The 55885-nt window shown below is 64.1% G+C and carries 56 protein-coding genes and 1 tRNA gene (1 of these 57 cut by a window edge); 23 read left to right on the top strand and 34 right to left on the bottom strand.

The annotated features are described in order from the left end of the window. Positions 1-72 precede the first annotated feature (72 nt). Positions 73-645, bottom strand: coding sequence for a universal stress protein (locus ACEWPL_RS03870; RefSeq protein ID WP_393933403.1), 573 nt, complete (start codon positions 643-645; stop codon positions 73-75). Between the two features lie 231 nt (positions 646-876). Between ACEWPL_RS03870 and ACEWPL_RS03875 the strand changes: the two genes are divergently transcribed. Both ACEWPL_RS03875 and ACEWPL_RS03880 read left to right on the top strand, forming a co-directional pair. Further along, positions 877-1224, top strand: a complete 348-nt coding sequence (locus ACEWPL_RS03875) for a cation:proton antiporter domain-containing protein (RefSeq protein ID WP_393933405.1) — start codon at positions 877-879, stop codon at positions 1222-1224. A 175-nt stretch (positions 1225-1399) separates the two neighbouring features. After that, positions 1400-4102 (top strand): cation-transporting P-type ATPase, encoded by a 2703-nt coding sequence (locus ACEWPL_RS03880; protein WP_393933407.1) that lies wholly within the window; start codon positions 1400-1402, stop codon positions 4100-4102. Between the two features lie 126 nt (positions 4103-4228). On the opposite strand, the gene ACEWPL_RS03885 is transcribed toward ACEWPL_RS03880, so the two are convergent. The 6 genes from ACEWPL_RS03885 to ACEWPL_RS03910 form a co-directional block, all read right to left on the bottom strand. Beyond that, positions 4229-5020 (bottom strand): ABC transporter permease, encoded by a 792-nt coding sequence (locus ACEWPL_RS03885; RefSeq protein WP_393933409.1) that lies wholly within the window; start codon positions 5018-5020, stop codon positions 4229-4231. Then, entirely contained in the window at positions 5017-5859 is an 843-nt protein-coding gene (locus ACEWPL_RS03890; protein WP_393933411.1) for an ABC transporter permease, read from the bottom strand. The genes ACEWPL_RS03885 and ACEWPL_RS03890 overlap by 4 nt, the downstream gene beginning before the upstream one ends. Positions 5860-5866: 7 nt before the next feature. Next, a complete protein-coding gene (locus ACEWPL_RS03895) occupies positions 5867-6925 on the bottom strand; it encodes an ABC transporter ATP-binding protein (RefSeq protein ID WP_393933413.1) in 1059 nt (352 codons plus the stop codon). Positions 6926-6985: 60 nt separating this feature from the next. Then, complete coding sequence (locus ACEWPL_RS03900; RefSeq protein WP_393933415.1) at positions 6986-8065, bottom strand: ABC transporter substrate-binding protein; 1080 nt, start codon at positions 8063-8065, stop codon at positions 6986-6988. A gap of 27 nt (positions 8066-8092) precedes the next feature. Continuing rightward, positions 8093-9052 carry an agmatinase gene (gene speB / locus ACEWPL_RS03905; protein WP_393933417.1) on the bottom strand — a complete coding sequence of 320 codons (960 nt, stop codon included), beginning with the start codon at positions 9050-9052 and terminating at the stop codon, positions 8093-8095. A 114-nt stretch (positions 9053-9166) separates the two neighbouring features. Continuing rightward, positions 9167-10057 (bottom strand): LysR family transcriptional regulator, encoded by an 891-nt coding sequence (locus ACEWPL_RS03910; RefSeq protein ID WP_393933419.1) that lies wholly within the window; start codon positions 10055-10057, stop codon positions 9167-9169. Positions 10058-10162: 105 nt separating this feature from the next. On the opposite strand from ACEWPL_RS03910, the gene ACEWPL_RS03915 reads away from it, so the two are divergent. The 12 genes from ACEWPL_RS03915 to ACEWPL_RS03970 all read left to right on the top strand — a co-directional run bounded on the left by ACEWPL_RS03915 (position 10163) and on the right by ACEWPL_RS03970 (position 19412). Next, positions 10163-11203 carry an alcohol dehydrogenase catalytic domain-containing protein gene (locus tag ACEWPL_RS03915; protein WP_393933421.1) on the top strand — a complete coding sequence of 347 codons (1041 nt, stop codon included), beginning with the start codon at positions 10163-10165 and terminating at the stop codon, positions 11201-11203. Between the two features lie 13 nt (positions 11204-11216). Continuing rightward, positions 11217-12008, top strand: a complete 792-nt coding sequence (locus ACEWPL_RS03920) for a carbon-nitrogen hydrolase family protein (protein WP_393933423.1) — start codon at positions 11217-11219, stop codon at positions 12006-12008. A 29-nt stretch (positions 12009-12037) separates the two neighbouring features. Continuing rightward, positions 12038-12397: a cupin domain-containing protein gene (locus tag ACEWPL_RS03925; RefSeq protein ID WP_393933425.1), complete on the top strand. Its 360-nt coding sequence runs from the start codon at positions 12038-12040 to the stop codon at positions 12395-12397. A 111-nt stretch (positions 12398-12508) separates the two neighbouring features. Beyond that, entirely contained in the window at positions 12509-12811 is a 303-nt protein-coding gene (yajC, locus tag ACEWPL_RS03930; protein WP_393933427.1) for a preprotein translocase subunit YajC, read from the top strand. A 45-nt stretch (positions 12812-12856) separates the two neighbouring features. Further along, entirely contained in the window at positions 12857-15490 is a 2634-nt protein-coding gene (secD, locus tag ACEWPL_RS03935) for a protein translocase subunit SecD (protein WP_393933429.1), read from the top strand. Further along, positions 15483-16259 carry a sulfite exporter TauE/SafE family protein gene (locus ACEWPL_RS03940; RefSeq protein WP_393933431.1) on the top strand — a complete coding sequence of 259 codons (777 nt, stop codon included), beginning with the start codon at positions 15483-15485 and terminating at the stop codon, positions 16257-16259. The genes secD and ACEWPL_RS03940 overlap by 8 nt, the downstream gene beginning before the upstream one ends. Positions 16260-16270: 11 nt before the next feature. Beyond that, complete coding sequence (locus ACEWPL_RS03945; protein ID WP_393933433.1) at positions 16271-16624, top strand: Mth938-like domain-containing protein; 354 nt, start codon at positions 16271-16273, stop codon at positions 16622-16624. A gap of 62 nt (positions 16625-16686) precedes the next feature. After that, entirely contained in the window at positions 16687-17304 is a 618-nt protein-coding gene (ccmA, locus tag ACEWPL_RS03950; protein WP_393933435.1) for a heme ABC exporter ATP-binding protein CcmA, read from the top strand. Then, positions 17301-17957 (top strand): heme exporter protein CcmB, encoded by a 657-nt coding sequence (ccmB, locus tag ACEWPL_RS03955; RefSeq protein WP_393933437.1) that lies wholly within the window; start codon positions 17301-17303, stop codon positions 17955-17957. The genes ccmA and ccmB overlap by 4 nt, the downstream gene beginning before the upstream one ends. A gap of 21 nt (positions 17958-17978) precedes the next feature. Next, positions 17979-18710: a heme ABC transporter permease gene (locus ACEWPL_RS03960; protein WP_393933439.1), complete on the top strand. Its 732-nt coding sequence runs from the start codon at positions 17979-17981 to the stop codon at positions 18708-18710. After that, positions 18707-18868 (top strand): heme exporter protein CcmD, encoded by a 162-nt coding sequence (ccmD, locus tag ACEWPL_RS03965; protein ID WP_393933441.1) that lies wholly within the window; start codon positions 18707-18709, stop codon positions 18866-18868. Before ACEWPL_RS03960 ends, ccmD begins: the two co-directional genes overlap by 4 nt. Further along, positions 18861-19412, top strand: coding sequence for a DsbE family thiol:disulfide interchange protein (locus tag ACEWPL_RS03970; RefSeq protein WP_393933443.1), 552 nt, complete (start codon positions 18861-18863; stop codon positions 19410-19412). Before ccmD ends, ACEWPL_RS03970 begins: the two co-directional genes overlap by 8 nt. Before the next feature lie 67 nt (positions 19413-19479). Here ACEWPL_RS03970 and acnA read toward each other — a convergent pair whose 3' ends face one another. Then, a complete protein-coding gene (acnA, locus tag ACEWPL_RS03975) occupies positions 19480-22251 on the bottom strand; it encodes an aconitate hydratase AcnA (RefSeq protein WP_393933445.1) in 2772 nt (923 codons plus the stop codon). A gap of 387 nt (positions 22252-22638) precedes the next feature. Between acnA and ACEWPL_RS03980 the strand changes: the two genes are divergently transcribed. Beyond that, positions 22639-23340, top strand: a complete 702-nt coding sequence (locus ACEWPL_RS03980) for a DUF1223 domain-containing protein (protein WP_393933447.1) — start codon at positions 22639-22641, stop codon at positions 23338-23340. On the opposite strand, the gene ACEWPL_RS03985 is transcribed toward ACEWPL_RS03980, so the two are convergent. From ACEWPL_RS03985 to ACEWPL_RS04030, 10 genes are all read right to left on the bottom strand, one after another. After that, positions 23329-24294, bottom strand: a complete 966-nt coding sequence (locus tag ACEWPL_RS03985) for a lysophospholipid acyltransferase family protein (protein ID WP_393933449.1) — start codon at positions 24292-24294, stop codon at positions 23329-23331. The two genes, ACEWPL_RS03980 and ACEWPL_RS03985, sit on opposite strands and share 12 nt — an antisense overlap. Before the next feature lie 95 nt (positions 24295-24389). Further along, positions 24390-25457, bottom strand: coding sequence for a flagellar motor switch protein FliG (locus tag ACEWPL_RS03990; protein WP_393933451.1), 1068 nt, complete (start codon positions 25455-25457; stop codon positions 24390-24392). A 203-nt stretch (positions 25458-25660) separates the two neighbouring features. Continuing rightward, positions 25661-25816 carry a hypothetical protein gene (locus tag ACEWPL_RS03995; RefSeq protein WP_393933453.1) on the bottom strand — a complete coding sequence of 52 codons (156 nt, stop codon included), beginning with the start codon at positions 25814-25816 and terminating at the stop codon, positions 25661-25663. Between the two features lie 89 nt (positions 25817-25905). Further along, a complete protein-coding gene (purB, locus tag ACEWPL_RS04000; protein WP_393933455.1) occupies positions 25906-27210 on the bottom strand; it encodes an adenylosuccinate lyase in 1305 nt (434 codons plus the stop codon). 86 nt (positions 27211-27296) lie between these two features. Further along, on the bottom strand, positions 27297-28508 hold the full coding sequence (locus tag ACEWPL_RS04005) for a bifunctional alpha/beta hydrolase/OsmC family protein (protein ID WP_393933457.1): 1212 nt from the start codon (positions 28506-28508) through the stop codon (positions 27297-27299). Between the two features lie 90 nt (positions 28509-28598). After that, on the bottom strand, positions 28599-29945 hold the full coding sequence (gene dddP / locus ACEWPL_RS04010; protein WP_393933459.1) for a dimethylsulfonioproprionate lyase DddP: 1347 nt from the start codon (positions 29943-29945) through the stop codon (positions 28599-28601). A gap of 97 nt (positions 29946-30042) precedes the next feature. Next, entirely contained in the window at positions 30043-30822 is a 780-nt protein-coding gene (locus ACEWPL_RS04015; protein ID WP_393933461.1) for a hypothetical protein, read from the bottom strand. A 180-nt stretch (positions 30823-31002) separates the two neighbouring features. After that, positions 31003-31812 carry a lytic murein transglycosylase gene (locus ACEWPL_RS04020; RefSeq protein ID WP_393933463.1) on the bottom strand — a complete coding sequence of 270 codons (810 nt, stop codon included), beginning with the start codon at positions 31810-31812 and terminating at the stop codon, positions 31003-31005. A gap of 149 nt (positions 31813-31961) precedes the next feature. Continuing rightward, entirely contained in the window at positions 31962-33368 is a 1407-nt protein-coding gene (glnA, locus tag ACEWPL_RS04025; protein ID WP_393933465.1) for a type I glutamate--ammonia ligase, read from the bottom strand. Between the two features lie 52 nt (positions 33369-33420). Beyond that, positions 33421-33759: a P-II family nitrogen regulator gene (locus ACEWPL_RS04030; protein WP_393933467.1), complete on the bottom strand. Its 339-nt coding sequence runs from the start codon at positions 33757-33759 to the stop codon at positions 33421-33423. Positions 33760-33933: 174 nt separating this feature from the next. On the opposite strand from ACEWPL_RS04030, the gene ACEWPL_RS04035 reads away from it, so the two are divergent. Together ACEWPL_RS04035 and ACEWPL_RS04040 are read left to right on the top strand one after the other, a co-directional pair. Further along, a complete protein-coding gene (locus tag ACEWPL_RS04035; protein WP_393933469.1) occupies positions 33934-34638 on the top strand; it encodes an NAD(P)H-hydrate epimerase in 705 nt (234 codons plus the stop codon). A gap of 21 nt (positions 34639-34659) precedes the next feature. Further along, a complete protein-coding gene (locus ACEWPL_RS04040) occupies positions 34660-35520 on the top strand; it encodes an NAD(P)H-hydrate dehydratase (RefSeq protein ID WP_393933471.1) in 861 nt (286 codons plus the stop codon). 9 nt (positions 35521-35529) lie between these two features. Here ACEWPL_RS04040 and ACEWPL_RS04045 read toward each other — a convergent pair whose 3' ends face one another. Next, on the bottom strand, positions 35530-36051 hold the full coding sequence (locus tag ACEWPL_RS04045; RefSeq protein ID WP_393933473.1) for a Hint domain-containing protein: 522 nt from the start codon (positions 36049-36051) through the stop codon (positions 35530-35532). A gap of 176 nt (positions 36052-36227) precedes the next feature. Here ACEWPL_RS04045 and ACEWPL_RS04050 point away from each other — a divergent pair. Further along, positions 36228-36311 (top strand) — tRNA-Leu (locus ACEWPL_RS04050). A 44-nt stretch (positions 36312-36355) separates the two neighbouring features. On the opposite strand, the gene arsB is transcribed toward ACEWPL_RS04050, so the two are convergent. The 3 genes from arsB to ACEWPL_RS04065 all read right to left on the bottom strand — a co-directional run bounded on the left by arsB (position 36356) and on the right by ACEWPL_RS04065 (position 39053). Then, entirely contained in the window at positions 36356-37423 is a 1068-nt protein-coding gene (gene arsB, locus ACEWPL_RS04055) for an ACR3 family arsenite efflux transporter (protein ID WP_393933475.1), read from the bottom strand. A gap of 54 nt (positions 37424-37477) precedes the next feature. After that, on the bottom strand, positions 37478-37810 hold the full coding sequence (locus ACEWPL_RS04060) for an ArsR/SmtB family transcription factor (protein ID WP_393933477.1): 333 nt from the start codon (positions 37808-37810) through the stop codon (positions 37478-37480). Between the two features lie 109 nt (positions 37811-37919). Continuing rightward, on the bottom strand, positions 37920-39053 hold the full coding sequence (locus tag ACEWPL_RS04065) for a polysaccharide biosynthesis/export family protein (RefSeq protein WP_393933479.1): 1134 nt from the start codon (positions 39051-39053) through the stop codon (positions 37920-37922). Between the two features lie 249 nt (positions 39054-39302). On the opposite strand from ACEWPL_RS04065, the gene ACEWPL_RS04070 reads away from it, so the two are divergent. Next, a complete protein-coding gene (locus tag ACEWPL_RS04070) occupies positions 39303-40280 on the top strand; it encodes an NAD(P)H-dependent glycerol-3-phosphate dehydrogenase (RefSeq protein ID WP_393933481.1) in 978 nt (325 codons plus the stop codon). Positions 40281-40284: 4 nt separating this feature from the next. Here ACEWPL_RS04070 and ACEWPL_RS04075 read toward each other — a convergent pair whose 3' ends face one another. From ACEWPL_RS04075 to ACEWPL_RS04125, 11 genes are all read right to left on the bottom strand, one after another. Continuing rightward, the gene (locus ACEWPL_RS04075) at positions 40285-40890 is read right to left on the bottom strand and encodes a sugar transferase (RefSeq protein WP_393933483.1); all 606 of its coding nucleotides are present in this window, start codon (positions 40888-40890) and stop codon (positions 40285-40287) included. Then, entirely contained in the window at positions 40887-41732 is an 846-nt protein-coding gene (locus tag ACEWPL_RS04080; protein ID WP_393933485.1) for an NAD-dependent epimerase/dehydratase family protein, read from the bottom strand. Before ACEWPL_RS04080 ends, ACEWPL_RS04075 begins: the two co-directional genes overlap by 4 nt. 63 nt (positions 41733-41795) lie before the next feature. Then, positions 41796-42377 carry a tetratricopeptide repeat-containing protein gene (locus ACEWPL_RS04085; protein ID WP_393933487.1) on the bottom strand — a complete coding sequence of 194 codons (582 nt, stop codon included), beginning with the start codon at positions 42375-42377 and terminating at the stop codon, positions 41796-41798. After that, positions 42355-43062 (bottom strand): ABC transporter ATP-binding protein, encoded by a 708-nt coding sequence (locus tag ACEWPL_RS04090; RefSeq protein ID WP_393933489.1) that lies wholly within the window; start codon positions 43060-43062, stop codon positions 42355-42357. Before ACEWPL_RS04090 ends, ACEWPL_RS04085 begins: the two co-directional genes overlap by 23 nt. Next, a complete protein-coding gene (locus tag ACEWPL_RS04095; protein WP_393933491.1) occupies positions 43052-43819 on the bottom strand; it encodes an ABC transporter ATP-binding protein in 768 nt (255 codons plus the stop codon). Before ACEWPL_RS04095 ends, ACEWPL_RS04090 begins: the two co-directional genes overlap by 11 nt. After that, positions 43816-44790, bottom strand: coding sequence for a branched-chain amino acid ABC transporter permease (locus tag ACEWPL_RS04100; RefSeq protein WP_393933493.1), 975 nt, complete (start codon positions 44788-44790; stop codon positions 43816-43818). The genes ACEWPL_RS04095 and ACEWPL_RS04100 overlap by 4 nt, the downstream gene beginning before the upstream one ends. Continuing rightward, positions 44783-45658 (bottom strand): branched-chain amino acid ABC transporter permease, encoded by an 876-nt coding sequence (locus ACEWPL_RS04105; protein ID WP_393933495.1) that lies wholly within the window; start codon positions 45656-45658, stop codon positions 44783-44785. The genes ACEWPL_RS04100 and ACEWPL_RS04105 overlap by 8 nt, the downstream gene beginning before the upstream one ends. 75 nt (positions 45659-45733) lie before the next feature. Then, positions 45734-47026 (bottom strand): ABC transporter substrate-binding protein, encoded by a 1293-nt coding sequence (locus ACEWPL_RS04110; RefSeq protein WP_393933497.1) that lies wholly within the window; start codon positions 47024-47026, stop codon positions 45734-45736. 376 nt (positions 47027-47402) lie between these two features. Further along, on the bottom strand, positions 47403-48698 hold the full coding sequence (locus tag ACEWPL_RS04115; RefSeq protein WP_393933499.1) for an ABC transporter substrate-binding protein: 1296 nt from the start codon (positions 48696-48698) through the stop codon (positions 47403-47405). Between the two features lie 124 nt (positions 48699-48822). Further along, the gene (locus tag ACEWPL_RS04120; RefSeq protein ID WP_393933501.1) at positions 48823-50373 is read right to left on the bottom strand and encodes an alanine/glycine:cation symporter family protein; all 1551 of its coding nucleotides are present in this window, start codon (positions 50371-50373) and stop codon (positions 48823-48825) included. A 12-nt stretch (positions 50374-50385) separates the two neighbouring features. Further along, a complete protein-coding gene (locus tag ACEWPL_RS04125) occupies positions 50386-50823 on the bottom strand; it encodes a universal stress protein (protein ID WP_393933503.1) in 438 nt (145 codons plus the stop codon). 248 nt (positions 50824-51071) lie between these two features. Between ACEWPL_RS04125 and ACEWPL_RS04130 the strand changes: the two genes are divergently transcribed. After that, complete coding sequence (locus ACEWPL_RS04130; protein WP_393933505.1) at positions 51072-52106, top strand: succinylglutamate desuccinylase/aspartoacylase family protein; 1035 nt, start codon at positions 51072-51074, stop codon at positions 52104-52106. On the opposite strand, the gene ACEWPL_RS04135 is transcribed toward ACEWPL_RS04130, so the two are convergent. After that, a complete protein-coding gene (locus ACEWPL_RS04135; protein ID WP_393933507.1) occupies positions 52103-52765 on the bottom strand; it encodes a hypothetical protein in 663 nt (220 codons plus the stop codon). The two genes, ACEWPL_RS04130 and ACEWPL_RS04135, sit on opposite strands and share 4 nt — an antisense overlap. Before the next feature lie 389 nt (positions 52766-53154). Here ACEWPL_RS04135 and ACEWPL_RS04140 point away from each other — a divergent pair, with 389 nt between their 5' ends. The 3 genes in view from ACEWPL_RS04140 to dctP are tightly spaced (at most 24 nt apart) and all read left to right on the top strand, a layout consistent with a single transcriptional unit that may run on beyond the window. After that, entirely contained in the window at positions 53155-53664 is a 510-nt protein-coding gene (locus tag ACEWPL_RS04140) for a TRAP transporter small permease subunit (protein WP_393933509.1), read from the top strand. After that, positions 53664-54989, top strand: a complete 1326-nt coding sequence (locus tag ACEWPL_RS04145) for a TRAP transporter large permease (protein ID WP_393933511.1) — start codon at positions 53664-53666, stop codon at positions 54987-54989. Before ACEWPL_RS04140 ends, ACEWPL_RS04145 begins: the two co-directional genes overlap by 1 nt. A 24-nt stretch (positions 54990-55013) precedes the next feature. Beyond that, positions 55014-55885 carry the 5' portion of a TRAP transporter substrate-binding protein DctP gene (gene dctP, locus ACEWPL_RS04150; protein ID WP_393933513.1) on the top strand. Its footprint extends 208 nt past the window's final position, so only the first 872 of its 1080 coding nucleotides appear in the window; the start codon lies at positions 55014-55016; its stop codon lies beyond the right edge, outside the window.

Consider the following 55885-nt stretch of genomic DNA (forward strand, 5'->3'; position numbering starts at 1 on the left):
CGGAAATCGCCAACGCCGCTCGCGTTTTGGGGAATTTTCAAACGGCGGTTTTGGGGAGATTACGTCCGGCGGTTACACGCTATGGCTCATCGCAAGCCGCGTGGCGGGGGCATCGTAGATATGCAGGAATGAGACATTGGCTTTGTCCGGAATGCCCAAGGCGACACAGGCCTTCGCCGCACGTTCGGCCCCTTCTGACAGATCCGTGGTCAGCATCACGTGGCCGTAGGATCCCACCGGGGGCGCGTTGACCATGAGCACGGGGCAGACCACCGAGCGGATTGTCCGGTCAGCGGTCGTGCCGATGAACACATCGCGCAGCGTCTGACGGCGATGCGAGCCGATGACGAGGAGATCCGGCGCCTCGTCCTGCGCCGCCCGCGCGATCCCGGCGAAGGGATCGGCCAGCATAACACGCGCCTCACAGGACACCCCATCGACATCCTGCACCGTCTTGCGCAACTCCCGCAACAGGGCCGAGGCCACGTCACGCTCACTGTCGAGGATCCGGCGCGGCTGGTCGTCGTCGACGACATGGATGATCGAAAGGGAGGCGCCGAATTCCCGGGCGAGCAAGGTCGCGCGGCGCAGCGCGCGGTCTGACCGTTCGGAGAAGTCGGTGGCCAGCATTATCTTCATCATCATGTGTTCCTTGTTCGGGCGCAGAGGCGATAGCGCTATTAAACATTCCGTTTTTGGTCCTCGATTGACACAGGTCATCTGAATCGCAGCAAGCTTGGGTATTTTGCCCGGAACAGCACTGAACAGGCACGCGATATATTGCACGAATACAGTAAGATGGACGTGGCCGGCCAAATGAGGGTCGCGCAGGCGCATCGTCGCGTCTCGAGGAACTGATGATTTTTTGCCGTCGCGATGGTGGCTGGCGGCATCGCCGGTCTTGGCAAGGAGGTGGGCGGCCTGCTGGCGGGTGTCGCGCTCGCCTCGACGCCCTATCGCGAGAACATTGCGGCGCGGCTGGCGCTTCTGCGCGACTGCCTGCTGCATTCCTTCTTCATCGCGCTTGGCTCGGCGCTGGATCTGTCGCTGCTGGATGCGCATGTGACCGGCGCTGCCGTGTTCTCGCTATTAGAGATCATCGGGAACCCGCTGGCGGTGCGCCGCTGGCGCGAGGATACACGCAGGGCGCTGATCCGGCTGACCCGGATGTCCGGTTTTCCGGGGCGCGTGGCCGTCGCCTCGCACCATCCCCGGGACACGTAGGATCCGTTAGCCTCCGGCGCGGACATGGTGCCGGAGCCGTTCCAGGACGCCGCCGACCGCGCTGTCGATCTGCTCTGCGGCGCGCCCGACGAGGACCGGACCGAGATACCGCCCATCGACACAGAAGACATTCAGGCACGCTGAGCGCTGCCTGGCACCAGAGGGGACCCCAGACATGACAGACATCCGCCCGCTTTCCGCCGCCCATGCCCGGTCCGCCGAGGATACGCTCGATGCGCTCTCCACCGCGCCTGCCGGGCTGACCGCAGACGAGGCCGCCCGCCGCCGGGCCGAGTGCGGACCCAACCGCCTGCCCGAGCCGCCGAAGCGCAACCCGATCCTGCGTTTCCTGTCACATTTTCACAACGTGCTGATCTACGTGCTGATCGCTTCTGCGGTGGTGACCGGGGCGCTGCAGCACTGGGTGGATACCGGCGTGATCCTTGCCGTGGTCGTCGTCAACGCGGTGATCGGCTATATCCAGGAGGGGCGGGCCGAGCAGGCGATGGATGCGATCCGCGGGATGCTGGCACCGCGATCCGCCGTGCTGCGCGATGGGCGACGCATCGGCGTGGACGCCGCTGATCTGGTGCCGGGCGATATCGTCCTGATTGAGGCCGGGGACCGCGTGCCCGCCGATCTGCGTCTGATCGAGGCGCGCGGGCTGAAGGCCAAAGAGGCGATCCTGACCGGCGAATCCGTGCCGGTGGACAAGGGCATCGCCCCGGTGGACGAGGACACGGCCCTGGGCGATCGAACCTCGATGCTGTTTTCCGGCACGCTGGTGGCTGCCGGGGCTGGGCGCGGTGTGGTTACCGCCACCGGAGCCGCGACCCAGATTGGCCGGATCAGCGGAATGCTGGGCCAGGTCGAGACGCTGACGACGCCGCTCGTGGCGCAGATGGACCGCTTTGCGCGCTGGCTGACGGTCTTCATCCTGATCGTCGCGGCGTCGCTGCTGACCTATGGATACTTCGTCGGGCATTTGCCCTTCTCGGAGCTGTTCATGGCGGTGGTCGGTCTGTCCGTGGCCGCGATACCCGAGGGACTGCCGGCGGTCCTGACGATCACTCTGGCGGTGGGCGTGCGCACCATGGCACAGCGCAACGCCATCGTGCGCCGCCTGCCGGCGATCGAGACATTGGGCTCGGTCTCGGTGATCTGTTCGGACAAGACCGGCACACTCACCCGAAATGAGATGATGGTGGCGTCGCTGGCTGCGGCCGAGCATGTCTATTCCGTCGATGGCAACGGCTATGCCCCCGAGGGCGCGGTGCGCTGGCGCGAGGCTGACGCGCACCCAGATGAGCACGCCGTTCTCATGGAGTTCGCGCGCGCCGCAGGGCTGTGCAACGACGCAGTGCTGCACGCCCTTGATACGGGCTGGCGCGTCGAGGGTGACCCAATGGAGGGCGCGTTGATGGCGCTTGCCGGCAAGATCACGGGCGACGGAAGCGAGCCCTTCGGCCAGTGGACCCGCACCGATGCGATCCCCTTCGACGCGGCCCACCGCTTCATGGCCACGTTGCACCGCGACGGCGACGGGCATTCGCACATCCACGTCAAGGGCGCGCCCGAAGCGGTGCTTGCGCTTTGCGGCGATCAGAGGGCCGCAGATGGCGGGGCAGAACCGCTCGATACGCAGTACTGGAACGGCATGGTCGAGGAGCAGGCCGCCGAAGGGCAGCGCGTCATCGCGGTGGCGGTTCGCGAAGTGCCCGAGGGGCACGGGGAGCTGAGCACTGCCGATCTTGACGGGCAGCTTACGCTGATCGGGCTGATCGGCCTGATCGACCCGCCGCGCGCCGAAGCCATCGAGGCCGTGGCCGAGTGCCACGAGGCCGGGATTCGGGTCAAGATGATCACCGGCGACCACGCCGCAACCGCCCGCGCCATCGCCGGCATGATCGGGCTGAAGAACCATGACCGCGTTCTCACCGGCGCCGATCTGGAGGTGATGGACGACGACGCCCTCGCGGATGCAGCCGTTCAGACAGACATCTTTGCCCGCACCTCGCCCGCGCACAAGCTGCGCCTTGTCACCGCCCTTCAGGCGCACGGGCTGACCGTCGCGATGACCGGGGACGGGGTCAACGATGCGCCCGCGCTCAAGCGGGCCGATGCGGGCATCGCCATGGGGCTGAAAGGCAGCGAGGCAGCCAAGGAGGCTGCCGAGTTCGTCCTGGCCGACGACAATTTCGCCTCTATCGCCGCCGCCGTGCGCGAAGGGCGCACCGTCTATGACAACATCAAGAAGGTGATCAGTTGGACCCTGCCCACCAATGCCGGCGAAGCCATGACCATCATGGTGGCGCTCTTTGCCGGCATGGCGCTGCCGATCACTGCGGTGCAGATCCTGTGGGTCAACCTGATTACCGCGGTCACGCTTGGCCTCGCGCTCGCCTTCGAGCCGTCAGAGCCGGGCACCATGCACCGCCCGCCGCGCCCAAGAAGCGAGCCACTGCTGACGGGCGGCCTGATCTGGCACATCGTGTTCGTCTCGACGCTGTTCCTGACAGCGGTCTTCGGCATGTATTTCTATGCCATCGACAGGGGCTATCCTGTTGCGCTGGCCCAGACCATTTCGATGAACACGCTGGTCGTGCTCGAGATCTTCCATCTCTTCTTCATCCGCAACATTTACGGCACCTCACTGACATGGGCCGCAGCGAAAGGAACGCGGGTCGTCTGGGTGTGCGTGATCTCGGTGACGGCCGCACAATTCGCCATCACCTATCTGCCGCCCCTCCAAGCGGTGTTTGGCACCCGGAATGTTCCCCTGCTGGACGGCCTTCTGATCGTCGCCATCGGCGCCGTCTTCTTTGCGCTCATCGAATCGGAGAAGCAGATGCGCCTGGCCTTCCGCCGCCCGGGTTGACGCGGCTTCGGCCGGACCGGATCAGGGGAAGAGGGTCGTGCCGATTCCGGAACGCCAATTGGCTTCTGAAAGCGCAGGGTGGCGACGGGTTTGGCTAAACGACTGAAGCTGGACGCGAATTCCGTCTCAGTCCATCGCTCCCAAGATCCGCGCCAGATTGCTGAAACGGGCGATCAGCGAGAAGACCGTGATGTTGACCGCAAGGAACAACACCGCGATGGAGGCGATGACGGGCGTATAGCCGTATCGCAGCGCGTTGAAGATCTTGACGGGCAGCGTTTCCACCGTGAAGCCCACGGTCATCAGCGCGATGATGTATTCATTGAGGCTGAGCACGAAGCAGAACGCAAATCCCGCCAGCGCAAAGGGCGCGGCGATGGGCGCGATCACGGTGCGAAACACTGTCCAGCCCGACGCGCCCATGGTCTGCGCCGCCTCGATCAGCGCCTTGTCGATACTCTCCAGCCCCAGCGAGATCGTGACGAGGGGCAGGGCCAAGAGAAAGATCGCATGCGCGATGATCACGTTGATCATCAGCCCGTTGATCCCGACGCTGGAAAAGAAGATCAGGAACGCCAGTGCCATGATGACCGGCGGCAGGATGAAGGGCGCGATCCCCAGCGCAAAGAGCGCGCGGGCATAGCGCAGCCCGTGGCGCCACGCCATGTAGGCCACGGGCAGCGCGATGGCCGTGGCCAGAAGGGCCGAGAGGGCGGCGATGGTCAACGAGTTGATGAGCGCGCCGAACCAGTCCGCTTCGCCGAAGATGGCTGAGTACCAGCGCAGCGAGAAGCCGCGCGGCGGGAAGGCGATGAATTTCTGCGCGTTGAACGACACGGCCGTGATGACGATGATCGGCCCGATCAGGAAGAGCGCGAAGGCTGCCATATAGGCGCGGCGCAGGAAAGTGCCGATCATGTCTCGCTCCTCCGGCCCAGCCATGACACGGCGGCGATCACGCTGGCGCTGAGCACCAGAAGGACCACGGCCAGCGCCGATGCGAAGGGCATGTTGAAGTTGAAGATCGCCTGATCGGTGATCAGTACCGACAGCGTCCAGTGCTGCGGCGCGCCCAGCACCTGCGGCACGATGATCGCGCCCAGCGTCAGCACGAAAACGGTGACGCTGCCCGAGATGATGGCCGGTCGCGTCACGGGAATGACCACCGTGAAGAAGGTCCGCAGCGGTGACGCGCCGAGGGTGCGCGCGGCCTCCAGAAGGCTCCGGTCCATACGGCTGAGTGCGGGAAAGAGGAGCAGCACCGAGAAGGGGATGGTGAGATAGACCAGCGCCGCCACGACCGCACCGGCCGAGGGGGTCATCGAGAAGCTTTGCTCGACGATGCCCATCCATTCGAGGATATTGCCGATACCCGAGGTGCGCGAGAGCAGGATCTGCCAGCTGAACGCGATCAGCACTTCCGAAAGCGAAAGCTGCGCGAGGATGTAGATCAGCCACAGATCCTGCGCCTTGCGTTTGAACGTGGTCAGGAAATAGGTGAAGGGAAAGGCGGCGGCCATGCTGATGGCCGCGATCAGCGCACAGAGGCCCGCCGAGAAGAGCGCGCGTTCAATGTAGAACCATGTCGCGAAGCGCTCGAAATGCTGCAGATCGAAGCCCAGCACGAAATCCGCCTCGTCCGAGGGGCTGGCAACGCTGACCGCGAGGATAAGCGCGAAGGGGATCGCGAAGAATATGCCGATCATCACCGAAGAAGGGATGAGCGTCAGGTAAGGGGCGAGGCCGGGCTTGCGCATCACATCCTCACGGCGCCAGGACGCTGCACGCGTCCTTCGGCAGCTCGATATGGACCTCCTGGCCGATCTCGACCTCGGGCCAGTCCTTGGGCGTCAGCACCGAGATCACCTCGTGGCCGTCGCAATCGCAGAGGATCTCGATCGTGGCGCCGATATCGCGGACGAAGGTCACCTTGCCCTTGACGGCGTTCTCAGGTGCGGGCGCGCTGGCGGGGCGCACGAAAACCTCCTCGGGGCGGGTCATCAGAACCACCTCGTCGCCTTTGGCAAAGCCGTGGGCATTGGTGCCGATGCTTAGCGTGGTGCCAGCCACTTCGGCTGTCTCGGCGCCGGTCATGCGGGCGGGCAGAAGGTTGGACGTGCCGATGAAATCGGCGACAATGCGGTCGACGGGCTTCTTGTAGATCTCCATCGGGCTGCCGGATTGCAGAACCTTGGCCTTGCCCATGACGACGATCGTGTCGGCCATCGTCATCGCTTCGGTCTGGTCGTGCGTCACGACCACCGTGGTGATTCCCAGCTCCTGCTGCAGCTTGCGCAGCTCAATCTGCATGGCCTCGCGCAGGTTGGCATCGAGCGCCGACATCGGCTCGTCCAGCAGGAAAACCTGGGGGTTCAGCGCAAGGGCACGGGCAATGGCGACGCGCTGGCGCTGGCCGCCCGAAAGCTGGCTGATGCGCCGATCCGCCATTTCCGGCAGGTGCATCATGTCCAGAAGCTCGCGCGAGCGGTCCTCGCGCTCGGAGCGTGAATGGCCGCGGATGCGCATGGAATAGGTGATGTTTTCGCCCACGGTCAGGTGGGGGAAAAGCGCGAAGGACTGGAACACCATGCCGATCTCGCGCTGGTGGACGGGCACATGCGTCATGTCGCGACCGCCCATCGTGATCGAGCCGCTCGTCGGCTCTTCCAGCCCTGCGATCATGCGCAGAAGCGTGGTCTTGCCGCAGCCCGACGGGCCGAGAAAGCAGACCATCTCGCCATCCTTGAAGGTGAGGTTCACATCCTCGACGGCGGTGACGTGACCGAATTTCTTGGTGACGCCGCTGATGGTGAGGCCGGTCATGTGTGTATCCTTGTCAAATCTGGCCCGCCCCCATCCTGCGGGGGCGGGCCGGTTTGGCGTTTAGCCGGCGATCATCTGGTTCCAGCGGTCCGAGATGAAGGCGCCATGCTCGCCATACATCTCGTAGCGCGGGATGATGGGGGTCGTGTCGCTCGAGACGGCGGCCAGTTCCTCGGGGGAAAGGTCGGTCAGCTCGGGCTTGACGACGGGCGAGGTGCCCACATTGCGGGCCAGCACGGCCTGCGTTTCGGGCTTGGACATGTAGTTGATGAAGGCCGCGATCTCGTCATCCGCCTCGGCGAATTCCGGCACGATCCAGTAGCCGCTGTCGAGGATGCCGCCCTCTTTCGGGAAGGTCGAGACGACGGGGAAGCCCTCGGCGGCGGCGAGGCCGGCGACGTCGTGGTAATACTGGCCCATCGGGATCTCGCCCTGCTGCAGCGCCTGCTGGAAGCTGCCCTCGTCCTTGTACCAAAGGCGCACGTTCGGCACGACTTCGGAGAGCTTGTTGAAGACCTCCTCGATGCCTTCCTTGGTGGCCAGAATGTCAGTGCCGCCGAAATAGGTGGTTGCTGTCACTTCCAGCAGGAACGAGTTGGTGGCAAGGCCCAGAAGGCCGATCTGGTCCTCATACTGGCTGTCCCACAGCGCCTCCCAACTGGTGGGCGCCTCGGGGATGACGTCCGAATTGGTGCAGAGCGTGATATACCACGACACGCCGCCGACACCATAGAGGCCGCCATCTTCATAGCGGTCCTTGAACGTGTCGGTGAGGTTGGCAAGGTTCGGGATCTGGCTTTCGTCGATGGTCTTGAAGACCTTCTGCTTGGCGCCCTCGCGGCGCGGCGTGCCGGCCATCAGCGACACATCGGCAGGCGCGGTCTTGGCGCGGGCAGCGTTCTTGATCTGGACGAGCCATGTCTCGCCCGTGGGCACGGCGATGGATTCTACCTCGATGCCCGTCTCCTCAGTGAAGCCGGGGAAGATATGCGCCTTGAAGCTGTCCTCGAAAAAGCCGCCATAGGTGCCGACGCGCAGCGGCGCGCCCTGCGCCCGCAGGATCGAAGGCGCGGCTAGCGTGGCCGCACCGGTGGCAGCCGCGGTGCCCAGAAAGCGGCGGCGTGTGAAAGTGCTGTTCATTTCATTTTCTCCCTTGTTGAAGTCGGCTTACGCCCATGTTTTCGGCAGGACGCAAAGCATCTCGTATAGCAGGTTCGCGCCCAGCATCGCGGTCGCGCCCGTCGTGTCGTATTGCGGCGACACCTCGACCAGATCGCCGCCGACAAGGTTCAGGCCCTTGCAGCCGCGCACGATCTCAAGCGCCTGAATGGTCGTCAAGCCGCCGATCTCCATCGTGCCGGTGCCGGGCGCGATCGACGGATCGAGACTGTCGATATCATAGGTCAGATAGCAGGGCGTGTCGCCGATCTTGGCCCGGATCTCCTCCATCAGGGGTGTCAGCGACTTGTGCCAGCACTCTTCGGCGGGGATCACGGTAAAGCCCTGCTCGCGGCCCCAGTCGAAATCGCCAGGCTCATAGCCCGTGCCGCGCAGGCCGATCTGGAACACCTTGTCGTTCTGCAAAAGGCCATCCTCGACCGCGCGGCGGAAGGGCGTGCCATGGGCGATCTTCTCGCCGAACATTTCGTCATTCGTGTCCGCATGCGCGTCGATATGGATCAGCGCGACGGCCCCATGTTTTTTGGCGATGGACCGCAGCACCGGATAGCTGAGCGTGTGATCACCGCCCAGGGTCAGGGGCACGACGTCATGCTTCAGGATCTCGTCATAGGCGGCGGTGATGATGTCGACCGTCTTCTTCAGATCGAAAGTGTTGATCGCCACGTCGCCAATATCGGCCACCTGCATCTTGGCAAAGGGGCCGGCGCCGGTGGCCATGTTGTAGGGGCGCATCATGCCGCTTTCGGCGCGGATGGCGCGGGGGCCGTGGCGCGTGCCAGTGCGGTTCGAGGTGCCGATATCCATCGGGATTCCGACAAAGCACGCATCCAGGCCCTCGGCCGTGTCCTGGCTGGGCAGGCGCATCATCGTGGGAACGCCGCCGAAACGGGGCATGTCGTTGCCGCCCAGCGGCTGGTTGAACTGCGGTTTGGCGGTGTCGCTCATGGTGATTCCCTCGTGGCGGTGCGTCTGGTGTGGCGCACAGCCTATGGCGCGTGTCGATGCATGGAAAATATGATAGCGCAAAAGCACGCATTGAATGGCGTAAATGTATCGCGCTCAGGCATAGCACTCCGCAAGAACCCGCATGAAGAGCGTGTTAACCTGCGGCACCTGCCCGGCGCGGCTGAGCATCTGCATCGGACAGTCGTAATTCTCGGCGCTGTAGGCCAGCCGTCGCAGCCGCCCGGCGGCGACGTGACCCTCGGCCATATGCACCGGCAGCAGGCCCAGATAGGCTCCGCTGAGGATAAAGATCAGCTGCGCCTCGATCTCATCGGCAAAGCGATCGAGATCAGTGGGGTTCACGGCCTTGCGGCGTTGGCGGCTCCAATAGCCGCGATGGACCCAAGGGGCGGCGGTGATCTCGGCCTCGGTCAGGGCCGCATCGCTGCGCGCGTAAAAGGGATGCGCCGCCGAGCAATAGAGCGCGTGGTCCTCGCGGTAGAGGTCGACTGCGCGCAAGCCGCTGAGGACGTTGTCGAAACTGCCGATCCCGACATGGATTTCGCCATCCAGAACGCCGTTCAGGATATCCTGTGGACGCGCGATGCCGAGTTCGATCCGCACGGCAGGGGCCGCCTCGGTAAAGCGGGCGATGGCCTCGGGCAGGCGGAAATTGGGATCGGTGCAGACGCTGTCCAGCACAGCAATCTTCAGTCGCCCCACAAGGTTGCCCTTGAGCGCCGCCAGATGCCCCGAATGGGTGTCGAGCGTGCCCAGCAGCGTCTTGGCGATCTCATGCACCATCAGGCCTTTTTCCGTCACCAGGAACCCACGCCGCCCGCGCTGGCACAGGGTAACGCCAAGCCGTTGTTCCAGAGCGGTAATATGGTTGGAAATGGTGGGCTGACTCAGCCCCAGTTCCACCTGCGCGGCGGAAAATCCCCCGTTGCGCACGACAGCGTCGAAAACGCTAAGAAGATGGATGTCGGAACCGGTGATTTGCATGACGCATTGAGAGGCAGAAATGTATCGCTTTGCAACAGCGTATTCCAGTTTGCGGCGGAGATGCCTAGTCTGAGCCTGAAAGCCCGCTTCGCTAGGAGAGTCCTGATGCCCGAAGACCTGCCGCTGACTATGAAGGCCGCCGTCTGCCCCGCGCCCGGCGCACCGCTGGAGATGCGCGAGGTTGCCGTGCCCACGCCCGGCGTGGGCGAGGTGCTGGTCCGGCTGGAAACCTGCGGCGTCTGCCATTCGGATCTGCACCTGCGCGAGGGGCAGGAGAATCTGCCGGATAGCTACTATCCCCTGACCCTCGGTCATGAGGGCATCGGCCGCGTCGTCGCGCACGGACCGCAGGCCAAGAACGCGCCAGCCATTGGCGCGCGCATCGGCCTGCCCTGGATTTTCGACACCTGCCTTCACTGCAAGCCGTGCCGGACCGGGCACGAGGTGCTTTGCGCCGAGAATACCGCGCGCGGCGTGCAGAAACATGGCGCTTTTGCCGAATATGCGCTTTGCCCCGTGCATTTCGCCGTGGAAATCCCCGAGGCGATTGATCCGCTGAAGGGTGCGCCACTGCTCTGCGCGGGCCTCACCGCGTGGTCGGCGCTGCGCAAGGCACGGATTGAGGCGGGGACCAATGTGCTGATCATCGGCGCGGGCGGACTGGGCCAATACGCCATCCTGATCGCCAAGGCGCGCGGCGCGCGCGTAATGGTTGTCGACCGCGATCCGGCCAAGCTGAAAACGGCGGAGAAACTGGGCGCCGAAGTGACCGCCGAGGCGGGCGAAGGCGCCGGCGCGCGCATCAAGGAGGCGGGCGGCGCGGATGTCGTGCTGAATTTCGCGCCCAGCCCCGCAATCTGGGACACGGTCGAGGCGGCGGTGAATCCGATGGCCGATATCGTCGCCATCGCCATGGTGCATGACCCGATGCCGCTGTCGATGATGTGGCTGATCGACGGAGGGCACCGCGTTTTCGGTTCGTCCGTGGGCTCGCGGCAGGAACTGGCCGATTTCCTTGCCTTTGCCGCCGCGCATCCGCTGGCTGTCGATGTCGAGGCGGTCAGGTTCGATGATGTGGATGCCGCACTTGACCGGCTGAAAACAGGCAAGGTGACCGGCCGTCTTTGCATTGATTTTACGCGCTGAAAGGGATGAAGTCATGACGAAGATCGCCGTTTTCCAGATGTCGGCCGCCATTGACGCGGCCGCCCGCCCGCAGCGCATCATCGATGCCATGGAAGAGGCCGCAAAGGCGGGCGCGCGCCTCTTGATCGCGCCCGAGCTGGGCCTCAGCGGATATGGCCGAGGCAAGGCGCTGACCCGCGAAGCGCAGCGCCCGGACGGCGCATGGGCCGAGGCGCTGGGCGCGGCGGCCAAGGTGCACGGTATCAGCGTCGTCGCGGGCTTTCCGGAGGATGCGGGCGAGCAACGCTTCATCAGCGCGATGATGATTGACCGCGCGCGCCCCGACGCGCCCGAGATCTACCGTAAAGGATGTCTTTACGGCGATTACGAGCGCAGCCTCTTCTCCGCCGCCGGACCCTCGACCGTCATCACGGAGCTGGAGGGCCTAAAGGTGGGCTGCCTCATCTGCTACGACGTCGAGTTCCCCGAAAACGTGCGGCGCCTTGCCGCCGCCGGTGCCGATCTGGTGGCCGTACCCACCGCCTTGCCCAAGGATACGCCCAGTGAATTTGTCGCGCGGCACACCATCCGCACCCGCGCCTTCGAGAGTCAGGTCTTTGTAGCCTATGCCGACAACGCCGATAGCGACGAGGGCTTTACCTATCAAGGCCTGTCCTCCATCGCGGCGCCGGATGGATCGGTTCTGGCGGAGGCGGGCGAGACGGGTGATGCGCTGATCTATGCCGAGATTGATCCCGCAGCCTATACTGCTTCGCGGGAGGCCAACCCGTATCTAGAGGACGCCGCGCGTCAGGGATTGATTTGACGGCCTGACCCACACCCAAGGAGGAGACGATGATGGACCCGATCAAGACAGAAGACCGCCGCGTGGTGAACATCCACAAAGCGAAATTCGAACCGATCGAGACAGACGGCACGCCCGATGGCGAGGTGCTGCAGCTGAATGATGCGCGGCCTTTGGGCGCGGGATTCTACGTCTACCGGATGCCGCCGGGGCACACCACGGTGGCCCATCGCCACAAGGGAGACGAGGAATTCCTGATCCTCGAAGGCGATCTGACCGATAATGACGGCACGGAATACGGCCCTGGCGATCTGGTCTGGCTGCGCGACGGGACCGAGCATCACTCGACCACGCGGGACGGCTGCTTGATTGCCGTCTTTGCTGACATGCCCGAGGATTTCCCGGACTAGCCGGGCCTGCCGGCGTCCCTCACGTTTTCGCGCCTTGCAATAAGGGGCGCGCGGCCATAGGTTCCGCGAAATTCCGCGGGGGCGGCCCCGCTTTCACCAAGGAGACTCCCCATGGAAGGCGGTTCCGCGTTCGCGCAGTTCATTCCCCTGATTCTGATCTTTGCGATCATGTATTTCCTGCTCATCCGTCCGCAGCAGAAAAAGCTGAAGAACCATCGCGCGATGGTCGAGGCGCTGCGCCGGGGCGACCAGGTGGTCACGCAAGGCGGGCTGATCGGCAAGGTCTCGAAGGTCAAGGATGACGACGAGATCGAGGTCGAGCTGGCGCAGGGCGTTAAAGTGCGTGTGGTCAAGTCCACCATCGCGCAGGTCGTGTCCAAGACCGAGCCTGCCAGCGACGCGCCCAAGGCCTGAACAGCCCCCAAGACCTAACGACCAGCCCCCTATAAAGGCGCAGACATGCTTCAGATCGACCTGTGGAAACGTATTTGCATCTGGGGTCTTGTCGCCCTCGGTATTCTTTTCGCGCTGCCGAACGCCTTTTATGACCGCGTCGAGACGCATAACGACGCAGTTCAGGCGGTCGAGCAGGGCACCGATCCCGCTCAGGTCGCGGATGCGCTGGATGCGTGGCCCAACTGGATGCCCAGCGGGTTGGTCAATCTGGGCCTCGATCTGCGCGGTGGCGCGCATCTGCTGGCCGAGGTTCAGGTCGAGGATGTCTATGAATCGCGCATCGAGGGCATGTGGCCCGCGGTGCGTGACCTTCTGCGCGAGCGGCGCGATGAGGTCGGCACCATCCGGCTGGAGCCGACAGAAGGCCCCGAACTGGTCGTGCGCCTCAATGAGCGGCCCGAGCAGGCCGAGCGGGCCGCGGCCCTCGTGCGCACCCTTGCCAGCCCCGTCACCAGCCTGACCGCTGCCGGGGCCAGTGATATCGAGGTCACCACCCGCGACGGCGCCATCGTCGTGCGCCTCTCGGAGGCCGAGCAGCGCGCGACCGATGAGCGCACCGTGCGCCAGGCGCTGGAGATCATCCGCCGCCGCATCGACGAGGTCGGCACGCGCGAGCCCACGATTCAGCGGCAAGGCAGCGACCGTATCCTGATCCAGGTGCCGGGTATCGGCAGCGCGACCGAGCTGAAGGACATCATCGGCACCACTGCGCAGCTAACCTTCCAGCCTGTCGTTGGCCGCGCCTCCTCGGCCAACGAGCCTGCGGGCGCGGGCAATGAAGTGCTGCCCTCGCTGGACGAAGAGGGTGTTTTCTATGTGCTGGAGCGCGCGCCTGTCGTCACCGGCGACGAGTTGACCGACGCCCAGCCTGATTTTGATCAGAACGGGCGGCCCGCCGTGTCCTTCCGTTTCAACCCCACGGGGGCGCGCAGCTTTGGCGATTATACGGCGGCCAATATAGGCAGTCCCTTCGCCATCGTCCTTGACAATGAGGTCATCAGCGCCCCGGTGATCCAGAGCCACATTCCCGGCGGCTCGGGCATCATCACCGGCAACTTCTCGGTCGAGGAAAGCACGAATCTGGCTGTGCTGCTGCGTGCGGGCGCCCTGCCTGCTGGCCTCGAATTCCTCGAAGAGCGGACCATCGGCCCCGAGCTGGGCGCCGACAGCATCGAGGCGGGGAAGGTGGCGAGCATCGTCGGCTTTGCGCTGGTGCTTGTCTTCATGTTCGCCAGCTACGGCCTGTTTGGCCTCTTCGCCAATATCGCGCTGATCATCAATATCGGCCTCATGTTCGGCCTGCTCAGCATGATCGGCGCGACGCTGACCTTGCCGGGTATCGCGGGCATCGTTCTGACCATTGGTATGGCGGTCGATGCCAACGTGCTGATCTTCGAGCGTATTCGCGAAGAGATGAAGACTGCCAAGGGCGCCGCCCGTGCGATCGAGCTGGGCTATGAAAAGGCGCTGAGCGCCATCGTGGATGCCAACATCACCACGCTCATCACCGCCGTAATCCTCTTTGCGATGGGCTCGGGGCCGGTGCGCGGCTTTGCCATCACGCTGGGCCTCGGCATCATCACGTCGGTGTTCACGGCGATTTTCGTCACCCGCCTCATTGCCGTCATCTGGTTCGAGCGCAAGCGCCCGAAAACGGTGCTTCAGGGCCGGACCCTACGCCTGGTCAAATCCCAGACGAATGTGAATTTCCTGGGCCGCTGGAAAATGTCGCTGGGCCTGTCGGCGCTGCTGATCGTCGTCGCGCTCGGCTCGTTCATGCTGCAGGGACTGAATTTCGGCATCGATTTCCGGGGCGGCACCACCATCCGCACCCAGAGCGAGCAGCCCGTCGATATCGCTCAGTATCGCGGTGCGATGCAGACGCTGGATCTGGGCGATATCAGCATCACGGAGGTGTTCGATCCCACCTTCGGGCCGGATCAGAACGTGTCGATGATCCGCATCCAGGCGCAGGACGATGCCGAGGCCGTCACGCCCGAAACCATCGCCGCCGTCGAGGGCGCGCTGCAACAGGCGGTGCCGGACATCACCTTTACCTCGGTCGAGAGCGTCGGCCCCAAGGTGTCGGGCGAGTTGATCCAGACGGCGGCCATCGCGGTACTCTTGGCGATCGGGGCGGTGCTGGTCTATATCTGGCTGCGCTTTGAATGGCAGTTCGCCCTGGGGGCCGTGGCCGCGCTGGTGCATGACGTGGTCCTGACCATTGGTGTCTTTTCGGAATTGCAGCTGCAATTCGATCTGGCGACCATCGCGGCGCTGCTGACCATCGTCGGTTATTCGCTGAACGATACCGTGATCGTATTCGACCGCGTCCGCGAAAACCTGCGCAAATACAAGGCGCGGCCACTGCTGGAGGTGCTGAACCTTTCGATCAACGAAACGCTCAGCCGCACGATCATGACGTCCTTCACCACGATGCTGGCGCTCCTCGCGCTCTACTTCTTGGGAGGGGACGTCATCCGCGGCTTCGTCTTTGCGATGATGTGGGGTATCGTCGTCGGTACCTACAGCTCGATCTTCGTCGCCGCGGTGATCCTGATGTGGCTGGGAGTCAAGCGTGACTGGAGCAAGCCGGACGCAAATACCGGCAACCAGTTCGCCAACGTGGATGCCTGACGCCCTTTTCGGCGCTCTGGCGGAGGGGCTGGCGGCAGCGCTGGCCCATCCGGGGTTCTGGTGGCTGGCGGTCACGCTGGCCGTGGCGGGCATCGTGCGCGGCTTCACCGGGTTTGGCTCGGCACTGATCTTTGTGCCGGTCGCGGGGATATTCCTGCCGCCGGTGCACATCATCGCCATCATTGCATTGGTCGAAGTGGCGAGCATCGGCGCATTGGTGCCGCGTGCCTGGGCCCATGCGGATCGCGGGCAGGTGGGCCTTCTGGTGCTGGCCGCGCTGCCGACCGTGCCGCTGGGCCTGATGGTGATGGAGGCGCTGGACGCGATCATCGTGCGATGGATCGTCGCGGCAATGGCGGGCGGTACACTGATCGCGCTGATGTCCGGTTGGCATTTCCAGCGCAGGATCACCATGCCGCTGGTCATCGCCATTGGCGCGGCGGCGGGGTTTTTAGGGGGCATGACAGGGCTGACGGGCCCGGTCGTCGTGCTCTTCTACCTGGCCGGCGGGCGCATGGCGCAATCGGTGAGGGCCAACACGATTCTGTTCCTCGGGGCGATGGACCTTGTCATCGTCGCCAACCTTCTCTTGCGCGGATTTACCGATATTTCCGTGCTATGGCTGGCCGGGGTGCTTTCGGTGCCCTATTTTGCAGGCATGGTGGCGGGTCAGGCTCTGTTCGATCCGATTCACGAGCGGATCTATCGCCGCGCCGCGCTGACCGTGATCGCGCTGGCCGTCCTGACCGGCCTGCCGATCTGGGCATAAGGAGTCACAGGATGCAGCTGAACGAAGTCACCTTTACCGAGGCCACCCCGATCGACGGCTACGGCCCCGGTTTCTTCCGGGTGGGCGGCAGTGTGATGCGGGGCGCAGCTCTTGTGACGGAAACCGGCGCGCGCGGATGGGGCGGGCTGGAGGATGCGCAGCCCTTGCTGGATCTGGTGGGCCAGATCGACGTGATTTTCATCGGCACGGGCGCCGAGATCGCCCATATCCCCGGCGCGCTGCGCAGCCAGCTGGAAGAGGCCGGCATGGGGGTCGAGACGATGAGCTCACCCGCCGCCTGCCGCACCTATAACGTGCTCTTGTCCGAGGGCCGCCGCGTGGCCGCCGCCGTTCTGCCGATCTAGGCGGCAGCGGCGCGTGACCATCGCGCTTTCCCCGTGCGGCGCTTTGCGCTAAGCGTCTTATCATGTTGCTTCAAGCCGAAAATCTCAGCGTCTCGCGCGGCGGTATTGCCGTGTTGGAGGGGCTGTCACTCTCTCTTGCGCCGGGGCGCGCGTTGATCCTGCGCGGCCCGAATGGGGCGGGCAAGACGACTCTGCTGCGCACCCTCGCCGGTCTGCAACCACCCCTCAAGGGTGCGGTACAAGCCGAGGAAGGCACGCTGGTTTATGCGGGCCATGCGGACGGGATCAAGGGCGCGCTGAGCGTGCGCGAAAACCTCGCCTTCTGGGCCGCGATTTTCGCTGGCGGAGATGTCGAGGCCGCGCTGGATGCCTACGCATTGGAGCCGCTGGCAGACCGGCCCGCCGCCGCCCTCTCGGCCGGGCAGAAGCGCCGGCTTGGCCTCTCGCGGCTGATCGTGGCGCGCCGTGCCGTCTGGCTCATGGACGAGCCGACCGTGTCGCTGGACAAGGACGCTACCGCGATGTTCGCGGCGGCCCTGCGGGCGCATCTGGCAGGCGGCGGCGCGGCCATCGTCGCCACGCATATCGAGCTGGGGCTGACCGAAGCCGAGACGCTGGATGTCACCCCCTACAAGGCGCGCGCCAGCGCGCTCGATGATTTCGACGAGGCGTTCCTGTGATTGCCCTTCTGACGCGCGACTTGCACCTTGCCGTGCGGGCCGGGGGCGGCTTTGGCCTTGGCCTTGCGTTCTTTTTGATCGTCGTGACGCTGGTGCCCTTTGCCGTCGGGCCGCGCGGCGATCTGCACGCGCTGATTGCGCCGGGTGTTCTGTGGCTGGGCGCGCTTCTGGCCTGCCTTCTGTCGCTCGACCGGATCTTTGCGCTCGACTACGAGGATGGCTCGCTGGATCTGCTGGCCACCGCGCCGCTGCCGCTGGAGGCGCTGACGGCGATCAAGGCGCTGGCGCATTGGCTGACCACGGGCCTGCCGCTGGTTCTGGTGGCGCCCGCTCTTGCCGTTCTTTTGAACATGCCGGGCGCGGGGTATCTGCCGCTGGTCCTGTCGCTGGCCTTTGGTACACCCGCGCTCAGCGTGATCGGCACGTTCGGCGCGGCGCTGACCGTGGGCATGCGCCGCGGCGGATTGCTGTTGTCACTCTTGGTGCTGCCGCTCTACGTGCCTACATTGATCTTTGGCGCCGAGGCCGCCCGGCGCGGCGCCGAGGGGCTGGATTACACCATGCCCCTGACCATGCTGGCGGGGATCACCTGCGGCACCATCGCCCTCTTGCCCTTCGCCTCGGCTGCGGTAGTAAGGGTCAACCTGCGCTAGCCGCTGATTAAGGACGTTTGAATGGCCTCGCTCTGGGAATATGCCAACCCGCGCAAATTCATCGCCACCTCGGACCGCGTCCTGCCATGGGTCGGCGGGCTGGCGCTGATCTCGCTGGTCGTCGGCCTCTTCTGGGGCTTTTTCCTGACGCCCGAGGATTACCGGCAAGGCGCCAGCGTCAAGATCATCTACCTGCACGTCCCCGCCGCCCTCATGGCGATCAATGCGTGGCTGATGATGCTGGTCGCGTCGCTGATCTGGATCGTGCGCCGCCACCATGTCAGTGCCCTGGCCGCCCGCGCCGCCGCCCCGGTGGGCGCAGTGATGACGGTAATCGCGCTGGCCACCGGCGCGCTCTGGGGACAGCCGATCTGGGGGACGTGGTGGGTGTGGGATCCGCGCCTGACGTCCTTCCTGATCCTCTTCCTCTTCTACCTTGGCTATATCGCGCTCTGGTCCGCGATCGAGAATGACGATACCGCCGCCGATCTTACCTCGGTCCTGTGCTTGGTCGGGTCGGTCTTTGCGCTGCTCAGCCGCTACGCGGTGCTCTTCTGGAACCAAGGCCTGCATCAGGGCGCATCGCTCAGCCTCGACAAGGAAGAGAACGTGGCGGATGTGTTCTATCTGCCGCTTCTGGTCTGCATCGCGGGCTTTGTCCTTCTCTTCATCGCGCTGGTGCTGATGCGCACCCAGACCGAGATCCGGGCGCGCCGCATGCGTGCGCTTCTGGCCCGCGAAAGGATGGGATGACGATGCCCGAACTGGGGAAATATGCGCTGGCCGTGCTGGGGTCTTACGGCGTGACGCTGGCACTGTTGGGTGCACTCGCCGCGTTGACTGTACTGCGCGCGAAAAAGGTGCGCCGCCAGTTGGAGACGCTGGAGAAAAGGATGCGCAAGAATGGCTAGGATTTCGCCCCTGATGATCGCGCCGCCGGTCGTTTTCGCCGGGCTCGCGGCGCTGTTCTTTATCGGCATGCAACGCGGCGATCCCGATGCGCTGCCCTCGGTCTTTATCGGACAGCCCGCGCCGCCTGTGGCGGAAAAGGGCTTGGACGGTCGTCCTCTGCTCACCGACGCGGACCTGCGCAGCGGCGAGGTGACCATCGTCAATTTCTGGGCCAGCTGGTGCCCGCCCTGCCGGGTCGAGCATCCCAAGCTGAAGGCGCTGACTGCCGAAGGGCTGCGCGTGGCGGGAATCAACTTCAAGGATGAGGCGTCGCAGGCACAGAGATATCTGACCGATGATGGCGATCCCTTCTTTGCCAGCGGGTTCGACCCCAAGGGCTCGACCGCCATCGACTGGGGGGTCACCGCGCCACCCGAGACGTTCATCGTTGCGGGCGATGGCACGGTCCTATTCCGCTACGCTGGCCCCCTGATTGGCAGCGATTACGAGCAGCGGTTCCGCCCCGCATTGGACAAGGCGCTGGACGAGAGCGCCGCGCAATAAGCCGCACAATAAAAAACGCCCGCGAGCCAAGGCCGCGGGCGTTTTCATGTCCGGTGTCAGGCGTCTATCAGGCGGATTTCGCCAGATCGCGCAGCACGTAGTTCAGCACGCCGCCATTCTCGACATATTCAATCTCGATGGCGGTATCGATCCGGCATTTCAGCATGATCTCTTTCTTGGTGCCGTCTTCCATGGTAATGGTGCAGGGCATCTCGGCCTGCGGTTTGACGTCCGCCAGCCCCTTGATCGTGACGGTTTCCTTGCCCGTCAGGCCCAGCGACTTGCGCGTGTCACCATTCGAGAACTCGAAAGGCACGACACCCATACCCACCAGGTTCGAGCGGTGGATACGCTCGAAATCCTCGGCGATGACGGCGCGCACACCCAGAAGGGCAGTGCCCTTGGCCGCCCAGTCGCGGCTGGAACCTGCGCCATATTGCTCGCCTGCGAAAATGACCAGCGGCGTGTCGTTCTTTTCATAGGCCATCGCCGCATCGAAGATCGACATCTGCTCGCCGTCCGGCCCAAGGGTGTATCCACCCTCGACATCGTCCAGCATCTCGTTGCGGATGCGGATATTGGCGAAGGTGCCGCGCATCATCACCTCGTGGTTGCCACGGCGGCTGCCATAAGAGTTGAATTCGCGCACCGGCACCTGACGCTCGCTCAGATACTGACCCGCAGGCGTCGATTCCTTGAAGCTACCTGCGGGGCTGATGTGGTCGGTCGTGACCATATCGCCGAGAAGGGCCAGAACACGCGCATCCTCGATATCCGAGATGTTGCCCGGATCCTTGGACATGTTCTGGAAATAGGGCGGGTTCTGCACGTAAGTCGATTCCGGCGGCCAGTCATAGGTCTCGCCTTCCGAGGTCTCAACTGCCTTCCACTTCTCGTCGCCGTCGAAGACGTCGGCGTATTTCTCCTGAAAGGCATCGCGCGTGACGGTGGCGTCGACGAGTTCGGCGATCTCGGCCTGGCTGGGCCAGATGTCCTTGAGATAGACATCCTTGCCATCCTTGTCCTTGCCCAGAGACGCAGTCGTGATGTCGACATTCATGTCTCCGACCAGCGCATAGGCCACCACCAAGGGCGGCGAGGCGAGGTAGTTGGCGCGCACATCGGGGCTGATGCGGCCCTCGAAGTTGCGGTTGCCCGACAGGACCGACACACCGATCAGGTCATTATCGTGGATGCATTTGCTGATCTTCGGGTCCAGCGGTCCCGAGTTGCCGATGCAGGTGGTGCAGCCATAGCCAACGAGGTTGAAGCCGATCTTATCCAGATCTTCCTGCAGACCGGCCTTCTCCAGATAGTAGGAGACCACTTGGCTGCCGGGCGCGAGCGAAGTTTTCACCCACGGCTTGCGGTTAAGGCCGCGCTCCGCGGCCTTGCGAGCAACGAGACCCGCACCGATCATGACATAAGGGTTCGAGGTATTGGTGCAGGAGGTGATCGATGCAATCACGATCGAGCCATCATGCATCTGGTACGCCTCGTCGCCGGTCACATAGCCACGCTTGTGACTGCCCTCGTCACCGGGAATGTCCTGCGGTTCGACATGGCCGCCTTCGGCCTCCCAGCGGCCCTCGGCGTTCTCGCTGCCGTCCTTGGCTTTGCGCTGCCCCTTGATATATTTGTGAAATTCGGTCGCAGCCTTGTCGAGGGCAATATAATCCTGCGGACGCTTGGGGCCGGAAATCGCGGGCACGATGGTGCCCATGTCGAGATGCAGCGTGTCGGTATAGACGGGCGCATAGTCTGCGTCGCGCCACAGGCCGTTTTCCTTGGCATAGGCCTCGACCAGCGCGATGCGGTCCTTGTCGCGGCCCGTCTGCGTGAGATAGCGTAGCGTCTCATCGTCGATCGGGAAGAAGCCGCAGGTCGCGCCATATTCCGGCGCCATGTTGGCGATGGTCGCGCGATCAGCCAGCGGCAAATTGTCGAGGCCCTTGCCGTAAAATTCGACGAACTTGTTGACCACGCCTTTTTCGCGCAGCATCTCGACCACTTTCAAAACAAGGTCTGTGCCCGTCGTGCCTTCGGTCATCTTGCCGGTCAGCTCAAAGCCGACGACTTCGGGGATCAGCATCGAGATGGGCTGGCCCAGCATGGCCGCCTCCGCCTCGATCCCGCCGACGCCCCAGCCCAGAACGGCAACGCCGTTGATCATCGTCGTGTGGCTGTCGGTGCCAACCAGCGTGTCGGGATAGGCTACCTCCTCGCCATTCTGGTCCTTATCGGTCCAGACGGTCTGCGCCAGGTATTCAAGGTTCACTTGGTGACAGATACCGGTGCCGGGGGGCACGACGCGGAAATTGTTGAACGCGCCCTGACCCCACTTCAGAAACTGGTAGCGCTCCATGTTGCGCTCATACTCGCGATCCACGTTCATCTGGAAGGCGCGGGGGTTACCGAACTCGTCGATCATGACCGAGTGGTCGATGACCAGATCGACAGGGTTCAACGGGTTGATCTGCTGTGCCTTGCCGCCGAGGGCGACGATCCCGTCGCGCATCGCGGCCAGATCGACGACAGCGGGAACGCCGGTGAAGTCCTGCATCAGCACGCGGGCGGGGCGGTATGCGATCTCGCGCGGGTTCTTGCCACCCTTGGTAGCCCATTCCGAGAATGCCTTGATGTCATCCTGCGTGACGGTCTTGCCATCCTCGAAGCGCAGCATGTTTTCCAGCACCACTTTGAGCGCGGCGGGCAGACGGGTGAAATCCCCAAGGCCCGCCTCTTCGGCGGCCTTGATCGAATAGTAAGCGACGGTTTGGTCCCCTGATTTCAGGGTCTTGCGCGTCTTGGCGGAATCATGTCCCACATTGATTGGCATCAGGCTATCCTTTCGGGTCATCAGAACGTTGGATGCACGGCGCGGCGGGCGGCGTGCGGAAATTGCGTGCATCATGGCCGCGGGCCAGAGCCTTGTACATCGGTGGGCCTACCGGACAAACGCCGCACAGGGCCAAATCGTTGCACTTGGGCATCGTCGGCGCCAGTCCATGCTGGCGCGGCGGGGCGATCCCCTGTGGTTCTGGCGCATTTGAAAACGGCGATCAAGTGGGCATCGCGATTTTTGTATACTATTGCACACCGAAGCCCGCGTCCAGTGCCCTCTGCACGTTCTGCGGGTGCCCCTCTGACGAAACGTTGATTGGTGTTTCATCGGCGTGCAGCATAGGTTCCGGCAGCAATCGGACATGTCCGGCGGAGGGCCTTGATGCGCAAAATCTTCTCGTATGTCGCCGCGGCCGCGATCTCGGGCCTGCCCGGTCTGGCGCAGGCCGATGCCAAGGGGCCGGTGCTGGTCGAGCTTTTCACATCGCAAGCCTGCGCGACTTGCCCCGGCGCAGATGCCTTCCTGCATGAGCTCGCCGAGCGCGAAGACGTGGTCGCCCTGTCGCTACACGTGGACTACTGGGACTATATTTACGACGATCTCTTCGGCAAACCCGCGCATACCAAGCGGCAATATGGCTATGCCGCCGCCGCAGGGCGCGACATGGTCTACACCCCGCAGATGGTGATCGGAGGGGTAGAGGGCGTGGTCGGCAACCGGCCCAAGGATGTGAACGAGATCATCGACCGCCATCTAGAGGCACCGCGTGCCGTGTCGTTGACGCTGTCGCATAGTGACGGGCAGATGACCATTTCCGCGACGGCGGATAACGGGTTTGACGCACCGCTGATCGTCCAGATTGCCCGGTTCATCCCGCAGCAGAGCGTCTCGATAGACCATGGCGAGAATGCAGGCCACACTTATTCCTACGTCAATATCGTGACGGATCTGACCGAGTTGGGGCAGTGGGATCCGGTGCAGCCTCTGTCGCTGACAATAGAGGCGGCGGAGGATACCAACATCGCCGTCATCCTCCAGCGCCCCGGCCACGGCAAGGTCGAGGCCGCCGCGCTATTGCGGTAGGTTTCCACCGCCCTGCATCTCGGCCATGCGCTCCGCGCCCCGATCGGCCATATCGCCGGTGCCATCCTTCCAGCGCCGGTGAATCCAGAACCACTGATCCATATGCTCCCGCACCTGGCGTTCCAGCCGGGTGTTGAACTCGCGGGTCATCTCGACAGGGTCGCCGGGCGTGACCGGTTCTTCGACATGGATATCGAAATCGAGGCCGTTCTCACGCCTGATGCCCCAGACCGGCACAAGCGGCGCGTCGAATTTCAACGCCAGCTCGGCAGTGACCAGAGATGTCAGCGCAGGCTGGCCGAAGAAATCCAGCGGCACACCGCCATGTGCGTTGAGGTCATTGAGGATGGCCAGAACGCCGCCGCTGCGCAGATGCTTGGTCATCTGCACCATGCCGCGCCGTCCCTGCTCGAACATCGGCTGGCTGAGCGATCCCATCGCTTCGGTGTAATGCACGTTGAAATAGCGGTTTTTCATTGGTCGGTAGAACACGCCCATCTCGAAACCCTGCTGCACCATCGCGACACGGGCCGCGTTGAAACTGCCCAGATGGCCGGTGACGAAGATTACGGGGCGTCCGTCCTTGCGCGCCTGCTGGATCGCGGGCAGGCCGGGGCCGGTGACGGGCGAATGGCGCGCGCGGGCGGAGAATTCGGCGGCCGAGAACATCTCCATCATGTTGCGGCCCGCGTTGTCCGGCACGCTGCGCACAAGGCGGCGCACATCCGCCTCCGGCAGGTCGGGGCGCGCCAGTGCAAGGTTCTCGCGCACCCGCGCCGAGTATCCCGCCAGGGGGGCCACGATCCGCGAGGTCATCCATCCCAGAGCGGGAATGCGCCACCGATAGGGCATGAGGCCCGCCAGACCGATCAGCGCGAGCAGCACCAGATTGACCACATATTCGCCAGCGCGCTGCGCCAATGGGTCTTTGCTCGGAGTGTTTTCGGTGCTCATGGGTGGCCTCGCCGCGTGGATCGGGTTGGGCAGACATAAAGCGCGGCCCAGATGATCACAAGGCACGAGGCGGTTTCGCAGGATACAGCGCACCTCTATTCGTCCTCTCCCTCGGGCTGAACCAGCGCGATCTCACCCGCGGCCTGCAGGCGGCGGATGCCGTTGACGACCTCTGTCATCGCCTCCTCCCCCTCCTTGGTCTTGACGCGGCCCAACTCCTCCATCTCCTCGCGGATGGCATCGGCGAGGCGCCGTGACATGTTGCCGAGAATGAATTCGGCCACGTCGCCCAGATCGCCCGCCACTGCTGCGGCGAGCGCGGTGACCAGAACGGATTGATCGACCTCGCGCGCGACCTTGGGCACGTCGGCCTCCGCCACGCGCGCCGGAATGTTGGCAAAGGTAAAGATCGCGCGCCGCACCTGCTCGGCAAAGGCCTGATCCTCGGCGTCGAGGCCCGTCAGCACGTCATCACGCAACGTCGAGGAGGTCGAATTCAGGATCGCGCCGATCCGGCTGGCGGGCCCTTCGTCAAAGGCGGTTTCGGGGATGTCGTTCAGCTGGGCGGCCAGTGACAGACCGATGCGGTCGACCGCGCCCGGGGTCACGGCATCGGTCTGCGAGACGGCGAAGGTGACGCGCCGCGCCGTGTCTCCGGGCAGGCGGCTGAGCAGATCGGCGGCGCGCGCCACGTCCAGCTTGGACAGCATGACGGCCGCGACCTCGGTGCTTTCGGCGAGGATGATGGGAACAAGATCCTCGATATTCGCGGCGCGCACCTGCTCCCACGGATCGCCGAACTGGCGCACGCCCGCCTCCTTGCGCAGTCGGGCGGCGGTTTGCGGGCTGATGCGCCCGTCAAGTGCCGTCAATGCACCGGCAACGCCGTGCGGAAAAGTCAGGCCCATCGCCTCAAGCTCGCCGGCGAACTCGGTCACAACCGACAGAAGGGTCGCGCGGTCGACATAGCGCATCGAGCCCATCTGCGCGGTCAGCGTGCCTTGCAGCGCATCGGGTAGATCTGACAGGCGCACATCCGCCCCCTCATTGAGCAGGAATCGCACGATGATCGCCGCCTTTTGTCGCCGTGTCAGCCGCGCGGCAGTAGGCGCGCGCGGCGGCGAGGGCGGCGCGATGCGGGCAAGCGGTGTGGGTTGGCTCATGTTGGTCCTCGTGCAGATCCCGTCCGGGAGATGCAGTCAATCTAGACCGGCAAGGGTGAACAAATGTCTAAAACGCAAACGCACCGGCGCGGTTCGCGTCCGATGCGTTGGGATCAATTCACAGCTAGCGAGTACCCCCCGGCGCTGATCCGCGGGAGACCCCATAGCGGCCCGCCAGATGAGCGAGCCGCAAGGGCAGCCTGTCAGCTGCTGATAGGCAGGCAGGCCTTGGCGTCCGCGTCATAGGCGGTGCCGGCGGCGCAGGTCATGGCTTGCGTGCTTTTGTCGTGGTTACAGCCCTCTGCCAGCGACAATGTGGGCGCCAGCGTCAGGACGAGTGCGATTCCGAAAGTCTTCATGGACGTGCCTCCTGTGAATGGGTGACGCGAGGGTAACTTCATTCCCCTTGCGCCACCTAATCACTTTTTCGCAGGCCCGCCGCTTGGCCTCAGTCCTTGAAGACGCGGGCGAAGATCGTGTCGACATGCTTGGTGTGGTAGCCAAGGTCGAACTTTTCCTCGATTCCGTCCTTGCCGAGGGCCGCGACCACCTCTTCGTCGGCCAGAAGCTCGGCCTTGAAATCGGTGCGCTCTTCCCAGACCTTGAGGGCGTTGCGCTGCACCATCGCATAAGCGTCCTCGCGGCTGACACCGGCCTGCGTGAGGGCCAAAAGAACCCGCTGGCTCATCACGAGGCCGGGAAATTTGTTCATGTTGGCCAGCATGTTGTCGGGATAGATGATCATCTTGTCGACGACGCCCGCCAGCCGCGACAGCGCGAAATCAAGCGTGATCGTCGCATCCGGGCCGATCATCCGCTCGACCGAGGAATGCGAGATGTCGCGCTCGTGCCAAAGGGCGACGTTCTCCATCGCGGGCACCACGGCCGAGCGAACCATGCGCGCGAGGCCGGTGAGGTTCTCGGTCAGCACGGGGTTCTTCTTGTGCGGCATGGCAGAGGAGCCTTTTTGCCCCATCGAAAAGAACTCGGCGCCTTCAAGCACTTCGGTGCGCTGCATATGGCGGATCTCGATCGCGACGTTTTCAATGCTGCTGGCGATCACGCCCAGCGTGGCAAAGAAGGCGGCGTGGCGATCGCGCGGGATCACCTGCGTGCTGATCGGCTCAGGCACAAGGCCCAGCTCCTTGCAGACATGCTCTTCGACGGCCGGATCGATATTGGCGAAAGTGCCGACCGCGCCCGAGATGGCGCCTGTCGCGATCTCTTTGCGCGCGGTCTGCAGGCGCTCCAGGTTGCGGTCCATCTCGGCGTAAAAGCGCGCGAAGGTCAGGCCCATCGTGGTTGGCTCGGCATGGATGCCGTGGCTGCGGCCGACGCGCACCGTGTCCTTGTGCTCAAGCGCGCGGCGCTTGAGTGCGGCCAGAAGCGCCTTCATATCCTCGATCAGGATGTCGCTGGCGCGGACCAGTTGCACGTTGAAGCAGGTATCGAGCACGTCCGAGGAGGTCATGCCCTGGTGCACGAAACGCGCCTCGTCGCTGCCCACATGCTCGGCCAGATGGGTGAGGAAGGCGATCACGTCATGTTTGGTGACGGCCTCGATCTCGTCGATGCGGGCGACGTCGAATTCCACGTCCTTGGCTTTCCAGACGGCCTCCGCATTCTCGCGCGGGATCACGCCCAGATCGGCCATCGCGTCACAAGCATGGGCCTCAATCTCGTACCAGATGCGGAATTTCGTCTCGGGCGACCAGATGGCGACCATTTCGGGGCGGGAATAACGGGGAATCATCGGCGTGGCCTCGGAGTTGAATGGCGGTTGCGCGGGTTTAGCCCGCGCGCGCCCTGATGCCAAGGCGCGGGGGCCTAGCCCGCCCATCAGCCTTCCCGCGTCACGATTTCGGATGTCGCCTCGAGCGTGCGGTGCACCGGGCATTTATCGGCGATCTCGAGCAGGCGGGTGCGTTGGTCGTCCGTCAGATCACCTTCGAGAAAGACAGTGCGGATGAAGCGATCGACCTTCGCGGGTGAGGCGCCGCTGGCATCCTGCGCGTGCACCTTGTCGTGGCACACATCAACGCGCACATGGCTAAGCGGCCATTCCTTGCGCCGCGCATACATGCGGATCGTCATCGACGTGCAGGCGCCGAGACCCGCCGAGAGGAAGCCATAGGGCGACATGCCGCGATCGGTGCCGCCATAAGCCAGCGGTTCGTCCGCGACGGCGTGATGGCGGGGGCCCGAATTGACGTCCTGCAAGAACCCATCGGGGTCCGCCTCGCTGACCCGCACGATGCCCTCGGGCGCGCCGGGGGGCGGGGCAGGCGGGCGCAGGTCCAGATAACGCGCGGCCCAAGCCGCGATCACCTCGGCGGCGTATTCGGCATCGTCCGGCCGGGTGATGAGATGATCGGCCTTGCAGAGGGTCACAAAGCTTTTGGGATGGCGCGCGGCGCGGAAGATCTCGGCGGCGTTGTCGATGCCGACCACGGCATCGAGCGGCGCATGCATGATCAGCAGCGCCTTCTTCAGCTTGGCGATGTCGGGGGCGAGGGCGGCGGCGCTGACATCCTCGACGAAATCGCGCCCTATGCGGATGGGCCGTCCGCCCAGATCCACCTCGGCGCTGCCATCCGCCTCGATCCGGTCCAGCGCGCCGGCGAAGTTGTGCATGACATGACCCGGATCGAAGGGCGCGCCGATCGTCACCACGGCCCGGGCCGAGGGCAGGCGCCCCGCCACACGCAAGACTGCCGCCCCGCCCAGCGAGTGCCCGATCAGCAGGCTGGGCGCCATGCCGCGCGCCTCAAGCGCCTGCGCGGCCAGCGCCAGATCCTCGACATTCGAGCTGAAGGTGGTGTTCTCGAATTCGCCTTCCGAATGGCCCAGCCCAGTGAAGTCGAACCGCAACACGGCGATGCCCGCCCCCGCCAGCCGCGCGGCGATGCGGCGGGCGGCGGGAATATCCTTGGAGCAGGTAAAGCAATGCGCAAAAAGCGCCGTGGCCAGATGCGGCCCATCCGGCACATCCAGGCGCGCGGCGAGTTCGGCCCCGTCATGGCCGGTGAATGTAAGACGTGTCGTGGGCATCGGCGCGGTCCTCTTGGCTGGCAGGACAACAGTAGGCATGCGCGCGCCAGCTTGCACCCTTCGTGGATCATTTGTCACGGCAAGGTGAGTTTATGACAGCCCGCCCGTCAGCGCCGGATCGAAGGGGTAGCGCGTGAGGTTCTCAAAGCCGTCCTCGGTGATCAGCACCTGGTCTTCCAGCTTGATCGAAAAATCGCCCCCCTCGGGACTGATCAGCGCCTCGACGCAGAGGGTCATGCCGGGCTCGAGCGGGTAGTCGAAGGCACCGGGGACCGCCTGATGGGGATAGGCGACCAGCGGCCATTCATCGCAAAGGCCGACGCCGTGCATCAGACAGCCATACTTACCGCGCTGATACTGCGGCGCGAGGCGATGGGCGCGCGCGGTGATCTCGGGGATGGTGATGCCGGGGCGCAGAAGATCCATGTTGTGCCTGATATGCTCGATCCCGTGCAGCATGGCGTCGATCATGTCGGGGCGGGGCTTTGCGTCGCCGATCCACCACGTGCGGCTGATATCGACGCAGATTCCGTAGCTGCCGATGAGGTCGGTGTCGAAGGCGACGATCTCGCCCTCCTGCACGATGCGCCCGCCGCATTCCTGAAACCACGGGTTGGTGCGCGGCCCCGAGGTCAGCAGGCGCGTTTCGATCCATTCGCCGCCCCGGCGGATATTCTCTGCATGCAGGACGGCCCAGATATCATCCTCGGACATGTTGCCACCGGGCACGCCCGCACGGGCAGCATCCTCCATCGCCTTCACGGCTACCTCACAAGCATGCGACGCGCAGCGCATCGCGCGGATTTCGTCCGGGCCCTTGATGGCGCGGCATTTCTCGGTCAACTCCTCGCCCGGGATCACTTCGATCCCTTGCGCCTCCAGCGCGCGCAGCCCGTGCAGCATGATCTTGTCGACTGCGAGTCGGATATTGCCCGGCGCATGCTCGGCCAGCAGATGGCGCACCTCGTTGGAGAAGACATCGGCCGCCACGTCCACCTTGTCGCCCCGGTCGAAATAGAAGAGGTCCGCACCGCTGCGCTGCTCGGCTACCAGCGGGTTGAACTCGCTGAGGAAGGGCGAGTTCTTGTAGTCCCAGATTACCATGTAGCCATCGGCGCAAAGCAGCACGGCGCGGAAGGGGTTATGCGTGTTCCAAAGCTGCATGTTGGTGCTGTCGGTGGCGTAGCGGATGTTGAGCGGATCGAACATCAGGACGCCGGCATAGCCGCGCTCTACCACATGCCGCGTCAGCCGGTCCCAGCGATAGCGGCGCATTTCTTGCAGATCAGGCAGCTTCAGTCCGGCCTCGGTCCATTCGGCATAAGCCAGACGCGTCGGCCCGATCTCGACCCGGTCCTGATCGTTGGGGGTGTTGTCGCCCAATCGCGCGCCGCGCGTGGGGTCAATCTTGCGCGTGTCGCGGTAGTGCAGGTTCATGGTGCTGGCTCCGGCAGGGTGCAGGGCTAGCGTGACTCGGGGGAAGCGCCGGTGTCGCCTTTGTTTCCGACGCAGGCCCGCCGCATACGCGCGAAAATCAGGTGAAGGGCAGCGAATCCTCGCGCAGGAGGTTGTAGACGAACAGCGCGGCGCCGATGCTGGGCACATGCAGCATCATCGACAGGCTGAAGGTGTAAAGCGTCAGGTGCATCGGCAGGCTGATGGCCTGCTCGGGATCGATCTCGGTTAATATCTGGCGTATCCGGGCCATGCGGTCCTGTTCGTCGTCGCCCTCGTGCGCGGCCTCCTGCTGAGGCGGCTCGTCCAGCGCCGTCGAGACTAGGTGGCCCGCCTGCAAACGGGCCGGTTTTTTCCTGGCTCTGGGCCGCGTGGGTGTCTCATGGGCGTCGCGGTGGGCATGCAGGATATGGGGTGACCAGCTGGCGCGCGTCTTCGACAGGTCTTCACCGTGGTTTACAAGGGGTTCCACGGGGGCCGGAACGATGGGCGCGTCGGTGCTCAGCACGGCTTCGGTCATGTAGTCGATCAGATCGGAATCGATCTGGCGATCCACGTCGCAGCGGAACACGCTGTCCGTCGGAAACCGGGCCTCGGCATGTTTGAGAACCCTGTTCGCCATCGCGCTCATGGCTGCGTCATCGGGAACCGGGCCGGTGGCCTCGGGCGATGGCCCGACCACCATGATCAGATACCAGTTCTTCTTGCGCAGGCCCGGCGCGACCCAGCCAAGGGCGACGCGGATAGGTCCGCGATCAAAGATCGCAATATCATCGCCGTCCCGTGTCAAATGGCTCTGGCCACCACCTGTGCGTGTCAGCTTCCTGTCGAACTCTCCGACAAGAGACTCAAAACTCATGGGAGGGCGGCTGGCAAACTCGAAGGCTGCAGCAGTTCCTGCATATTGCCGTCGCATAATCTCTCCTGATCCTGAAGATTGTTCACGTAATCAGATGGCGCTGCAATCTGGGGGATATTTAGATAAAATTGTGTCTACTATGTGAAATACTCGCTTAGGGAGAGTGGCGCCGGACACGCGTCAGCGTCCGACCTGTTCTGCGGCATAGGCGATGGCGCGTTGGTAATTGCCGGAATCGTTCCATGCGGAAAGGACGCGAAAATTGCCGGTGCCCTCACCGAAGGGCTGACCGGCGCGCCAGCCGTTGGCGTGCAGCATGTTGGCGGCGGTGGCCAGCGCATCGGCCGCCGAATAGGGATCGGCGCGGCCATTGCCATCGGCGTCCACTGCGTATTGCAGCCAATTGCCCGCCAGAAACTGCATATGTCCCAACTCGCCCGAGGGCCCGCCCTGCGTGCTTGCAGTGATCACGCCGCGATCCACTAGCTGCAGCGCGGCAATGGCATGCGGGACAAACCGTGGATAGCGACGGCAGTAGGATGAAAGGGTTACGGCGCCGCTGACGATGGGGGTGCGTCCCATATAGCCGCCCCAACTGGTCTCCAGCCCCCAGATCGTGGCGAGGATGCTGCCGGGCACGCCAAAGCGTTGTTCGATCGCTGCGAAGGTGTTGGGATTGCGTGCGATGCTGTTGCGCACCTGCGCGATGAAATTGGCGGCCGAGCTGCCCGAGCGCTTGGCCAGGAATTGCGCTGGATCGCTCTGCAGCGTGCCAGTCTGGCTGGACGGCTGCGATTCGAACCGCCATGTGATGCCCGATAGCCCCGCCTGCGCCAACGCCTGCTGGCCGCGCTGGGTCACGCCCTGCGCGGCGGCGGTCTGCATGAGCGATTGTTTGTACTGATTGAAGGCCCCCTGGTTTGTGATGCATTGGCTGGCCGCAGGGGCGGCGGCGAGAGCGGCGAGAAGCGAGAGGGCGATGAGGCGCATGATGGTCCCGAAGCTGGTTGAAATCTGACAATAGCCTAACGGGCGCGCGCGCTGCTGCCTAGCCCGGCCTTGACACGGCCAACGCCCGCCGAACGAAGAAGGGCGCCCGGTCAGGGCGCCCACGGGTAGATTTGGTGATCCAGTTTGGATCAGCAGCTGTAGTAGAGGCCGAACTCCACCGGGTGCGGTGTCATTTCGTATTTCAGAACTTCTTCCATTTTCAGGTCGATATAACCCTGCACCTGATCGCGGGTGAACACGTCGCCGGCCAGCAGGTAGTCCATGTCGCCCTGCAATTCGGTCACCGCTTCGCGCAGGCTGCCGCAGACGGTAGGGATGCCTTCCAGCTCTTCGGCGGGCAGGTCATAAAGGTTCTTGTCCATCGCCTCGCCGGGATCGATCTTGTTCTTGATGCCGTCAAGGCCGGCCATCAGAAGCGCCGCAAACGCCAGATAGGGGTTCGCCGCCGGATCGGGGAAGCGGGCCTCGACGCGCTTGGCCTTGGGGCTCTCGGTCCACGGAATACGCACACAGCCCGAGCGGTTGCGCGCGGAATAGGCCCGCAGCACGGGCGCCTCAAATCCGGGCACCAGACGCTTGTAACTGTTGGTGGTCGGGTTGGTGAACGCGTTCAACGACTTGGCATGCTTGAGGATGCCGCCGATGTACCACAGCGCTTCCTGGCTGAGATCAGCATATTTGTCCCCCGCGAAAAGCGGCTTGCCGTCCTTCCAGATCGACATGTTGACATGCATCCCTGACCCGTTGTCGCCATAGATCGGCTTGGGCATGAAGGTCGCCGATTTGCCATAGGCTTGCGCGACGTTGTGGATGACGTATTTGTATTTCTGGATCTCGTCCGCCTGCTCGGTCAGCGTTCCAAAGATCAGGCCCAACTCGTGCTGGCAGGACGCCACTTCGTGGTGATGCTTGTCCACCTTCATGCCGAGGCGTTTCATGGTGCTCAGCATCTCGGCGCGGATATCATGCGCATCGTCGGTCGGGTTGGTCGGGAAATAGCCGCCCTTGAGGCCCGGACGGTGGCCCATGTTGCCCATCTCGTACTCGGTATCGGTGTTCCACGAGCCGTCCTGCGCGTCGACCTCGTAGGACACCTTGTTGACGGTGTTCGAGTAGCGCACGTTGTCAAAGAGGAAGAACTCGGCCTCGGGACCCATATAGGCCACGTCGCCGATGCCGGAGGACTTGAGATATGCCTCGGCCTTCTCGGCGGTGCCGCGCGGGTCGCGCTCGTAGGATTCGCCGGTATCCGGCTCGACGATCGAGCAATGCACGCAGATCGTCTTTTCGGCATAGAAGGGGTCGATATAGGCGCTGTCGGTGTCCAGCATCAGCTTCATGTCCGACGCTTCGATCGATTTCCAGCCCGCGATGGACGAGCCGTCGAACATGAAGCCTTCCTCGATGAAGTCCTCGTCGACCAGATCGGCCACGATGGTCACGTGCTGCAGGCGGCCGCGCGTGTCGGTAAAGCGGATGTCGACATATTCGACACCCTCGTCCTTGATGGTCTTGAGCAGATCAGATGCGCTCATATCTTAGTCCTCCGCTTGGAAATTCTCAGGGGGTATGGTGTTGGGGTGATGGTCAGAGTGCATCCGAGCCGGTCTCGCCGGTGCGGATGCGGATGGCCTGTTCGACCGGGCTGACAAAGATCTTGCCGTCGCCGATCTTGTCGGTCTTGGCGGCCTCGATGATCGCCTCGATGGCGCCATCGACCTGATCGTCATCCAGTACGACGTCGATTTTCACCTTGGGCAGGAAATCGACGACATATTCGGCGCCGCGATAGAGTTCAGTGTGACCCTTCTGGCGGCCAAAGCCCTTGACCTCGATGACGCTGAGGCCTTGAATCCCGGCGTCCTGCAGGGCTTCTTTCACCTCGTCCAGCTTGAAGGGTTTTATGATCGCCTCGATCTTTTTCATCGCCGGAACTCCTTGGGCAGCGTGTGTTCGCGCCCGTCAAATCATGCGGGCATGCAAGGCTCAATGGCGCGCCGGCGCACCACTACCGTCGCGGCGGAGATTGACGCGGATGTGCTTAATAAAGTGGCTGCATGATGAAAAAATAGGCACAACTGAAATCGCGAGAGTCGCGTCATGACCCAGGCGCTTACAGCCGCGCAGATGCGTGCGATCGAGCAGGCGGCGATTCTCTCCGGTGCGGTGACGGGGCGCACACTGATGGAGCGCGCCGGGCACGGCGTGGTCGAGGCGGTGCTCGCCAAATGGCCTGCGCTGTCAACGGGCGCGCACCGTGCGGTGGTGCTCTGCGGGCCGGGCAACAATGGCGGCGACGGCTTTGTCGTGGCGCGCCTCTTGCAGGGCAGGGGTTGGGATGTCGAGGTGTTTCTCTATGGCGATCCAGCGCGGCTGCCACCCGACGCGCGTGCAAATTATGACCTATGGGCGGCGGGTAATCCCGTACGCGGATTGACCAATAGCGCCCTTCGTCTTTCGGACCCAGCTGATCTTTACGTCGATGCGATCCTCGGTACAGGCCTTGCCCGTCCGGTCACGGGCGATCTGGCCGATACCTTGCGCTATCTCGCCGGGCAGGGCGGCGATCGGTCACAATTTGGGCCGCGCCTTGTCGCCGTCGACATTCCGTCTGGCCTCGGCAGTGACGACGGGCGCATACCGGGGATCGGACGCACGGGCATCGCGCCGCCATGCCCGTTTTGCGCGCTGACCGTTACCTTTCATGCGCCCAAGCGCGGTCACTTTATGGCCCAAGGTCCGGACCATTGCGGTGCGTTGGTGGTCAAGGATATCGGCCTGCCCCATGATCCTTCTACTTGCTGAATGACACCCCCGGAGGCCGCCATGCATCACGTCCCACGTCAGATCACCCGCTCCGCCGCGCGCGTCGAGAGCCTGCGCAAATCGGGCGGTGCGCATAAATACGACCATGGTCACGCGCTGGTTCTGACAGGCGGGCCGGGGGCGACGGGTGCGGCGCGGCTGGCGGCACGGGCGGCGCTAAGGATCGGCGCCGGGCTGGTCACTCTGGGCGTGCCGCCAGCCGCGCAGCTGGAGGTGGCGGCGCATGAGACGGCGGTGATGCTGCAGCGTATCGGGGATGGTGATGCGCTGGCCGCCGCGCTGGAGGATGCGCGGATCAACGCGCTTTGCCTTGGGCCCGGTCTGGGGATTGATCGCGCCGCGCCGCTCTTGCGCGCGATGGGATCAGCCCAGCCGCGAGGGGCGGTGATCGATGCCGATGCGCTGACCGCCTTGGCCAAGGATCCGGCGCTGATGGATGTGCTGCATGACCGCTGCGTCCTGACCCCGCATCAAGGTGAGTTTGCCCGGCTCTTCCCTGATCTCGACGTTCCGAGCGATGATCTGGAGGCGCGGGTGCAGGGCGTTCGTGCGGCCGCCGCGCGGGCAGGCTGCACCGTTCTGCTCAAGGGGGCGGATACGCTGATTGCCGCGCCGGGCGGCGCGTGCAGCCTGCACTCGGCGTTCGGGGACCGCGCTGCGCCGTGGCTGGCTACCGCGGGCGCGGGCGATGTTCTGGCCGGACTCATCACGGGCCTCCTTGCGCGCGGCCACGTCCCGATGCAGGCGGCCGAGACTGCCTCTTGGCTGCATGTGGAGGCGGCCCGCACTCATGGGCCGGGCCTGATCGCCGAGGATCTACCCGAGGCGTTGCCGCGGGTTCTACGCGCGCTTGGGGTCTAGGCGCGGCCCTCAGGCCGCGTCATGGGTACCCGTGCGCTCTGCCGGATGCGCGGCCGGTTGCTGCGCCGGGGCGACCAGCTCCAGCCCGTCGGCATAGATCACATGAGGCGTCTCGAAGCGCAATTCATGCAGGGTCATGGTCGCCACCCCTTCGGAGGTGATGAATTCTCCGTCGATCAACGCATGGGCCGGCGCCGCGACCTGCCGCAACCCAAAGAGCGCCTTGGCGCGCCAATCCCGCACCAATACCTGTTGCCCCTCGGGAAGAACGACATCGCGGTCGGGGCGTGTGTCGCCCAGTGATCCGGCCAGGATGCGCACCGCGCGCACCCGCATGATATGCCTGTGTGCCGCGACCAGCACCGCCGCACCACTGTCGCGGGTGATGATCCGGTCGCCCGGTACCAGATGCTCGACCGGTATTTCGCCGTCGAGTGTTAGAATGATACTGCCGGATAGCACTCCGGCAGGCTCCAAAGGGGCCTCAAGGGTCATTTGCCCGTGATCGCGCCCGGCCGTTTTCGGCGTCATGGCGTATGTCCGTTTTTTTATTATCTGCTCGTTATTGGAAACAGATTATCCCAAGATCCGGTAAATGTCGCCTGTTTTCATTGCTCCAGCGCAACCTGTGGCCATTTTCCCCCTCGCATCGCGCTGCGCGCTGCGCTAGATGGGATTGGCGCTGCGCCTTCGGGCGTTGCGCATGTGCGGGTGTGGCGGAACTGGTAGACGCACCAGATTTAGGTTCTGGCGCCTTTGGCGTGGGGGTTCGAGTCCCTTCACCCGCACCATTCACCTCATGTTTGAGAGGGTCCGCAGAGATGCGGATGCGCAGTTAGCGCGCGTCGGGTCCGGCGGGAAACCAGTGTCTTGTCCGGTTCGCGAAGGCCACCAGCGACAGCATCACCGGCACCTCCACCAGCACGCCGACCACGGTCGCCAGCGCGGCCCCCGAGCCGAGGCCGAAAAGGCTGATGGCGACGGCGACTGCCAGCTCGAAGAAGTTTGACGTGCCGATCAGCGCGCAGGGGGCGGCCACGTTGAACGGGATGCCCCAGGCGCGCGCCGCGCCATAGGCCAGAAAGAAGATGCCGTAGGACTGGATCAAGAGCGGCACGGCAATCAGCGCGATCACCAGGGGGCGGTTCAGGATCACTTCGCCCTGAAACCCGAAGAGAAGCACGACCGTCACCAGAAGGCCGAGGATCGAGAAGGGCTGCACGCGCGCCTTGAACGCATCGACGGCTGCCTCGCCGCCTCGGGCAACCAGCCGCTTGCGCGTGAGATACCCCGCCACCAGCGGCAGCATGACATAAAGTCCTACCGACAGCAGCAGCGTATCCCAAGGCACGGTGATGTCCGTAACGCCCAGCAGGAAGGCGACGATGGGCGCAAAGGCAAAGACCATGACAACGTCGTTCACGCTGACCTGAACCAGCGTATAGGTGGCATCCCCGCGCGTCAGGTTCGACCACACAAAGACCATCGCCGTGCACGGCGCCGCGCCCAACAGGATCACGCCGGCCAGATAGGCCTGCGCGTCATCCGGCGGGATCAGCCCGGCAAAGACATGCTCGAAGAAGAGTACCCCCAGGGCGGCCATCGTGAAGGGCTTGATCAGCCAGTTGACGACCAGCGTCACGGCAAGGCCCTTGGGCTTGTCCCCCACCTTCCTCAGTGCGCCAAAATCGACGCCCACCATCATGGGATAGACCATTGCCCAGATCAGCACCGCCACCGGCAGGTTGACCGAAGCGACCTCAAGCGAGGCGAGAAAGCCGAAGACCCCGGGAAGAAGATTGCCCAACAGGAGCCCCGCCCCAATGGCCAGTGCGACCCAGACCGACAGCCAGCGCTCGAAGGGGCCGAGGCCTGCGGCGGCGGGGAGGGGGCTGTCCGTCATGGTGAGGTCTCGCATCTTGTCATGGGGCGGCCTTCAGGCGGCCTTGTGGCCGGTTCAGCATGGGCAGTCCAGCGCGTCGATGGCCGGTTGGCACAACTCGGGGTGGCCGCCGCAGCAATCCTCCATCAGGAAGCCGAGAAGGCCGCGCATCCCCTCCATATCCGCAAAATAGCGGATGCTGCGCCCCTCGCGCTCGTTCCGGATCAGGCCTGCGCGGGCCAGAATGGCCAGGTTCGTGGACATGGTGTTTTGCCGCACGTCCAGCGCTTCGCTGATCTCTCCCGCTGACATGCCGGGCTTGCCCGCCGTGATCAGCAGCCGAACCACGTCGAGGCGGGTCGATTGGCTAAGCGCGGCAAGCGCGTCGAGGGCATCTGCTTTGTCCATATATCAGGAATTATAGATATATGGATTTAAGTCAAGCCACCACAGCTAGACGCGTCAGATCAGCCCATGGAACGAGGCGGCACCTGCGCCGGTGCCGCCGCCCGAAGGATCAGTAATTGTCAATATTGCTGGCAACGCCGAAGGCGGACCCGACCAGGCCAAGGATCGTACGGACCGAGGTGATGGTGGATTCGGTGGCCAGAACCGTATCCTCGGGCTGCACCAGAAAATTCCGCGCGGCAAAGAGGCCATCTGCACTGGTCATGTCGAAGGCAAAGATCACCTGCGGCTTCTCTGGCCCGCTGCCATCAGCGCGCAAGGCCTTTTGCGCATAGTCGCGCAGCACCAGCACGCCTTTGGGGTTGGCGCGGCTGTCGGACAGACCGCCGATCAGGGACATCGCCTCGAGTACGGTGACTTCCTCCTGCGGGAAGCGGATCAGTTCTTCGGATCCGGTGGCGCCGAGGGCGGTGAAATAGCGCTGATCCTCCTGCACGACTACGTTGTCGCCGCCGCGCAGCGTGATGTTGTAGGATGCATCCGCGAACAGCCGCTCGGAGCGGATGCTGTAGGTGGTGCCGCCCCGTTGCAGCTGGACCAGCGGATTGCGCAATGCGGGTGCGATGCCGCCGCCCTGGGCGATCAGGCTGAGGATCTTGTAATTGCGGTCTGGCATGGGGTAGCTCCCCGGCTTGGCGACGCCCGAGACCAGATCGACGGCGTTGTTCGGTCCCGGCTGCAGCTCCAACTGGACCTGCGCCGAGGGCACGATGGAATTCAGGCGGTTCTGCAACTGGCGGCGCGCCTGCGCGGGCGTCTGGCCATTGATGGCCACCTCGTCCAGATAGGGAACAAAGATCGACCCCGAGGGCGAGCCTTTCAGGCCGGTCATCTGCACGGATTTGGCATCCGCCTGAGTGAGCAGCGAGTTTTCCTGATTGTCCCATATCGCGAGGTTCACTGTATCGCCTGCGCGTATGATCGCGCTTTGCGGACCGCGGCTGGCGGTGGGCCAGCTGTAGTGGGAATTGGTGCCGGTGGCGGGCCATTGCGCGACCGCCGCGGCATTGACGCGGCTGACGCGCACCACTTGGTAGGTCGGGCTGGCGGCCCTTTCTTCCTTGATGATTTCCGAGGTGAGCGCGGCCCCGCGCGGCAGGCCGCAGGCGGGCAGGGACACGAGAACAAGGCCAAGGGCGGTCCATTTCAGGCCGTTGGTAATGGTCTTGGTCGTTCGGCCCACGCGTCTCGTCCCCCCGGTCGATTCCTGAGCGCCATTGGCAGCGGCGCCACCTCATCTACATGTCGCCTAGCGCATGAGACAACCTAAAATCGCCTCGGGATAGCGCCGGGCAAGCGGGTCGGCGCCGCTTGAACGCGCGCCGCGGCAGGCGAGAGGCCAATCACGCGAATTGCCCATGGTTCGGCCTGGCGGGGCGCGTTAGGCTGGTGTGAAGCAAACGGCATTTGGCAGGACGGCAAGCGAGGCGAGATGAAACAAAAGACGGTCATTGTCGGCGGCGGCGCCTGGGGCACGGCACTGGCCTGCACGTCGCTGCGGGCGGGGCGGGATACGGCGCTGCTCTGCCGCGACCCCGAGATGGCGCGCGCGTTGTCTGAGGACGGCAAGAACCCGCGCTACCTGCCCGGCATCACCCTGCCCGAGCGGATTGCGGCGGGCACCGACCCGGCAATTTTGCAGGACGCGGATATCGTGATCCTCGCCATTCCCGCGCAGCGCCTGCGCGGCGCGCTGCCGGCGCTGGCACCGCATCTTGCGCCCGGCGCGGTCCTTGTGAACACGGCCAAGGGCATCGAGGTGGCGACGGGCCTGCGCCTCAGCCGGGTCATTGCCAAGATCTGTCCCGATCACGCACAGGCGGTCCTGTCGGGGCCCAGCTTTGCCACCGATGTGGCGGTGGGCAAGCCGACAGCCGTGACGCTGGCTGCGGGCAGCGAGGAGGCGGCGCTGGATCTGTGCCGCGCACTCAGCTCGGACGCGTTTCGCGCCTATGCCAGCGCCGACATGGCGGGCGTCGAGACGGGCGGCGCGCTCAAGAACGTCTATGCCATCGCGGCCGGTGTCGTGATTGGCATGGATTACGGTGAGAGTGCCAAGGCCGCGCTGATCACGCGCGCATTCGTCGAATTGCGCCGCCTTGGGGCAGCGATGGGCGGGCGGCCGCAGACCTATATGGGCCTGTCGGGCTTTGGCGATCTGATGCTCAGTTGCGCCTCGGCGCAGTCGCGCAATTTCGGCTATGGCATGGCGCTGGGCCGGGGCGAGGATCTGGAGGGGCGACCCTTGGCCGAGGGCGCTGCAACCGTGCAGATTGCTGGGCGCATCGCGTCGGAGGCGGGCATCGACGCGCCGATCCAGCACATGACGCGCCAGTTGCTGGCGGGCGAGGTGACACCGCAGAACGCGATGCAGGCGCTGCTGACGCGGCCCATCAAGGAAGAGTTCTGAGCGGCTATCGCAGCCGCTTGAACACCGTTTTCAGCATGATTTCCCAGTCGTAGCAGAAGGACCGATTGCGCTGATAGATGAGGTCGATCCGCGCCTTGCGGGGCACGCAGCGGGCGGCATAGACGCGATCCGTCTCCTCTGCGCCGGTGCAGCGTGACAGCAGGTATTCCTCGTGCTGATGAAAATAAAGCGTGGCGAGGCCGGTGATGCCGGGCCGCGATTTCAGCACCTCGACATAGATGTCCGGGAACCGCTCGACATAGGTGCGCAGGGGCGGGCGCGGGCCGACAAGGCTGATATCGCCCTTCAGCACGTTCAGGATCTGCGGCAGCTCGTCCAGCCGCTTGGCGCGCAGCATCTTGCCCGTGCGCGTCAGCCGCGCCGCCTTGTCGCCGCCGGAGACGCCGCTGTCACGCTCGACGATGGTCATGGTGCGGAACTTGATCAGGCCGAAGGACTTGGTGGGCGTCTTCATCCGCTCGGCCACGTAAAAGATGGGCCGCCCGTCGCGGATGAGGATCAGCGCGGCCACCCATAGCGTGAGAGGCAAGAGGACCGTGCCCAGCACGATGGCCGAGATGAAGTCGAAAAAGCGTTTGAAGGGCGTCATGGCGCATCCCTCAGTTGCTGCCATTCAGCCACCATATGTGGGGTCGAGGATGCCTCGGGTTCGAACCGGTGCAGTGCGCTCAGTGCGCCGCAATCGAGCGTGATGGTCTGCACGGCACCGGGCGGCGCTTGCCGCATCCTGTAGGGCGTGCCCGATGCGTCCAGCAACGCCTGCATCGCGACAGGCCGGGGCGCGCCGATATTGAGTGTCTCCGGCAGGGCCGGCCCGAGATGCAAAAGCGTTTCCAACACGCGGGCCAGTGTCGCGGGGTCAATATAGCTGCGCCGCGGGCCTTGGCCATCGGCGAACCGGTCCAAAATCAGCGGGGCTGCATCGCTGGCGCGCGCGGCGTTCAGCATCAGCGCATCCGCGCCGAGGACGTTGCCGATGCGCAGGGCGCAGACAGGCGGCGCGGCGCCACGCACGGCCCTTTCGGCCTCCAGCTTGGCCGCGCCATAGGGGCTGGTGGGGGTGGGGCGGTCGTCCTCCGTGCAGGGGCGGTTCAGCGCCGTGCCATAGACCGCCGAGCTGGAGGCGAGCAGCATATGCGCCGCGCCCATCCGGGCCGCTGCCGCATGGCATATCCGCGCGACGGCAGCGTTCTGCCCCATGTCCGCGCCGGGGGCGGGGGTGGCACCTGCCAGCACCAGCAGCCGGTCAAATGGGCCATGCGCGGCCAGCGCCTCGGCGCCGTCTTCGGCGGACCACGTCACGTCGCCGCCCTGCCGCGCCTGTTGGATCAGTGTCAGCCCGCGCGGCGGGTTCGCGCGCCAGTGATGGCGCAGCATCCGGCCCACGCGGCCCGTGCTGCCGACCACCAAGACTTTCAGATTGTCTGCCACATGCGCCTCGTCAAAATTTCGCGCGCATCCTAACCGCTTTGGCGGCAGGTGCCAGAGCCGCGATCAGCGCCCGGCGTCAGGGATCAGCAAGGCGGCAGACAGGACCTTGCGTGTGCCGTCGAAGACGCTGGGCTTTTCGCCGCGCCAGCGAGCAAAGTGGCGGTGCGGTGCGGGGCCATCACCCAGCCTCGCCAATGTCTCGGCGGTTTCCTCCGTGATGCGCCCAAGGCGCAGGCGCAGGTTGTCCTGATATTGGCCGCGATGCTTGGCCTCCATCCGCAGGTGAAAGAGCGAGGAGCGGATGCGCGGCTTGATCTCCATCGCCGCGATCGCGCCCGGCGCGCCTTGCCAGATGCGCTGCGCCTCGGCGATCAGCGCGCTCGCATCCTTGCCGCGTGCCTGGCGCAGCAGCGCCCGCGCGGCCAAGGGCGCGGCGCGGCGCAGATCGTCCTCGGCGAACCGCCCCCGAGCCAGCGCATCGGCGGCAAAGAATAGCCGTCCGGCGCGCGCCATCTGCCCGGCGGCGAAGGCCTCGCATCCTGCCTCCATCAGCCGCTCCCACATCAGGTCACCGCGGCTCCAGCCGGATTTCTGCGCCAAAGCCCATTCGGGATCGCTGCGTTTAAATGCCCAGGTAAGCGGCACGGACCGTCTCGTTGTCGTGAAGCTCACTCGCGGGCCCCTCCATTGCGCAATTTCCGGTCTCAAGCACATAGGCATAATCGGCCAGCTCCAGCGCCAGCTCGGCGTTCTGCTCGACCAGCACGACCGATAGTCCTTGGGCGTTGATCTCCTCGATGATCTGCGCGATTTCCTCGACGATGACGGGGGCAAGGCCCATCGACGGCTCGTCCATCAGCAATAGGCGCGGTTTCGACATCAGCGCGCGGCCGATGGCGAGCATCTGCTGCTCGCCGCCCGACATGGTTTGGGCGCGCTGGCGCCGCCGCTCGCGCAGGCGCTCGAAGCGCTTGAACACGTCCTCGAGGTCATTCTCGATCCCGTCCTTGTCGCGGCGCAGGAACGCTCCGGTGCGCAGATTTTCCTCGACCGTCATGTTGGGGAAAATGCGCCGCCCCTCGGGGACATGTGCCATGCCATGCGCGACTACCTTGGAGGCGGGCAGCCCGTCGATGCGCTTGCCTTGAAACGTGATCTCGCCCTTGGTGATCGGGACCATGCCGGACATGGCGCGCAAGGTGGTTGTCTTGCCCGCGCCGTTGCCCCCGATGATGGTGACGATCTTGCCCTCGGGCACCTTGATCGAAATGTCGCGGATCGCATTGATCTTGCCGTAGTTCACGGAGATGCCCGTCATCTCAAGCAACATGGCGCGCACCCCCCAGATAGGCCTCGATCACGGCGGGATGATTGCGGATCTCCTTGGGTCCGCCCTCGGCCAGAAACTTGCCGAAACTCATGCAGGTAATGGTATCGCACAGGCCCATGATGGCCTGCATGTCATGCTCGACCAGCAGGATCGTTGTCCCGGCCTCGCGCAGGCGGCGCATCAGGTCCATCATCTGGCGCGTCTCCTCGGGGTTCATGCCGGTGAATGGCTCGTCCAGCAGCATGAGGTCCGGGTGGCTGGCATAGGCCACTGCCATGCCGAGCGCACGCTGGTGCCCGTGGCTGAGATCGCCTGCCCGCTCCTCCTTGAGGTGATCGAGGCCGAAGAATTCCAGCGCCTCGCCCGCCCGCGCCGCGGCGCCGCGCCGGTCCTCGGCATCCCAGCCGACGATCGCGGCAAAGATGTTGGGACGGAAGGGCATATGCGTGCCGACCAACGCGTTCTCCATCACGGTAAGTTCCGCAAAGAGCGTCGAGTGCTGGAACGTGCGTACCACGCCGCGGCGCGCGACCTCATGCATCTTCAGCCCCGAGATATCCTCGCCGCGCAAGAGCACGCGGCCCGAGGTGGGCGTATAGAAGCCCGAGATCATGTTGAACGTGGTCGTCTTGCCCGCGCCGTTCGGGCCGATCAGGCCGTGGATGCTGCCGTGATGAACGGTGAAGTTCAGCGCATCGACAGCCACAAGACCGCCGAAGCGCATGGTCAGATCCTCGACTTTCAGAAAATCGCTCATGACTTGGCCTCCTCCTTGGCGGGATCGCGCCGGCGCCGGGTGAATTTCTGCACGATGCTTTCCAGCCCGTTGGGCAGGAAGAGGATCGAGGCAATCAGGATCGCGCCGTAGATCAGCGGGCGCATCTGCTCAAAGCCCATTTCGCGCAGGACCACCTCGTTGAGGATGGTCAGCACGATACAGCCCAGGATCGGGCCGTAGAAGGTGCCGGTGCCGCCGACGATGGCCCATGTCAGCACGAAGACCATATAGTCCAGATCGAAACTGCCCGGATTGATCGTGCCGATATAATGCGCCAGAAGTGCGCCGCCGATGCCCGCAAACCCGCTGGCGACGGCAAAGGCCAGCGTGCGGTAGGCGCGCAGGTTCACGCCCGATGCTTCGGCCAGCTTGTCCTGCCAATGTACGGCATGAAAGGTGAGGCCCACCGGGCTGCGCTCGATCCGCCAGAGGATCCAGAGGCAGATCGCCACGATGAACCCGGCAAAGTAAAAGTAACTGACCGGCTCGAAGAAATCGAAATCATAGATGCCGATCGAGAAGTCGGGCATCGGGTCGATCCCCTTGAGGCCCTTGGCCCCGCCGAAGGGCTCGCGGAAATGCTTCCACAGAAGGCGGATGATCTCGCCCGCGGCAAAGCTGCCGATCAGGAAGTAAAAGCCCTTCATGCGAAAGAGCGGGAAGCTGAGAACAACCGCGATCAGCGCCGAGACAAGCCCGCCCAGCAGCATGGCGACGGGCACATAGACGCCAAGCTCCTTGGTCAGGAGGGCGCTGGCGTAGGCGCCGACACCCATGATGACGACATGCGCCAGCGACCATTCGCCGGTCAGCGTCAGCAGGCGGTAGGAGGTGACAAGCAGGATGTTGATGGTGAGGAACACCAGGATTTCCTGCTGCGAGAAGCTGAGGCCGTGGGGCAGGGCCAGAAGGGCGACGCCGAAGGCGATCCAGATCAGGGCTTTAAGCACGGTCGGCACTCCCGAAGAGGCCGGTCGGTTTCACGATCAGCACCAGCAGCATCAGGGTGAGGCCGGTGATATCGGCAATGACCCCGCCGTAGAAGGTGGTCACGAAGGTGTGGACGAAGGCATAGACGATCGACGCGATGATCGCCCCCTCGAGCGATCCGACGCCGCCGACGATGATGACGATGAAGGCGGTCACGATCACCGAATGGCCCATATGTGGGTTGACCGACACCAGCGGCGCGGTCAGCGCGCCCGCGATACCCGCCAGCCCCGCACCGATGAACATGGCAATCTTGGCCGTCTGCGCGATGGAAATGCCCTGCAGCTCCGCCGCCTGCGGATCCTGCGCCGACGCGCGCAGCGCCCAGCCGAACCGGGTGCGTTTCAGGAAATACCAAAGCGCCGAAAGCAGCAGCGCGGCGGCGATGATCACATAGACCCGCGCTAGCGGGATGCTGATGCCCTCGCCCAGTTGCACGACATGCTGCGTGACCGGGGGGATGAATTCCATCCGCACGCCAAAGCCCATCGTCGCCAGCGCCTGAAGGATCATCAGGAAGCCGATCGAGGCCACCAGCCCGCCAAGGGGATTGTCGCGCAAGGGCCTGAACAGCGCCCGCTCCATCAAGAGGCCAAGGCATCCGACGAAAAGAAGCCCGACGACGACCGCCAGAAAGAAGGGCATATGCATATCGGCATAAACGGCGACAACAACGTAGGCGCCGGCCATGAAAAGCTCGCCATGGGCGAAGTTGATGACGCCCATCACGCCGAAGATCAGCACGAGGCCAACCGCCACGAGCGAGATGTAGCTTGCGGCATAGACGGCATTCAGGCCGGTCTGGGCCAAAAGCGAAGGGTCCAGCATGGAGTGCACTCTCAATGAAAGGGGGGTAGGACCGGCGCGGCGCAAAGGATGCCGCCGCGCCTCGCAGACATGCGATCAGCCGCGCTGATCGTACATCTGGTTATAGGCCTGCATGTGCTTGATCAGCAGATCGCCGTGCTGATCGTACCAGTCCGGGATCGACTTAAAGCCCTTGATGACGGCCTTGCCATCCTCGATCACCACGACCGGCCAGTCGCCGACCAGCGCGTTGTCGATGCCAAAGAGCTCGGTCCCCCACCAGACCGCGTCGCCAAAGGCATGCTCGCCGGTGCCGCCCTCTTTCATGGCTTCGATCACGGCATCGGGCTCGGCGCTGCCAGCCTTTTCCGCGGCAGCCTTCCAAAGGTCCATGATCGACGCATATTCCCAGCTGACCGCGCCCCATTCGCCGGGGTGCCGCTCGGAATAGGTCTGGTAGAACTCGTTCGCGTTCTTGAAGTTGATATTGTCGCCGGCCAGCGCCGGATCGTCGAAATCCGGGAATTGGAAGATGAAGCCTTCCATGAATTCCTTGGACGTCTTGGCGATCATTTGGTCATAGAAGTCGGCGGTTGCGCTGATCAGCTTGCCCTCGTAGCCCTGCTGAAACAGCTGCTCGCAGATCGGATGCACGTAGTCCGAATAGCAGGTGTCGAGGCAGATGATGTCCGGATTGCTGGACATCAGGCGTGTGACGATCGGCGCAAAGTCGGTGGTGGCCGGATCAAAGAGCAGTGGCTCTTCCAGCATCTCGATGCCGCGCGCCTCGAAGGCGGCCAGATAGGTCGCGACCGAAGGCAGGCCAAGCGCGTCGTCCTGCGCGCAGATCACGGCGGTCTTGGCATCCGGATAAGTGTCGGCCAGATAATCGACGCCCGTCACGACATAGATCGGGTGCACCTCTGCGGGCGCGACCAGCGTGGTGCTGTCGGGGCTGAGATCCGAGGGCAGGAGGGTCGAGAAGAGCATCCCGGTCTTGTCGGCCACCGGCTGCACGCCGGGCCATGTGTCGCCGCCCAGCATCATGATGAAGCTGACGCCATCCTCGCGGATCAGCTTGGTCGCGCCGGTGCGGGCCTTGGCCGGATCGTATTCGTTGTCGTAGCTGACGAACTCGATGGGGTGTTTCGATCCCCCAAGATCGACGCCGCCTTCGGCATTCACGCGCTCGGCCCAGATCTGACAGCCATCAAGGCCGGGCTTGCCCCATGCGGCGACCGCGCCTGTCAGCGGCGCAAGAAAGCCGATCTTGATCGGCTCGCCCGCGGCCAGCGACATGCTGGGCAGGGCGGCAGAGGCGGCGGTGATGGCAGTGCTTTTCAGAAAGGTGCGGCGCGTGAGGCCGCGGGCCATAATCTTGGAAATCATCTGGTTTCTCCCATGTTGAGGCCGCAATTTTGGCGCGGCACATATCTTGGAGACCGAAAAAGGCGCGCTTTGACGGGCGTCGCCCCGCACCCGGATGCGCTCCGGTTTGATCGGGGCCCAAGGACGCGGCAGAGCGGTCTCGATCAAAGCGTAGCAGCGCGTCTCTTTCACAAGCAAGAAACTTTGTTGCCTTGTGGTGCAATTATTTGAACCAATTATGCGCCGCCCCGCGCGCTGCCTGATTGTTCAGCGCCTTTATACGTTGAGTATCAGGGGGTTGGGTGACAGCGGGGCTTGGGCGTCTGGTCTGCGTCAATGGACCAATTTCTGAACCGGATCAGCGCCGGCGCCTCCTTCGGTACCCTGCCTGGCATGGTCACACTTGCCCCTGTGCCCCTGCAAATGCCCATCCGCCATTGACCAGACGCTGCTCCCAAAGCTGGCCCAGATCGGACATTTCGGCGTGCAGCAGCCCGCCATGCCGGTCCAGCCATTCGGGGATCGAGCCGAACTCGGTGATCCGCGCCTTGCCCCCCTGAACCGTCACAACCGGCCAATCGCCGACAAGCGCGTTGGAAATGCCGAACATCTCCTCACCCCACCACTGCGCCGGGCCGAACGCATGGGTGACCTGCCCCAGCTGCTTCATCGCGGCCAGCACAGAGGCGGGCGCAAGGCTGCCGGCCTTTTCCACGGCGGCCTGCCAGATTTCCAGCGTCGCGACATATTCCCAGCTGACCGCGCTCCAGCTACCCGGGAAACGGCGGTTATACTCCTCAAAGAACATATCCGGCTGGTTGAAGAAGAACGCCTTTTCCCGCAGCATCGGATCGTCGAAATCGGGAAACTGAAAGACCGTGCCTTCCATGAACTCCGCCGATGTCCGCGCCACCAGCGCCGGATAATTGTCCAGCGTGCAGGACACGATCTGGCCGGAGAAGCCGCGCGCATGGGCGTATTCGGTCATTGCGTGCACCATCGGCGCATAGCTGGTGGACCAGCAGAGAATATCCGGCGCGCTCTCCAGCATCGCGTCCACGATGGCGGCGGGGTCCGTTTCTTGGGGCGGGTACTGCACCTCCTTGGCCAGTTTGATCCCGGCGGCCTTGAACGCCGCGCGATAGGTGGCCAGCGAGGGCAGCCCCAGCGCGTCGGTCTGGCTGCAGATCGCCGCGGTCCTCAGCTCGGGCCGCGCCCGCGCCAGCCAATCCACACCAGTCACCGTATAGATCGGGTGCAACTCACTCGGTGCGATCAGCCACGGGGTGTCGGGCGTCAGGTCTGACGGCAGCAGCGTGGAGGTCAGCACCTTGGAGCGCATCAGGAAATCGCGCACCGGAGTAAACGTATCGCCCCCCAGCATCATCAACAGCGACACCTCGTGCCGCTGGACCATCTGGCGCGCGCCCTCCATCGAATGGTCGGGGTCATAGCCGCAATCGAAGGCATGAATGCGCACCGGATGCCGCTGCCCGTCGATCAAAAGGCCGCCTGCAGCGTTCAGCCAATCCTCCCAGATGCGCGCGCCATTGAGGCCCGGCAGGCCCCAACTCTCGACCGGGCCGCTGAGCGGGCCCAGAAAGCCGATATTGACGGGCGCGCGTGTGCCTGCGCTGAGACGCGGCAGCGCGCTGCGCACGGCAAGGCGGTGGGCAAAGCTGGATTCTGTCATGAGGGCCAATCTACTACCTCACCCGCCTGTGCGGGCAAGCTCTTTCACTGTTCTTCAAATACTCAAAACGAAAACACCCGCGCCAAGGCGCGGGTGCTCTCCGGTTCAGTGATAGGGTCCGAAATCAGTGGGCATATTCCTTGATCTCACCCGACTTGAGCCGGCCCGCGTAGCTGTTCAGCTCGCGCCGCACCAGCTTCATCAGGAAGTAGAGCGCAAAGATATTGACCACCGCCATCGAGAAGATTGCCGCGTCCGAGAAGTCGATAACCGGGCCGAGGCTGGCCGCCGCACCGATCACGATGAAGACGCAGAAAATGATCTTGAAGGTCAGCTCGGATGTCTTGCCCTCGCCAAAGAGGTAGGTCCATGCCTTGAGGCCATAATAGCTCCAGGAGATCATGGTCGAGAAGGCAAAGAGAACCACCGCGATGGCCAGCACGTAGGGGAACCAGCTGATTGCCGATCCGAACGCCGCTGAGGTCAGCGCGACGCCGCTCGTGTCGCCCACCGTGGCAATGGCCGTACCCGCCTCGTTCAGCACGAACCGGCCCGTCGCCTCATCCATGATCAACTGACCCGAGATGGTGATGACCAGCGCCGTCATGGTGCAGATCACGACCGTGTCGATCAGCGGCTCCAGCAGCGAGACAAAGCCTTCGGTGATCGGCTCTTTCGTGCGCACCGCCGCGTGGGCGATGGCCGCCGAACCGACGCCCGCCTCGTTGGAGAACGCCGCCCGCTTGAAGCCCTGGATCAGCGCGCCGACTAGGCCGCCGGCTACGCCAAGGCCGGTGAACGCCCCGGCAAAGATCTGGCCGAAGGCCGCGCCGATCTGGTCGTAATTGGCTAGAATAATGACGAGCGCCGCACCCACATAGAGAATGCCCATGAAGGGAACGACCTTTTCGGTGACCTGCGCGATGGACTTGATCCCGCCGACGATGACGGCAAAGACCACGCCCGCAAAGACGACGCCGGTGATCCAGCCGGGATAATCCCCCACGATGCCCGCGATCTGCGCATGGGCCTGATTGGCCTGGAACATGTTGCCCCCGCCCAGTGCGCCCAGAATGCAGAAGATCGAGAACATGATGGCGAGAAAGCCACCGCCGGGCAGGCCCAGCTCGGCAAAGCCCTTTTTCATGTAGTACATCGGCCCGCCCGAGACGGTGCCGTCGGGATATTCATTGCGGTATTTCACCGCCAGCGTGCATTCGGTGAACTTCGACGCCATGCCCAGAAGGCCCGCAAGGATCATCCAGAAGGTCGCGCCTGGCCCGCCGATGCCGACGGCCACCGCGACGCCTGCGATATTGCCAAGGCCCACAGTGCCAGACAGCGCTGTGGTCAGCGCCTGAAAGTGACTGACCTCGCCCGCGTCATTGGGATCGGAATAGTCGCCTTTGACCAGCTTGATTGCGTGGCCGAAAAAACGGAACTGAACGAAGCCGAAATAGAGGGTAAAGATCGACGCGCCCACGACCAGCCACATCACGATCCACGGAAAGGTGGTGCCGGGGAAGGGCGCAAAGATCAGGTTGACGAAGGGGCCGGTAAAGTTGGCAAAAGCTTCGTTGACGCGGGCGTCCAGCGTCAGGGTCTCTTGCGCAATCGCGCCTGCCGGCGCGGCGATGGCCGCGGCGGCGATCAGGGCCTGTTGGATGAGTTTCATGATCTGTCCCCTTCAGCTGACAACAGTGACGGGCACAGGAGAGCTCATCACGAGGTTTGAGGTGGAGCTGCCGAAGAACCGCTTGGCAAAGCCGCCTTCGGAGGCGCGCGCGACGATGATCTGCTCGGCGCCGGTGTCCTTGGCTATCGCCATCAGGGCATCGGACACATCGCCGTGCTTGACCAGCCCCTGCGCCTTCAGGCCTGCGTCATTCAGCTGTTTGACCGCCGGATTGACCACACGCTCCATCGCGGTCTTGATCTCGTCCTCGCGGCGCTTGTGGCGCTGCTCGTTTTCCTCGGCTGTCTGGAACGAGAAGGGCGACCATTCGACGATATAGGCCACCACTAGCTCGCAATCTCCGATCAGTTCGGCGAGGCGGCGCGCATATGTCAGCGCCCTCTCGCCCGAGGCGTGACCATCAAGGCCCACCACCAGTTTCGTTGTCATTGTCCCGTCTCCTCCTGTTTTTATGCCTGCCACCATCGCCACCGCGTTCCGCAACGGCGCAGTCACCGGCGCTGCTTTGCGCGTAAAAAGCGGCAACTGCGGCGAATCGTAGCAGATATTTGACGAAGGCCATCATTTTTTGTGATGCCGCTTGTGGCGCCCCTCTTGAAATCGACCGGGATCATGCAAGTGGACAGAGCCGGGCAAACCGCCTATCGCCATGTCGAACCCAGCCAAGAGGCGCGCCAATGCCGAACAATCAGCCTTTCGAGATCGCGGGCCACAGCATCGCGCCCGGCACCCGGCGCACGGTCGATATTCCAGTCAGCACGCTGTCGGATCACACGCCGGTCAACCTGTCGGCGCATGTGGTGCACGGGCGAAAACCGGGGCCTGTGATGTTCGTCTCGGCCGCGATCCACGGCGATGAGGTGATCGGTGTCGAGATCGTGCGCCGCCTTCTGCGCGCCGCACCTTTGCGCGGGCTGGCGGGCACTTTGCTGGCGGTGCCCATCGTCAACACTTACGGGTTTCTGAACAATGCCCGCTACCTGCCCGACCGGCGCGATCTGAACCGCTGCTTTCCGGGGGGCGCGACGGGCTCGATGGCGTCGCGGCTGGCCGATATCTTCATGCGCGAGATCGTGATGCGCGCGGATGTGGGGATCGATCTGCATTCGGCGGCTGTCCACCGCTCCAACCTGCCGCAGATCCGCCTGACGCCGGGCAATGACCGGCTGGCGGCGCTGGGCCGGGCCTTTGGCGCGCCCGTCATGCTGAATTCCAAGCTGCGCGAGGGATCGCTGCGCATGGCCGCCGAGGAGGCGGGCGTCGACGTGTTGCTCTACGAGGGCGGTGAGGGGCTGCGCTTTGACGAGCTGGCATCACGCTCGGGCCTGGCGGGAATCCTGCGGGTGATGCAATCGCTGGGAATGGTGGCGCAAAAGGGCGTGCCGAGGCCGCGCGCGGCCACCGTCATGTGCAGCGCCTCGCGTTGGTTTCGCGCGCCTGCGGGCGGGCTCTTTCGCGGCTATCGCGCCACCGGCGACGCGGTCGAGGCGGGCACGGTTCTGGGCGCGGTGACCGACCCCTTCGGCGAGGCCGAGGCCGAGCTGATCTGTGACGAGGCGGGCATCGTCATCGGGCGCAGCAACATGCCGGTGGTCTATGAGGGCGAGGCGCTGTTCCACATCGCCAGCACGCCGCGCGGCGAGTTCGCCTCGGACGGCGTCGCGGCGCAGATGGACGCGGCGCCCCTCTTTGACGAGGACGAGATTCTCTAGCGCGTCGCGTCGCGGTTCTGTGGCAGCAGGAAGATCGACACGATCAGCAGGCTGAAGATCAGCTCGTAGACCTCCCATTTGCGGTCTGCATCCAGCACGGCAATGATGATGCTGGCGATCAGTGCGATGGCGGCATGCTTCAGCCACGGCACCGGCACGGCGAACCTGTCGGCCAGCGCGGCGATGCGCCCGCCCTTGGGATAGATCAGCGGCAGACCCACGAGGTAGAGCAGGATGCAGATGGTCAGGACCGGGCCGAAAAGCGATTTGGTCAGATGCACATCGCCCACCATCAGGTTGTGCAGGTTCGTCTCGTTCTGCTTGTTGTTCTCGACAAAGAACTCGCCGGATTCCCAGCCGATGATGCGCTGACCCCACGACACTTCCTCGCCCGCCGCCACAAAGAACATCAGACCGTAGATGGCGGTCATCACAGCTGCGCCGCGCCGGCCCTGCCGCCACAGCGACGTGGCGTGGATCGCCATGACGATGCTGGCGACCAGCAGGAAGAGGGCCGTGCCGTATTCGACCAGCCCGTCCTCCTTGGCGAAGGTCAGCGTGAAGTAGTCGGGCGCTGCGAAGGCGAGTATGACGGTGGCCACCAACGTGGCGACGATGATGACCATCAGGCCGGTGTCTAATTTGCGATGAAGGGTCATGGCGCGCGCCTTTCGGGTCAGCCGGGGGTCGCGGCGCCGGGGCGCCACAAATCTGCCCCCGCAGATAGGCCAGCAGGCCAGAGGCATCAAGATAAAACGGCAGGCGCTCTGGGGCGTGCGCCTGCCCGCCAAGGCGCGCCGCATCCCGCCTAACTGCCTATTTTTGCAGCAAACAGCCCCTCGCGGCCGGCATCGGCGGGGTGCCGCTACGTTACCTGCCCGGAAGGCCGCGCAGAAGCCTTGCAATCGTGCACCGAAAGCATGAGGGTATGGACGTTGCAGCAGACGCGTGGCCGGAGGAGGGCGCGCGGCGTTGTCCTTTTTGTTGCCGCGCTTTCGAGCGCCGGGCCGGGATGCTGCAGGCAGGAGGACATAAACATGGACCAGACATGCACAGTATAATTCGCGTCATCGACGCCCTGAACGAGGTGGTCGGACGTATTGTCTCTGTTGTTGCGATCATTTTCGCCGGGATCATCATTTACGACGTCGTCATGCGCTACGCCTTCAGCGACCCGACGCGGTGGGCCTTTGACGTGTCCAAGCAGCTTTTCGGGTTCTACTTCGTCATGCTGGGCGGGTATGCGCTGCGCCACAAGGCGCATGTGCGCGTCGATATCGTGACCGAGAATTTCAGCCGCGGATGGCAGCGCATCATCGACGTGCTGGGCTATCTGATCTTCTTCTTTCCCTTCACCTATGTGTTCACCACCCGCTCGTGGGATTTCGCGATGAAGTCGTGGAACCAGGGCGAGACGACCTATGGCGCCATACAGATGCCGGTCTATCCGCTGAAAATGGCGATGGTCGTGGCGGCCGCATTGCTGCTGATCCAAGGCATCGCGGAGGTGCTGAAAGTCATCCTCGACGTCGACACCACCTCCGAAGAGGCGATTTGATGAATCCTGAACTGATTGCACTTCTCATGTTCGGCCTGCTGCTGGCGGGCCTGTTCATGGGGCACCCGCTGGCCTTCGTTTTGGGCGGCACAGCCGTTCTGACGGCCATCATCACCGGCAAGACGATGGTGCTGGGCATCGTCATCAACCGCGTCTTTGGCGACGTGCTGGACAATTACACGCTGATCGCGATCCCGCTTTTCGTCCTGATGGCCAGGTTCTTATCGGATTCAGGCGTCACCGACCGCATGTTCGAGGCGCTGCGCCTTTTGCTCAGCAACGTGCGGGGCGGCCTTGCTTTGGCCGTTGTCTTCATCTCGATCCTGTTGGCCGCCACGACGGGCATCATCGGCGCGTCGATCACCGTGATGGGCGTGATGGCCCTGCGCCCCATGCTGCAATATGGCTATGCGCCCACGCTGACCACCGGCGTCATCGCGGCCTCGGGCTGCCTTGGCATCCTCATCCCTCCGTCGATCATGCTGATCCTCATGGCCAGCTATTCGCCGCTGACGGTGGGCGATCTCTTTGCCGGCTCGATGATCCCCGGTGTTCTGCTGGGCCTCAGCTACGCGGTCTATGTCTATATCATCTCGGTCGTGCGGCCCGATCTGGCGCCGTCCGTCCAACAGGACGAAAAGATCAGCCGCCCCGCCCTGCTGCGGATGCTGGTGGTCGAGGCGCTGCCGCCCCTCGTCCTGATCTTCGGCATCCTCGGCTCGCTTCTGGCCGGGATCGCGACGGCGACCGAGGCATCGGCCATAGGCGCGGGCCTTGCCCTGCTGATCGTCATCATTCGCAAGCGCTTTCACTGGCGCACCTTCTACAGCGCCATGCTGGAGACGGGCCGCACCTCGGCGATGATCCTCTTCATCGTCGTCGGGGCCACCGCCTTTACTGGGGTGTTCAACATCACCGGCGGGCTGCGCGCCACGCAAGAGATCATCCGCAGTCTCGACATGGAGCCGTGGATGCTGATCACGATGATGATGTTCATCGTCTTCATCCTTGGCGCGTTTCTTGACTGGACCGGCATCGTTCTGCTGTCCTTCCCGATCTTCCTGCCCATCGTGCAGGAGATGGAGGGCGTCAGCCTGCTGTGGTTCGTCGTGCTGATGGCCGTGGTGCTGCAGACCTCGTTCCTGACGCCACCCTTCGGCTACGCGCTCTTCTACTTACGGGCCATCGCGCCAAAAGAGGTGCGCACGGGCCATATCATCCGCGGTGTCCTGCCCTTCATCGGGCTGATCGTCGCGATGTGCGTCTTGGTTGCTGCCTTCCCGCCACTGGTGGAGTGGCTGCCAAGCGCTCTTTACGGAAACTGATGCTAACCACAGGGAGAATTAAGCATGACTAAATTGACAATTCTGGCCGCCGCAGCCAGCGCCGCATTCGCGGGGCAGGCGATGGCGCAGGAAACCTGGACCATGACCACGACCTGGCCCTCGTCGCTGGAGCTGATCGAGACCGACAAGCATTTCGTCGACCTGGCGAACAAGCTGACCAAGGGCGAGCTGACCATCGAGTTTTTCGAGGGCGGATCGCTGGTGCCGGCGGGCGAAGTCTTTGGCGCGGTCGAATCCGGCACCGTGCAGGCGGGCGCCGACTGGCCGGGCTACTGGGCGGGCCGTGACGCCGCGTTCTCGGCGCTGGCCACCACGCCGTCGCTGTTCAACGCAGTCGACTACGCCAACTGGATCCAGGAATGGGGCGGCGCTGAGATCTATGACGAGATCTACGGCCAGTTCGGTATGGTCTATCTGCCCTACGGCCTGACCAACAACGAATCCGGCTTCCGCACGAACGAGCCGATCACCTCGCTCGAAGATCTGCAGGGCAAGCGCCTGCGCCTGTCGGGCCTTGAGCAGGGCAAACTGCTGGAGCAGCTGGGCGGCAATCAGGTGTCGATGTCGGGCGGCGAGATCTATCAGTCGCTTGAGCGCGGCGTGATCGACGGTGCCGAATTCTCGACCCCGAACGTGGACTGGTCCGCGGGCTTCCAGCAGGTCACCAAATACTGGGCGACCCCGGGCTGGCACCAGTCGGCGTCGGTCTTTGGCGTGATGATCAACAAGGCAAGCTGGGACGCGCTGAGCGAAGAGACCCGCGAGAAGCTGCAGATCGCGGCGGATGCCACGATGATGTGGTCGCTGGCCTTCACCGAAAAGCGCGCCACCGAAGCCTATGCCAAGTTCGACGAGGCGGTCGAGATCAACCGCTA

Origin of the sequence: Roseovarius roseus, assembly GCF_043355935.2 — a bacterium.
Classification (GTDB): domain Bacteria; phylum Pseudomonadota; class Alphaproteobacteria; order Rhodobacterales; family Rhodobacteraceae; genus Roseovarius; species Roseovarius roseus.

Bases quoted from the DNA above. Each gene is read 5' to 3' on its own strand.
- purB (WP_393933455.1), bottom strand. From the start codon at position 27,210: ATGATTCCCCGTTATTCCCGCCCCGAAATGGTCGCCATCTGGTCGCCC.
- ACEWPL_RS04070 (WP_393933481.1), top strand. From the start codon at position 39,303: ATGAAACAAAAGACGGTCATTGTCGGCGGCGGCGCCTGGGGCACGGCA.
- ACEWPL_RS03880 (WP_393933407.1), top strand. From the start codon at position 1,400: ATGACAGACATCCGCCCGCTTTCCGCCGCCCATGCCCGGTCCGCCGAG.
- ACEWPL_RS04130 (WP_393933505.1), top strand. From the start codon at position 51,072: ATGCCGAACAATCAGCCTTTCGAGATCGCGGGCCACAGCATCGCGCCC.
- ACEWPL_RS04075 (WP_393933483.1), bottom strand. From the start codon at position 40,890: ATGACGCCCTTCAAACGCTTTTTCGACTTCATCTCGGCCATCGTGCTG.
- secD (WP_393933429.1), top strand. From the start codon at position 12,857: ATGCTTCAGATCGACCTGTGGAAACGTATTTGCATCTGGGGTCTTGTC.
- ACEWPL_RS03875 (WP_393933405.1), top strand. From the start codon at position 877: ATGGTGGCTGGCGGCATCGCCGGTCTTGGCAAGGAGGTGGGCGGCCTG.
- ACEWPL_RS04105 (WP_393933495.1), bottom strand. From the start codon at position 45,658: ATGCTGGACCCTTCGCTTTTGGCCCAGACCGGCCTGAATGCCGTCTAT.
- ACEWPL_RS03870 (WP_393933403.1), bottom strand. From the start codon at position 645: ATGATGATGAAGATAATGCTGGCCACCGACTTCTCCGAACGGTCAGAC.
- ACEWPL_RS04040 (WP_393933471.1), top strand. From the start codon at position 34,660: ATGCATCACGTCCCACGTCAGATCACCCGCTCCGCCGCGCGCGTCGAG.
- ACEWPL_RS04095 (WP_393933491.1), bottom strand. From the start codon at position 43,819: ATGAGCGATTTTCTGAAAGTCGAGGATCTGACCATGCGCTTCGGCGGT.
- ccmD (WP_393933441.1), top strand. From the start codon at position 18,707: ATGACGATGCCCGAACTGGGGAAATATGCGCTGGCCGTGCTGGGGTCT.
- yajC (WP_393933427.1), top strand. From the start codon at position 12,509: ATGGAAGGCGGTTCCGCGTTCGCGCAGTTCATTCCCCTGATTCTGATC.
- ACEWPL_RS03920 (WP_393933423.1), top strand. From the start codon at position 11,217: ATGACGAAGATCGCCGTTTTCCAGATGTCGGCCGCCATTGACGCGGCC.
- acnA (WP_393933445.1), bottom strand. From the start codon at position 22,251: ATGCCAATCAATGTGGGACATGATTCCGCCAAGACGCGCAAGACCCTG.
- ACEWPL_RS03980 (WP_393933447.1), top strand. From the start codon at position 22,639: ATGCGCAAAATCTTCTCGTATGTCGCCGCGGCCGCGATCTCGGGCCTG.
- dddP (WP_393933459.1), bottom strand. From the start codon at position 29,945: ATGAACCTGCACTACCGCGACACGCGCAAGATTGACCCCACGCGCGGC.
- ACEWPL_RS04030 (WP_393933467.1), bottom strand. From the start codon at position 33,759: ATGAAAAAGATCGAGGCGATCATAAAACCCTTCAAGCTGGACGAGGTG.
- ACEWPL_RS03895 (WP_393933413.1), bottom strand. From the start codon at position 6,925: ATGACCGGCCTCACCATCAGCGGCGTCACCAAGAAATTCGGTCACGTC.
- ACEWPL_RS03995 (WP_393933453.1), bottom strand. From the start codon at position 25,816: ATGAAGACTTTCGGAATCGCACTCGTCCTGACGCTGGCGCCCACATTG.
- ACEWPL_RS04035 (WP_393933469.1), top strand. From the start codon at position 33,934: ATGACCCAGGCGCTTACAGCCGCGCAGATGCGTGCGATCGAGCAGGCG.
- ACEWPL_RS04120 (WP_393933501.1), bottom strand. From the start codon at position 50,373: ATGAAACTCATCCAACAGGCCCTGATCGCCGCCGCGGCCATCGCCGCG.
- ACEWPL_RS04090 (WP_393933489.1), bottom strand. From the start codon at position 43,062: ATGTTGCTTGAGATGACGGGCATCTCCGTGAACTACGGCAAGATCAAT.
- ACEWPL_RS04115 (WP_393933499.1), bottom strand. From the start codon at position 48,698: ATGACAGAATCCAGCTTTGCCCACCGCCTTGCCGTGCGCAGCGCGCTG.
- ACEWPL_RS03990 (WP_393933451.1), bottom strand. From the start codon at position 25,457: ATGAGCCAACCCACACCGCTTGCCCGCATCGCGCCGCCCTCGCCGCCG.
- ACEWPL_RS03960 (WP_393933439.1), top strand. From the start codon at position 17,979: ATGGCCTCGCTCTGGGAATATGCCAACCCGCGCAAATTCATCGCCACC.
- ACEWPL_RS04005 (WP_393933457.1), bottom strand. From the start codon at position 28,508: ATGCCCACGACACGTCTTACATTCACCGGCCATGACGGGGCCGAACTC.
- ACEWPL_RS04015 (WP_393933461.1), bottom strand. From the start codon at position 30,822: ATGAGTTTTGAGTCTCTTGTCGGAGAGTTCGACAGGAAGCTGACACGC.
- ACEWPL_RS04110 (WP_393933497.1), bottom strand. From the start codon at position 47,026: ATGATTTCCAAGATTATGGCCCGCGGCCTCACGCGCCGCACCTTTCTG.
- ACEWPL_RS03890 (WP_393933411.1), bottom strand. From the start codon at position 5,859: ATGCGCAAGCCCGGCCTCGCCCCTTACCTGACGCTCATCCCTTCTTCG.
- ACEWPL_RS03885 (WP_393933409.1), bottom strand. From the start codon at position 5,020: ATGATCGGCACTTTCCTGCGCCGCGCCTATATGGCAGCCTTCGCGCTC.
- arsB (WP_393933475.1), bottom strand. From the start codon at position 37,423: ATGACGGACAGCCCCCTCCCCGCCGCCGCAGGCCTCGGCCCCTTCGAG.
- ACEWPL_RS04045 (WP_393933473.1), bottom strand. From the start codon at position 36,051: ATGACGCCGAAAACGGCCGGGCGCGATCACGGGCAAATGACCCTTGAG.
- ACEWPL_RS03910 (WP_393933419.1), bottom strand. From the start codon at position 10,057: ATGCAAATCACCGGTTCCGACATCCATCTTCTTAGCGTTTTCGACGCT.
- ACEWPL_RS03945 (WP_393933433.1), top strand. From the start codon at position 16,271: ATGCAGCTGAACGAAGTCACCTTTACCGAGGCCACCCCGATCGACGGC.
- ACEWPL_RS03985 (WP_393933449.1), bottom strand. From the start codon at position 24,294: ATGAGCACCGAAAACACTCCGAGCAAAGACCCATTGGCGCAGCGCGCT.
- ACEWPL_RS04145 (WP_393933511.1), top strand. From the start codon at position 53,664: ATGAATCCTGAACTGATTGCACTTCTCATGTTCGGCCTGCTGCTGGCG.
- ACEWPL_RS03970 (WP_393933443.1), top strand. From the start codon at position 18,861: ATGGCTAGGATTTCGCCCCTGATGATCGCGCCGCCGGTCGTTTTCGCC.
- ccmA (WP_393933435.1), top strand. From the start codon at position 16,687: ATGTTGCTTCAAGCCGAAAATCTCAGCGTCTCGCGCGGCGGTATTGCC.
- ACEWPL_RS04125 (WP_393933503.1), bottom strand. From the start codon at position 50,823: ATGACAACGAAACTGGTGGTGGGCCTTGATGGTCACGCCTCGGGCGAG.
- ACEWPL_RS03900 (WP_393933415.1), bottom strand. From the start codon at position 8,065: ATGAACAGCACTTTCACACGCCGCCGCTTTCTGGGCACCGCGGCTGCC.
- ACEWPL_RS04140 (WP_393933509.1), top strand. From the start codon at position 53,155: ATGCACAGTATAATTCGCGTCATCGACGCCCTGAACGAGGTGGTCGGA.
- glnA (WP_393933465.1), bottom strand. From the start codon at position 33,368: ATGAGCGCATCTGATCTGCTCAAGACCATCAAGGACGAGGGTGTCGAA.
- ACEWPL_RS03940 (WP_393933431.1), top strand. From the start codon at position 15,483: ATGCCTGACGCCCTTTTCGGCGCTCTGGCGGAGGGGCTGGCGGCAGCG.
- ACEWPL_RS04135 (WP_393933507.1), bottom strand. From the start codon at position 52,765: ATGACCCTTCATCGCAAATTAGACACCGGCCTGATGGTCATCATCGTC.
- ACEWPL_RS03925 (WP_393933425.1), top strand. From the start codon at position 12,038: ATGATGGACCCGATCAAGACAGAAGACCGCCGCGTGGTGAACATCCAC.
- speB (WP_393933417.1), bottom strand. From the start codon at position 9,052: ATGAGCGACACCGCCAAACCGCAGTTCAACCAGCCGCTGGGCGGCAAC.
- ACEWPL_RS04060 (WP_393933477.1), bottom strand. From the start codon at position 37,810: ATGGACAAAGCAGATGCCCTCGACGCGCTTGCCGCGCTTAGCCAATCG.
- ACEWPL_RS04020 (WP_393933463.1), bottom strand. From the start codon at position 31,812: ATGCGCCTCATCGCCCTCTCGCTTCTCGCCGCTCTCGCCGCCGCCCCT.
- ACEWPL_RS03915 (WP_393933421.1), top strand. From the start codon at position 10,163: ATGCCCGAAGACCTGCCGCTGACTATGAAGGCCGCCGTCTGCCCCGCG.